The organism is Nocardiopsis alba DSM 43377 (genome assembly GCF_000341225.1).
Taxonomy (GTDB): Bacteria; Actinomycetota; Actinomycetes; order Streptosporangiales; family Streptosporangiaceae; genus Nocardiopsis; species Nocardiopsis alba.
Genome location: NZ_ANAC01000006.1, coordinates 57,672 through 101,132, shown reverse-complemented (window position 1 = coordinate 101,132; position 43,461 = coordinate 57,672). Strand labels below are relative to the sequence as shown.

The following is a 43,461-nucleotide window of genomic DNA, read 5'->3' as shown; positions in this document are numbered from 1 at the left end:
GCGCGGGGGCGGGCGGGCGCCGCCGGCCCGAGTGGCTCGTGCCGGCGGCGTGGACGGACTCTCGGGGCCCGGATCCTCAGGAGCGGAGCGCTTCGACGAGCTCCTGTTCGGTGTCCCTGGACAGGTTGGTCTGTATGACGGTGGGGTCCAGCGGCCGGAAGGCCTCGACGACACGGTCGATGGTGGCGTCGGAGGAGAGCAGGAACACCGCGGCCCGGCCTTGTCGGAGCTCCGAGCCGATCTCCCTGATCATGTCGTCGTCGATGCCGATGTCGGTGAGCCTGCCCGCGACGGCTCCGGCGCCCGCGCCGACGGCCAGCCCCAGGAGCGGGTTGAGGAACAGCAGTCCGATGAGGGTGCCCCACAGGGCCCCGCCGGCGGCTCCGTATCCGGTCAGGTTCACCGTCTGATGGATCCGGGGGCGCCCCTTGTGGTCCTTGTAGGCGTAGGCCGCGTCCTCGAGTTGGAGGAGTTCCCGTCTGTTCAGGTCGGAGGCGATGTCGAGCGCCTGCTCGGCCGTGTCGCGATCGGCCACCCCGAGTACGATCAGTTGCGCCATGGGTGTGCGTTCCCCTGTCGTCGCCGGTCGTCGGCCCGTGGACCACGGACCCAGTCCGGAGAAGCCTTTCCGAGGACGGCTCTGCCCAACGTCACCGGCGGGGACGTATCACGCAAAACCTCACCGACCGTCGGTCGCTCCACGGTCGCGGCGGGCCAGGACCAGACGGGTGACGTAGGGCATCAGGACCCGACCGTCGGGGAAGTTCCGTTCCACGATGGCCTCGAGTTCGGAACGGACGCGCTCCTCACCGACCGCGCGTACGGCGGCCGCCACCCTGCTGGAGGACATCGCCATGCCGAGGTAGCCCTCGGGGGTGAGTTCCCTGACCCAGGACCGGGTGCGCTCGACCACCGACGTCAGACCCGGGACCGCCGAGAACTCGCCGACCAGGTCGTAGGAGCGATAGTGGCGGTCGTAACCGGGGCTGTGGCGTTCGAGCAGACTCTCGTGGTCGTCGATGAACGGGGAGTCCAGGTCACGGTCGTTGGCGAGCGCTGCGAGACTCCCGCCCCTCTCCAGAAGGCGGGCGGCCTCGGCGTAGAAGGCGGGGCGGTCGAACCAGTGCAGGGCCTGCGCGGTCAGGACCAGGGAGGCCGAGGCGTCCGGAAGCGGGATCTCCTCGGCCCGGGCGTTCAGGTATTCGACCTCGCCGCCCTCGGCCGCGGCGGCGGCGCGCATGTCGTCCCCCGGTTCCACTCCGATCACCCTGGGACCGGTCCCGAAGAGGGAGCGAAGGGCGCGGGTGGAGATCCCGGTGCCGGATCCGACGTCGACCAGGAGCCGGACGCCGTCCGGCCCGACCCCGTCGAGCACGTGGTCGCGCAGCGTCGTCAGGATCTCGTCCGGGTAGCCCGGCCGGTGGGCCCGGTAGTTCTCGGCGAGGCCTGCGAAGGCCTGGGTCCGGTCGCTCATGCGCGCTCTCCTCAGGAGACGGGTCCACTGACCCGCATCCTACGGAAGACCCCGCCTAATCGGAGGAATCGCCCTCTTCGAATTTCCTACTGATTCGGTTGACTTCAACCGTATCGGAACCCTACCGTCGAGACACTCCCCGCGAACGGGCCGCGACCGGACGCGTGAGGTGACCTCCGCGCACCCCCGCACGAACGGAGCACCACCGTGACCACCACGACCACGACCGTCCGTCGACTCACCGGGCGCGTCGGCGCCGGGATCACCGGTGTGGCGCTCGGCCCCGACCTGGACAGGGACACGCTCGCACGGGTCCGCGAGGCCCTCCTCGCCCACAAGGTGATCTTCTTCCGCGACCAGCACCACCTCACGGACGAGACCCAGGCCGGCTTCGCCTCCCTCCTCGGCCCCCTCACCACCCCGCACCCCACCACCGGAGCGACCTTCGGGCGAGAGCATCACGTCCTTCCCATCGACTCCGAGAAGGGCCGGGCCGACAGCTGGCACACCGACGTGACCTTCGTCGACCGCCCCCCTCAGGCGAGCGTGCTGCGAGCGGTCCACCTGCCCCCGCACGGCGGCGACACGACCTGGGCCAACACGGTCACCGCCTACCGGGACCTGCCCGAACCGTTGAGGGTTCTCGCCGACGGGCTGCGCGCCGTCCACGGCAACGACTACGACTACGCCGCCGTCACCCCCGAACGGGCACCGACCGGCGACCTGAAGAGATACCGCGACGCGTTCGTCTCCACCGTGTACAAGACCGAGCACCCCGTGGTGCGCGTGCACCCCGAGACCGGGGAGCGGGCCCTGTTCCTCGGCCACTTCGCCCAGCGCTTCCCCGGCCTGAGCACCAAGGACTTCCAGTACCTGTTCGAACTGTTCCAGCAGCGGGTGACCCGACCGGAGAACACCGTGCGCTGGACCTGGCGCGAGGGCGACGTGGCCGTGTGGGACAACCGCGCCACCCAGCACTACGCGGTGGCCGACTACGGCGACCACCCTCGTCTCATGCACCGGATCACCGTCGCGGGCGACCTCCCCCGAGGGGTGGACGGAAGCACGAGCCGTTCCCTGGTCGGAGACTCCTCCGGATACACCCCCGACCTCTGATACCAGAGCCTCGCCTCGGCGGGCCGGCGCCCCGGCCCGCCGCCCTCCTTCGATCGACGGTCAGGCCGCGCGGTCCCTCCGGTACTCCGAGGGGCTGACCCCGCGGTGGGCCTTGAAGGCCGCGCTGAACGCGAACGCGCTTCCGTACCCCACCCGCGCGGCCACCGATTCGAGCCCCAGCGCGGGTTCGGCGACGAGCAGGTCGCAGGCCAGGGCCAGCCGCCAAGAACGGAGATAGGTCATGGGAGGGTCACCGACCGCGCGTTGAAAGCGGGCGGACAGAGTGGTCCGCGAGACCGCGCACTCGGCGGCCAGCGCCTCCAGTCCCCAAGGGTGTTCGGGGCGTTCGTGCATCAGGTCCAGGGCCCGGGCCACGATCGGATCGTGTCGCGCGCCGAGCCGGTTCGGGCCGGTGTCCGGGTGCGTCTCGAGCCAGGCCCGGACCGCCATGATGAGCAGACAGTCGAGCAGCCGGTCGTTGAGCGCGCCCCGGGCGACCCGTTCTGTGGTCACCTCCCGGGACAGCAGGTCGACCAGGGACGGCTCGACGGCACCGGACGGCAGGAGGGTCAGCGGCGGCAGGGCGGCCAGGGCCAGACGGCCGACCTCTCCCGCGTCCTCGTAGACGCCGATCACCATCGAGTCCTCACCGTCGGGATCGTTCCCCCAGGTCCCGACACCGTGGCCCATCGTGAGGTGGACCTCCTCACCTCCGGCGGCCACACAGCGCTGCCCGGGCTCGATGGTGATGTCGGGGCGACGCCCGAGGCGGTCGGACACCACGTAGGGCTCCGGACCTCGGACGAGGACGACGTCGCCGCGCCCCGCCTCGATCCGTTCGGCGCCCGTGGCCAACCACAGACGCCCCGAGGTCACCACGATCAGGTCGAGGGCGGCCCCGGCACGGATATCGATGGCCCAGGGGGGACTCATGACGGCGCGCAGGGTGAAGGCGCAGCGGGCCCGGGGGCCGTCCAGCAGATGCACGAGAGGGTCCATGCACTCAGAGTAGATCCGGACGTTCTCTTATGGAATCCGGTTCATAGACCATGGATCGTACGAGTCTTCTCCGCTGTAGTGGAGACATGACAACGAACCACAGCACCGCACGCGTCCTCGTCACCGGCGGCACCGGCATGACCGGAGGCCGTGTCGCCCGCCTTCTGTCCGAGCGCGGCGTCGACCCTCGGATCGCCTCCCGGTCCGGGCACGCCGAGACCGACACCCCTCCCTTCGACTGGCACGCCCCCGACACCTGGGACGCCGTCCTGGAGGGGGTCGACGCCGTCTACCTCTGCTACTCACCCGACCTGGCGCTGCCCGGGGCCGCCGAGACCGTGTCCGCGTTCGCCGCGCGCGCCGTCTCGCACGGCGTACGACGGGCGGTCCTGCTGTCCGGCCGCGGGGAGCCCCTGGCCCGACGCGCCGAGGAGGAGGTGCGCGCGGTCCTTCCCGAGCTGACCGTGGTGCGCTGTGCCTTCTTCGCCCAGAACCTCTCCGAGGGCTTCTTCCTGGGCTCGGTCCACTCCGGGGTCCTGGCCCTGCCCGTGGCGGACGTGCCCGAACCCTTCGTCGACCTGGACGACGTCGCCGAGGCCACGGCGCGGGCCCTGACCGAGGAGGGGCACGGCGGACGACTGTACGAGATGACCGGACCACGGGCCCTGACCTTCACCGAGGCCGCCGAGGTCGTGGGTACGGCGGCGGGTCGCGAGGTGGTCTGTGTGAGCGTTCCCCCGGAGGCGTTCGTCGCCGGGGCCGTCGCCGAAGGGGTTCCGGAGGAGGCCGCGGCCGGCCTGGCCGCCCTGTTCGGGGAGGTCCTCGACGGGCGCAACACGGGGATCGCCGACGGTGTGGAGCGGGCCCTGGGACGCCCCGCCGGGAGCTTCGAGGCCTATGTCTCCCGCACGGTCGGCACCGGCGTCTGGTCGGCCCGGTGATCTCCGGGGCCCGGCCTCGCCCACCGGGCCCCGCCGCACCAAGGCGGGTCCGAGAGCCCGCAAAGAAAGCTTCGAGTGTCTGGCGTCACAATTCGACCAAGTGGTAGGTTCGTGGCCGGCCGCCGGCCGACACCGGCGGGGCCGCCACGCACGACCCGCGAGGAGTGCCGTGACCGATACCGAGAGCCCACGACACGAGCCCAAGGGCGAACGCACGCGGCGGCGGATCCTCGACTCCGCCACCGAACTCTTCTCCCGGTCCGGCTACCGGGCGGTCTCCCTCCGCGACATCGCCGCGCACGCGGGCCTCACCCATTCGGGGGTGCTCCACCACTTCCCGAACAAGGAGTCCACCCTCATCCATGTGCTGAGCCGACGCGACGAGATCGACGCCCCGCTCGTACTGGACCCGGACCTGGGCCCCGCCGAACTCATCGACAACCTCGTCCGGATCGTCGAACGCAACACCCGCACCCCCTGGCTGGTCTCGCTCTACGTCAACCTGTCGGCCGAGGCCACCGACCCCGCCCACCCGGCGCACACCTACTTCTACGGTCGCTACCGGATCCTGCGGGAACACCTCGTCCCGGCCTTCGCCGCCCTGCTCGAAGACCGCGCGGGCCCCTCCCCCGAGCTGGCCGCCCGCCAGTTCATCGCCCTCCAGGACGGGCTCCAGGTCCAGTGGCTCCTCGACCCCGGCGCCGTCGACATGCGTGCCGCGGTCGTCTCCTTCCTGCGCACCCTCGGCATCACCCCGCCGAGCGCCCCGTCCACCGACGAAAGGCACGTATGAGCAGTGACGCCCCCTCCCCCGACCTGATCGCGAAGGCCTCCGTCACCTCCGGTTCCGGTGTCTGGCACACCACCCCGCTCCCGGGGGTCCTGCGCCGTCTGCACCTGACCGACGGACCGCACGGGATCCGACAGCAGACCGAGGAGGGAGACCATCTCGGCATCGCCGGCAGCGCGCCCGCCACCTGCTTCCCTCCGGCCGTCGCCCTCGGCTCCACCTGGAACCCCGAGCTGGTACGAAGGGTCGGCGCCGCCCTGGGCGCCGAGGCGAGCGCCATGGGCGTGGACGTGGTGCTGGGACCGGGCATGAACATCAAGCGCTCCCCCCTGTGCGGGCGCAACTTCGAGTACGTCTCCGAGGACCCGCACGTCACCGCGCGGATCGCCGCCGCCCTGGTGGAGGGGATCCAGTCCGAGGGCGTGGGCGCGTGCGTGAAGCACTTCGCCGCCAACAACCAGGAGACCGACCGCATGCGGTCCAGCTCCGACGTGGACGAGCGCACGCTGCGCGAGATCTACCTCTCGGCCTTCGAGGAGGTCGTGCGCACCACCGCTCCGGCGATGGTGATGTGCTCCTACAACCGCCTCAACGGGGTGTACACGAGCCAGGACCCGTGGCTGCTCACCACCGTGCTGCGCGAGGAGTGGGGCTTCGACGGGGTGGTCGTCTCGGACTGGGGCGCCGTGGTCGACCGGGTCGAGGCGGTGCGCGCAGGCCTCGATCTGGAGATGCCGCCGAGCGGGACCGACCGGCGGATCGTCGACGCCGTCGTCGAGGGGCGGCTGGAGGAATCGGTCCTGGACACCGTCGTGGAACGGCTGCGCGGGCTCCAGGAACGGGTGTCCTCCGACCCCTCACGGCCCCCCGAACACGAGGCGCACCGAGAACTGGCCCGCGAGGCCGCCCGAGAGGCGCTGGTCCTGCTGAGGAACGAGAACGGGGCCCTCCCCCTGGAGCCGGGACTCTCGATCGCGGTCGTGGGCGAGTTCGCCCGCACCCCCCGTTATCAGGGCGGCGGCTCCTCCCACGTGGTGCCGACCCGGGTGACCGACGCCCTCGCCGCGTTCCGCGAGGCGTTGCCGGAGGGGGCGGCGCGGTTCGCTCCCGGGTTCACCCTGGACGGGACGGACGCCCCCGGTCTCGCCGACGAGGCGGTCGCCCTCGCGGAGGAGACCGACGTCGCCGTGCTGTTCCTGGGGCTCCCCGAATCCCTGGAGTCCGAGGGTTTCGACCGCACCGACATCGACCTGCCCGCCGAACAGCTCGCGCTGCTCGCCCGGGTGCGTCGGGTGAGCGAGCGGGTCGTGGTGGTCCTGGCCAACGGCGGTGTGGTGTCGGTGGCCGACTGGCGGGACGACGCCGACGCCGTCCTGGAGGGATGGCTGCCCGGGCAGGAGGGCGGCGCCGCCATCGTCGACGTACTGACCGGAGCGGCGTCGCCGTCCGGACGGCTCACCGAGACCGTCCCGCTGCGCCTGTCCGACCACCCGTCCTACCTGAACTTCCCCGGAGAGCACGGACACGTGCGCTATGGCGAGGGGGTGTTCGTGGGCTACCGGTACTTCGACACCCTCGACCGACCGGTGGCCCACCCCTTCGGTCACGGGCTCACCTACACCACGTTCGCCTACTCCGACCTGGAGGTGACGGAGACCGGAGGGGACGCGTGGACGGTGGCGTTCACCGTCGCCAACACCGGTGGACGGGCCGGACAGGAGGTCGCCCAGATGTACGTCGGCCTGCCCCAGAGCCACCCGACCCGCCCGGTCCGGGAACTGCGCGGCTTCGCGAAGACGGCGTTGGAACCCGGTGAGAGCGTCCGGGTGGAACTGCCGCTGACCGGACGCGACCTGTCCACCTGGGACCCCGAGCACGGACGGTGGTCCCTGGCCGCGGGCACGTACACGGTGTCGGTGGGCGCCTCCTCGCGGGACATACGACTGACCGGTGAGGCGGTGACCTCCGGCGACCGGTTCGCGCCGGCGCTGACCCGACGTTCCACCCTGAAGGAGTGGAGCTCGCACCCGATCGGCGGCCCGGTCCTGGCCGAGATCCGCGCGGGCATGGAGGGGCTGGACGCGGTGCCCGAAGAACTGATGCGCATGGCCGACTCGCTGCCGATCGTCGCCCTGGCCACCTTCGGGGAGGGCGTGACCGAGGAGATGGTCGACCTGCTCGTCGCCGACGTGGAGACCCGACGACTGGCGGCGATCGAGCGCGGCGAGATCACCGGCTGAGCCCCGGGGCGGGTCCTCGGGCCCGTCCCTCTCCGCGCCCTTCGACGATCAGACGCGGACCAGCCGGGACAGGGAGTCGCGGTTCCGTTCGAGCTCGTCGATGCGCGCGTCGAGCGCGGCCACCTCCCGGCGGATGGTGGCGAGCAGGTCCGGGCACATCTCCAGGTCGATCGGCTCCTCCGAGCCCTCCCGTACACACGGCAGGACCGAGGCGATGGTGCGGGTGGTCAACCCCATGTCCAGCAGGGCCCGGATGCGCAGGACCACGCGCGGGGCGCGTTCCTCGTAGACCCGGTATCCGTTGAGCGAACGCGTGGACTCCAACAGCCCCTGTTCCTCGTAGTAGCGCAGAAGTCTGCGGCTGACGCCCGTACGCTCGGACAGCTCACCGATCCGCATGCCGTGGCCCACCTCACCTTGACCCTCACACCGGTGTGACGATCTAGCTTCACACCCATGAACGAACAGTACTCGTACACGATCGAGGGCTCCGGACCAGGCCTTCTCCTCGCCCACGGGGCCGGTGGCGGCATCGAGGCGAACTTCGGTCCGCTCATGGCCGACCTGCGCGGCACGCACACCGTGGTCGGCCCCGACCTGCCCGGGGCGGGCGCCACACCGCGTTCCGCCTCCCCTCTCGACCTCGACACGGTCGCCGACACCCTCGTCGCCACCGCCGTGGGCGCCGGGGTGGAACGCTTCACCGTCCTCGGCTACTCCCTGGGGACCGCGGTGGCGGTACGCGCGGCCACCCGGCATCCGGACCGGGTGGAGGGGCTGGTCTTGACGGCGGGGGTCGCCCGCCCCGACCATCGGACCCGACTGACCCTGGGCCTGTGGCGGGAGCTGCTGGACGGCGACCGTGCGCTCTTGGCCCGCTTCGCCACCCTGGTCGCGGCCGGGGCCCCGACCCTGGAGGCGCTCTCCGCCGAGGAACTGACGGCTCGGCTGCGCGCCGCCGAGGGCTTCGTACCTGAAGGGAGCCCCGAACAGGTGGACCTGGCCGCCTCGGTGGACACCCGCGACGACCTGCCCCGGATCACCGTGCCCACCCTGGTCGTGGCCACCACCCTGGACCGTCTGGTCCCCCCGGAGGCCTCGCGCGAACTCGCCGAGGGCATCCCCGGGGCCGAGTACGCCGAGGTGGGGTCCGGCCACCTGATCGCCGACGAGGCCCCCGACGCCTGGCTGTCCCTGGTGCGCGACTTCCTGGACCGCCACGACCGCGCCCGCGTGTGAGGAGGACGGAGCGGGTGACGGGGGGACGGACCGGACCCGGGGTCAGTCGACCCGGATGACGCCGCGCCGCAGAGCCGTGGTGATCGCAGCGGTCCGGTTGTCCACGCCGAGCTTGTCGAACACGTGCACCAGGTGGGTCTTGACCGTGGCCTCGCTGATGAACAGCTCCCGGGAGATGGCCCGATTGGACAGCCCTCGGGCCAGCAACCGGAGGATCTCCAGCTCCCGCCCGCTCAGGGACGGACGCGGCGAACGCAGCCGGTCCATGAGTCGGTCGGCGACGTCGGGGGCCAGTGCGGTCCGTCCTCGAGCGGCGGTGCGCACCGCCTCGCGGAGCTGGTCCGGCGGCGCGTCCTTGAGCATGTAACCGGTGGCCCCCGCCTCGACCGCGGCGAGGATGTCGGCGTCGGTGTCGTAGGTGGTCAGGACCAGGACCTGCGGCGGGTCGGGGAGGTCGTTGACGTTCCGGATGGCGGTGACCCCGTCCATCCCCTCGCCCATCCGCAGATCCATCAGCACGATGTCCACCTCGGTCCCGGAGCGGAGTACGGCGAGGGCGGACTCCCCGTCCGCGGCCTCGGCGACCACGCCCATGTCCGGGATCTCGGCGAACATGGCCTTGAGTCCGTGGCGTACGACCGGATGGTCGTCCACCAACAGAATGCGCAGGGGGCGTTCGGTCACGTGCTCTCCTCCATGGTCAACGGCAGGCGGACGGCGACGGCGGTGCCCTCCCCCGGGGCCGACTCGACCTCCAGGGCTCCGCCCAGGGCGGCCACGCGTTCGCGCAGGGCGGCGATCCCGTAACCGGTCCCGTCCGGCCGGGGCCCCTGTTCCTCGGGCACGAACCCCACACCGTCGTCGTACACGTCCAGGGTGACCTCCTCGTCCAGGTACCCGAGGGTGACCACCACGGTGGTGGCGTGGGCGTGCGCGGCCACGTTGGCGAGCCCGGCCTGCGCGGCCCGCAGCAGGGCCACCTCGTAGCCCGGGGGCAGTTCGACGGGGGCGCCGTCCAGCCGGAAACGGTGCTCGACCCCGTCGGCACGGGTCGCCACGGCGCAGAGTCGGCGCAGCGCCTCGGGCAGGTTCGCCCCGGTCAGCGAGGGCGGGGCGAGGTCCCGAACGAACCCGCGCGCCTCGGCCAGGTTGTCGGAGGCGCTCTCCCTGGCCTCGGCGATCCTGGTGACGGCCAGATCGGGATCGTCCGGAAGGGCGTTCTCCGCCGATCTCAACAACAGGACGATGCCGGACAGCCCCTGCGCGAGGGTGTCGTGGATCTCCCGGGACAGCCGTTCGCGCTCGTCCAGGACCCCGGCGCGGCGCTGGGACGCGGCGAGTTCGTCGCGGGTCCTGGTGAGGGTGTCGATGAGCTCCCGGCGCCGTTCGCTCTCCCGGTACAGGGCCGTGTACCCGGCGGCGATGGCCAGCGCGAACATCGCGCCGAGCACCGGTCCCAGCACCATCCCGGCGGTGAGGTCCCCCTGGTGCAACGCCTGCCCCAGGACCACCGTCCCGGTGATGACCACGACCGCGACCACCGAGTGCGCTCCGCGCAGCAGATGCAGGTGCAGGAAGTACAGCGGGAAGGCCAGCCAGACGAAATCCGGATCCGCCCAGGCCAGGAGGGCCCACAGCGCGGTGACGGCGGCCAGCCACACCAGGGAGAGGACGCGGTGCGCGCCGTGCCGGACGGCCAGGGCGCCGAGGCAGTAGACCAGGCCCAGCAGGATCGCCCCGCAGAGCACCGACCACCGGATCCACGCCGGGTGGGCCCCGCCCCCTTCGAGCGGACCCGCCGCGTAGCGGACGGTCGCCCACCCGAGCAGGAAGAGGAAGCAGGCGTGCAACAGCAGTCGTAGCGCCCTGAGCACCGCCGTCACCCCGGGCGGCTCGGCCCGTCCCTCCGTGCTGTACCGCATCACCGCAGCGTACGACGGGGGCCGCCGTTCCGGCATCAACCGTTCGATGGAGTTCGCGCTCCACCTCTCCCCGTCCGAGAACGCTCCGTTCGCCCGATGACGACGGCTCCCTCGACGACCAGGCTGGAAACACGTCCACCGCGGTGCCCGAGCACCGCCCGTGTCTTCGAAAGGAGGGCCGCCGTGTTCGTCGCACTTCGTGACATCCGATTCGCCAAAGGGCGATTCGCACTGATGGGCTCCGTCGTCGCTCTGATCACCCTGCTCATCGTCCTGTTGTCGGGGCTGACCGCCGGCCTGGCCGACCAGTCCACCTCGGCGATCAAGGGACTTCCGGCGAGCCACATCGTGTTCGGCACCTCCGGCGAGGAGGCCCCCGAGGAGTCCTACGCCGACAGCACCGTCACCCGGGCCCAGGTCGACGCCTGGGCCCGGACCGACGGGGTGGAGTGGGCGGAGCCGCTCGGCGTCACCCAGAGTCGGCTCGAACTCTCGAACGGGGACGGTGCCGCCGTGGCCCTGTTCGGCGCCCCTTCCGGAGGGCGGCTCGCGTCCGTCCCGGGAACGACGGCGCACGGGCTGGTGGTGGGCGAGGAGCTCGCCGAGGAGTACGGGATCGCCTCGGGGGACACCGTCACCGTGGGAGGCACGGAGCTGACCGTGGACGCCGTCGCGCCCACCGGCTCCTACAGCCACACCCCGGCGGTGTGGGCCGACATCGAGACCTGGCGGGAGATCGATCCGCGGCTACGGCACGCCGAGGGCGCGGACGCCCCCGTCGCGAACGTCGTCGCCCTCGGCCTCGCCTCGGGAACGGACACCGCGCCGACCGACGAGGCGGCCGGGACCGTCACCGTGCCTCTGGCGGACAGTCTGGACGCGATCGGGTCCTTCTCCTCCGAGAACGGTTCGCTGGTCACCATGCAGGCCTTCCTGTACGCGATCTCCGCCCTGGTGATCGGAGCGTTCCTCACCGTCTGGACGATCCAGCGCGCCGGGGACATCGCGATCCTCAAGGCACTGGGCGGGTCCACCCGCTACCTGCTGCGCGACGCCCTGGCCCAGGCGTTGATCGTCCTGCTCGCGGGCGCCGCCGCCGGTGGCGCCGTCGGGGTGGGGCTGGGCGCTCTGGCCGGCTCCGTTCTCCCCTTCTCCTCGACCGTGGCCACCACGGTCGGCCCGGTGGCCGCCATGGTCGTGCTGGGCATGCTCGGCGCGGCGCTGGCCGTCCGCCGCATCACCTCCGTCGACCCGTTGACCGCCCTGGGAGGCGTCCGATGAGCCTGGAACTGAACGACGTGACCCTGACCTACCCCGACGGGGACGGGGTGGTGACCGCCCTGGACCGGGTGTCGGTCCGGGTGGCCCCCGGTGAGCTGGCCGCGGTGATCGGCCCCTCCGGTTCGGGGAAGTCGAGCCTGTTGGCGGTGGCCGCGACCCTGATCCGCCCCGACTCGGGACGTGTGACCGTGGGCGACGTGGACACCCTGGGGCTGCGGCCCCGGGAACTGGCGGCGCTCCGGCTGTCGAAGGTCGGGATCGTCTTCCAACAGCCGAACCTGATCCCTTCGTTGACCGTGGTGGATCAGCTCCTGGTCACCGAGCACATGCGGGCCCGATCGGTACGCGAGGCCCGGGCGTCGGCGATGGAGACGTTGGCCGCGGTGGGTCTGGCGGGCAAGGAGCACCGTCACCCGCACCGGCTGTCCGGTGGAGAACGCCAGCGGGTGAACATCGCACGGGCCCTGGTCGGACGTCCGAGCGCTCTGCTGGTCGACGAGCCGACCGCCGCTCTGGACCACGACCGTGGGGCGCGGATCATGGAGCTGATCGAGGAGGCGACCCGGACCTTCGAGGTGGCGACGTTGCTGGTCACCCACGACACCGAACACCTGGGGACGGTCGCGCGGATCCTGGAGATGCGCGACGGACGTCTGCGCGCCCTGGACCCCGCCTGAGTCGCCCGGGCCCGGGGCCGGCTCCGGCTCCGGGCCCGGGTTCCGGTTCAGGGCACCTGGTACTCGGAATCGCGGACGTCGGTGATGGCCATGTGGCCCGGGGCGTGGCCGATGGCGAACTCGGGGGCCGAGGCCATGACGGCGGCCTGCGGGGTGACACCGCAGGCCCAGAAGACCGGGATCTCGCCCTCACGGATCTCCACCGGGTCGCCGTAGTCGGGCTCGGCCAGGTCTCCGATGCCCAGGGCCGCGGGGTCGCCGACGTGCACCGGAGCGCCGTGGACCGCCGGATAGCGGGAGGTGATCCGCACCGCGTCGGCGACCCGGTCGGCGGGGATCGGTCGCATCGACACCACGAGCGGCCCGGAGAAGCGGCCGGCGGGCCGGCAAGGGCGGTCGGTCCTGTACATGGCGACGTTGGTACCCGCCTCGATGTGCCGGACCGGGACCCCCGCCTCCAGGAGAGGCGTCTCGAAGGTGAAGCTGCACCCGATGAGGAAGGAGACCAGGTCCTCGCGCCACAGGTCGACCACCTCGGAGCGTTCCTCGACGTACTCGCCGTTCCGGTAGACCCGGTAGGCGGGCAGGTCGGTGCTCAGATCGCCGTCGAACACCGAGGCGGAGACCTCACCCGGTTCGGTGACGTCCAGGACCGGGCAGGACTTCGGGTTGCGCTGGGCGAACAGCAGGAAGTCGAAGGCCAGGTCGCGCGGTAGGCAGAGCAGGTTGGCCTGGGCGTGGCCGGGGCTGTAGCCGGAGGTGGGTACGCGCAGACCGGCGCGGAACAGTTCCCGGGCCTGAGCGGGCGACAGGGCGACCGGGTCACGGGGCGGTGCGGGGCTCATGGCTCTACCTCCACGGGACGAAACGGATACGGGTGCCGGGGCGGGCCTGGGCGGCGTCGGGCAGGTCGTCCGAACACACGACGGCGATCACCGGATAGCCGCCGGTGACCGGATGGTCGGCGAGGAACAGGACGGGTTCGCCGTCGGGCGGGATCTGAAGGGAGCCGGGGACCATGCCCTCGCTGGGCAGCTCCCCCTCGCGCGCCCGTTCCAGGGCGGGGCCCGAGAGGCGGGCGCCGACCCGGTCGCTGCGGGAGGTCACCTCGTAGGGGGACGAGAGCAGGGCCCGATGGGCGTCCTCGGTGAACCAGTCGTCGCGCGGGCCGAAACGGACCCGGAGCGTCACCTCGTCGGCCCCGACCGGGGCTGTGGGGGCGTGGTCCAGGTTCGGGAGGGCCGCCGGCGCGGGACCGACCGGGAGCAGGTCGCCGGGACCGGGGACGGCGGGGCCCAGGCCGGCGAGCACGTCGGTGCTGCGCGACCCCAGGACCGGCGGTACGTCCACCCCTCCGCGTACGGCCAGGTAGGTGCGCAGCCCTCGGGCGGGGGTGCCCAACGAGAGTTCGGCCCCGTCGGCCAGGTGCAGGACCTCGTCGAGGGCGGCGCCGCGCCCGTCCACCCGCACCGGGGTCGGGGCACCGGTGACCGCGACCGTCACCGGGCCGCGGGCCCGGACGCGGAGCCCGCCGAGGGTGACCTCCAGAGTGGCGGCTCCGACGGGGTTGGCGACCAGCCGGTTGGCCAGGGCGTGGGAACGGGGGTCGGCGGCGCCGGAGCGCCCCACGCCGAGGGCGGCGTGACCACGGCGACCGATGTCCTGCACCGTGGTCATGGGGCCGGTGGCCAGGATCTCCAGGCGGCTCACACGACCTCCTCGAAGCGCACCCGTACCCCGGGACGCAGCAGCCCGGGCGGGTCCCGTTCCAGGTCCCAGGTGACGAGGTCGGTACGGCCCAACAGCTGCCACCCTCCCGGGGAGACACGCGGGTAGACACCGGTGAACTCCCCGGCCAGCGCCACGGCGCCCTTGGGGACCCTGGTCCTGGCCTCGCCCCGTCGTGGGACGTTCAGGCGAGGGTCGTCGCCGACCATGTAGCCGAAGCCGGGCGCGAACCCGCAGAAGGCGACGGTCCACGTGGCCGAGGTGTGGGCCCGCACGACCTCGCGCGGGCTCATCCCGGTGAGCGCGGCGATGTCGTCGAGATCCTCTCCGTCGTAGCGCACCGGGACGGTGACGGTCTCCCCGCTCCCCCGGACGACGTCGGTGTCCAGGGTGAGCTCGGAGACGGCGGAGGCGACGGCGTCGGGGTCGGTGCCGGGCTCCAGCCTCAGCAGGACGGTACGCGCGGCGGGCACGACGTCGGACACGCCGGGCGGGGGCGCCGTCTCCAGCGCGGCACCGAGGGCGATGACCTGGTCGAGATCGGCGACCTCGACCAGGACCCCGGTGTCCGCGCAGTTCAGGATGCGCAAGGACTGCTCCAGTTCCGGTGGGGCGGGCGCGCGGGCCCGCCCCGTGGTGGTCGGTCGTCGGCGGTGCGCCGACGCGGCGGTCGGTCAGGCCCCGGTGAAGGGGACGATGTCGACCCCTTCGGCGCGCAGCCTCTCGGCCACGGCCCGGGCGATGTCGACGGCGCCGGGGCTGTCGCCGTGCACGCACAGGGAGTCGGCCTCGACCAGGATCTCGGTGCCGTCGATCGCGGTGATCGGCTCTCCCCGGGCGATGCGCAGGCAGCGGGCGGCGATGGCCTCGGGGTCGTGCAGGACGGAGCCGGGTTCGCGCCGGGAGACCAGGGTGCCCTCGGGCGTGTAGGCCCGGTCGGCGAAGGCCTCGCGGTAGGTGGTCAGCCCCGCCGCCTCGGCCTTCTCCAGGAACCGGGATCCGGGCAGGCCGAGCACGGGCAGCTCCGGGTCGAAGGCGCGGACCGCCTCCACGACCGCGGCGGCCTGCGCCTCGTGGTGGACGATCGCGTTGTAGAGGGCCCCGTGCGGCTTGACGTAGCGGATGCGCTCCCCGGTCAGCGCGGTGAACGCCGACAGGGCCCCGAGCTGGTAGAGGACCTCGTCGGTGAGCTCGGCCGGCGGCACGTCGACGAAGCGACGGCCGAACCCGGCCAGGTCCCGATAGGCGACGTGGCCGCCGACGGCCACCCCGCGCGCGGCCGCCTCGGCGGTGGTGCGCCGCAGGGTCGACGGGTCGCCGGCGTGGAATCCGCAGGCGACGTTGGCGCTGGTGACGATGGACAGCAGGGTCCGGTCGTCGCCCAGTTCCCAGCGTCCGAAGCTCTCTCCGAGGTCGGAGTTGAGGTCGATGCGCATCGTGATGCTCCTCTTTTCGGGGGTTCTACCCCGGATCGATGGGGTCCGTCACTGCCAGAGTTCGGCGATCCCGCCCAGCGACCTGACCGCCATGTAGACGGTGAGCGCCCAGGCCAGGACACCGACGACGAGCAGCCAACGCGGGTAGCGGTAGCCGCCGAGCAGGGTCGCCGAGTGCCGGTAGGCCACCCACAACAGCAGGCCGAGGCCGACCGGCAGGATGACGCCGTTGAGCGCGCCGGCCATGACCAGCAGGGTGCCCGGGGCCTGGCCGGAGATCAGGAAGATCCCCAGCGAGATCCCGATGAAGGCGGTGACCAGCTTGCCCTTGTGCCGTTCCAGCCACGGCGAGAACGTGGTGACGAAGGAGATCGAGGTGTAGGAGGCGCCGATCACGGAGCTGACCGCGGCCGCCCACAGGATGACGCCGAACAGGCGCAGGCCCACCTCGCCGGCGGCCTGGTAGAAGGCCTCGGCCGAGGGGTTGGGCGCGTCCATCAGGGAGACCCCGCCGACGACGACCCCGAGGATCGCGAGGAAGAGCACCACACGCATGATCCCGGTGACGATGATGCCGGTGACGGAGACCCTCGTGATGGCCGAGACGTTCTCCGGTCCGCCCCGCCCCTGCTCGATGAGCCGGTGGGCGCCCGCGTAGGTGATGTACCCGCCGACGGTGCCGCCGATGATCGTGATGGTGGCCAGGAAGAGGTCGCTCGCGGCCGCTTCGGGCAGCACGGCCTGGCGCAGCGCCTCGCCCACCGGAGGACGGGAGACGACGGCCACGTACAGGGTGAGGGCGATCATCAGCAGACCGAGGACCACCAGGACCCGGTCCAGGGCCGCGCCCAACCGCTTCACCGCGAGGATGACGATGGCGACGAGGGCCGAGAGGATCGCGCCGACACGTGTATCGAGGCCGATCATCGCGTCCAGGCCCAGGCCGGTGCCGGCGATGTTACCGACGTTGAAGATGAGGCCGCCGAAGACGATGAGGGCCGCCAACAGGTAGCCGGCTCCGGGAAGGACCTTGTTGGCCAGATCCTGGGCCCGCATGTTCGAGACGCCGATGACCCGCCACACGTTCAACTGGACGGCGATGTCGACCAGGATCGAGATGAGGATGGCGAAGGCGAACGCGGCACCGAGCTGGGCGGTGAAGGTGGTCGTCTGGGTGATGAAGCCGGGGCCGATGGCGCTGGTGGCCATCAGGAACATGGCGCCGAGCAGGCCACTGCTCAGGGCCACACGACCGAAACGTGGACGCACCGGGGTCGGGGACGACCCCGAGGTCTGGTCGCTCATGCGGTTCTCCAGGTACTCCGGGAGGGGTGGGATGTGGCCAACCTCATTGTTGGATCGTTGAACAATACTGCAATCCGACGATCCCTGATAAGGGTCGGGCCGGTAAAAACATCCCGACTCCGCTGCGTAACATTGAGGGACGACCACGCCCCGCACGGGCGACCGAGCAGCCGAGGGAGCTCACGTGACGGCGACCGACGACCACATCGACCGGTTGCCCGCACCCGCGCTGACCAGGCCCACCAGCCAGGCCGAACGTGTCGCCGACATGCTCCGCACCTTCATCATCGAAGGCGAGCTGGCCCCCGGGGTGCGCCTGTCCGAGGAAAGACTCAGCCGCAAGTACCAGGTCTCCCGCAACACCCTGCGCGAGGCCTTCCGCCTACTGAGCCGTGAGCGTCTGCTGGTGCACCGTATGCACCGGGGCGTGTTCGTCGCCCGCCCCACCGGCGAGGACGTCCGCGACCTCTTCAGAGCCAGACGCGCCCTGGAACTGCCCGCCGTGCGCGAGGCGGACCGGGCCCCGAGGGAGTTGGTCGAGGCGGTCGGAGCCGCGGTCACCGAAGGAGAGGCCGCCCGCGCCGAAGAGGACTGGTGGCGGATGGGAAGCGCGAACATGCGCTTCCACGAGGCCCTGGCCGGGCTGGCCAGGAGCGCCCGGGTCGACGAGTTCATGCGTCAGGTCCTGGCCGAGACCCGCCTCGTCTTCCACGTGATGGCCGCGCCCAAGGAGTTCCACGACCCCTATCTGCCGTGGAACCGCCGTATCCACCTGGCGCTGGTCGCCGAGGACACCGAGGACGCCGCCGCGGAGCTGACGGAGTACCTGGCGACCTCCGAGGAGCAACTGATCAGGGCCTTCGACGCGATGGACCCCGCCGCGGAGACCTGAGCGAGGCGTGGGACGGCGCTCCGGCCCCGCCCGTGACACCACACGGGCCCCACCGTCACCACGGATCTTGGTCCCAAGTTCCTCCGCCAGAGGTCCCGAAGTGCCAGAATGGGACACGTAATGGAACTGAACGGACGCCCCGTCAGCACGGGAGAACTCGCCGGCCTCGCCCTCCAGGGCTACGGACACTTCACGACCATGCTGGTCACGGATCTACGCGTACGAGGTCTGCGTCTGCACACCGAACGCCTGGCCCGGGACTGCGCGACCCTCTTCGGCACCGAACTCGACATCCCCCGCGTACGCGAACTCGCCCGACGCGCGGCCCGCGCGCACCCTTCGCCCTCCGTCGTCCGGGTCACCGTCTACGACCCCTCCCTGGACCTGGCCCACCCCGCCGCACGCCCCCTCCCCCAGATCCTCATCTCCACCCGCCCCGCCCCCACGCCCTCCTCCGAACCGATCCGACTCGGCACCCGCCCGTACGCCCGGGACGCCCCCACCATCAAGAGCACCGGCCTGTTCGGCGAGATCCGTCAACGCCGCGCCGCCCAGTCCGACGGTTTCGACGACGCCCTCTTCATGGGGGTGGACGGCCGGATCTCCGAAGGCCCCACCTGGAACATCGGCTTCCTCGACGACTCCGGGCTCGTCTGGCCCCAGGCCCCCTGTCTGCCCGGCGTCACCATGCGCCTCGTCGAACAGGCCGCCGAGACGCTCGACATCCCCGTCTCCACCCGCCCGCTCACCGCCGTCACCGCCACCCGCATGTCGGGCGCCTTCATCACCAACTCCGCCTCCGGGGTCCGCCCGGTCACCGCCATCGACGGCGTACAGCTGCCCCGGGCCGGATACCTCGACGCCCTCGTCAAGGCCTACGAGGAGATTCGGGGAGAGCTGTTGTAGGGCTGTGTTCGCTTTGCGCCTCCGCTTCGCTTCGGCGCGTGTTCGGGCAACCCCCCGTGGTTGATGCAGGAGACCACGTGCCCCTTACACCCTGCCGGGGCCGGGGCCCGAGAGTGTTTGTTCTGCGCGGCCGGGCCACCAGAGGCGGGGGCCCACGTCCAGGGCCAGCGCGGGGATGAGCAGGGTGCGCACGAGCAGGGCGTCCACGAGCACCCCGAAGGCGACCAGGAAGGCCAACTGGAGCAGGAACAACAACGGGATCACCGCGAGCGCCGCGAAGGTCGCCGCCAGGACCACACCGGCGGAGGTGATCACCCCTCCGGTGACGGTGAGGGCGCGCAGCACACCCTCCCGATGACCGTGGACCAGGGTCTCCTCGCGGGCCCGCGACATCAGGAAGATGCTGTAGTCGATACCGAGCGCCACCAGGAACACGAACGCGAACAGCGGCACCACGGGGTCGGCGCCCGGCAGATCCAGGACGTGATCGAACACCAGCGTGCCCACCCCGAGGGCGGTGGCGAACGAGAGCACGTTGACGGCCATGAGCAGGAGCGGCGCCACCAACGAACGCAGCAGCGGGATCAGCACCAGGAACACCACCACGAGCACGAGCGGCACCACGACGGCGAAGTCCCGCCGGGCGGTCTCGCGCGTGTCGAGGTCGGTGGCGTCGACCCCGCCGACGAGGGCTTCGGCCCCCGCCACCGCGTGCACGCTCTCACGTAGATCGCGCACGGTGTCGACGGCGGCGGTGGTCTCGGACACGGCGGCCAGGTCGACCTCGACCAGCGACCGCCCGTCCTCCACCAGTACGGCGCCCTCCGCACCGGGAGGCCCGGGCTCGCTCACGGGGGTCGCGACCTCCACACCGGGGGTGTCCTCGGCGGCGGCCACGATCTCGTCGACCCGATCGGCGTCGGTGACCACCAACGCCGGGGCCGCACCGGAGTCGGGGCCGAAGCCGCGTTCCAGGGTCTCCTGGCCGTCGACCGCCTCGACCTCGGTGCGGAACACGTCGGCCTGACCGGTGCCCTCGGCCGTGAAGAGGGGCGCGAAGACGGCCGCGGCCAGCAACAGCGCGGTGGTGGACAGCCAGATCAGGCGCGGACGGCGACCGACGAGACGGGCGATCCCGCCCCAGAGACGGTGGCGTTCCAGGATCCGGTCGGTGCTCTGTTCCTCGACCCGTCCGAGACGGTGCGGGGAGACGGGCCAGAAGGCGGCGCGGCCGCACAGGGCCAGGGCGGCGGGGAGGAACGTCATCGCGGCGAGCATGGCGGCGACGACACCGATGGCGACCACCGGACCGAGGCTGCTCGTGGAGTTGAGATCGGCCGCCAACAGGCAGAGCAGGCCGAGGATGACGGTGCCGCCGGAGGCCAGGACCGGTCCGGTGACGCCTCGGACGGCGGCGAGCACGGCGTCCGTGACGCTCTCCCTAGCCGCGAGTTCCTCTCGGTAGCGGGCCACGAGTAGGAGGGCGTAGTCGGTGCAGGCCCCCACGACGAGGATGAACAGGATGCCCTGGCTCTGACCGTTGAGGCTGATCAGGCCGCTGTCGGCGGCGGCGTAGACGAGGGCTCCGGACAGTCCGAGCGCCAGGAGGGAGGCGACGATGACCAGGATCGGCAGGAGCGGCGAGCGGTAGACGGCGATGAGGATGACCAGCACGGCGACGACCGCGACCATCAGGAGGGTGGAGTCGATGCCTCCGAAGGCGGCGGAGAGGTCGGCCGCGTAGCCGGCGGGGCCGGTGACCTGGGCTCGGAGGCCGTCGACGGGTTCGTCGGCGAGGAGGGCGCGCAGTTCGGTCACGGAGTCGCCGGTGTCGTGGCGGTCGTCGATGGAGACGATGATCCGGGCGACGGAGGGGTCCTCGGTACCGGGGATCGGCCCGATGACCGGGCCGGTCGTCCAGGGCTGTTCGCCGATCCGCTCCGCGAGGGTCTCGGCCTCGGCGAGTCGGTCATCGGTGATGGCCTCGTCTCCGGAGAGCACGATGAAGGCGGGGACCCCGTCGGCGCGGTCGAAGTCCTGGGCGATCCGGTCGGCCTCGGTGGATTCGGCGCCGTCGGGGAGGAAGGCGGCGGGGTCGTTGGTCTGGACCTCGCCGAGTCTGCCGAGGAAGGCTCCGAGGGGGCCGGCGCCGAGGAGCCACACGATCGTGACCAGGAGCGCGGCCCCGGCCCACCATCGTGATCGTCGAGGCGGGTTCTGGCTTGGTGTGCTCACCGAGGGGTCCTTCCTCATGCGCTCTACAGATATCTAGAAAAACAAGCTTCTCGGAAATCTAGCTAATTTCGGGTACACGCTACCCCCGTTCGCGCGTTCCGCGCGAACGGGGGCGGCTCAGGCCTCGCCGGTGCCCACCGGTGTGGGCCCCCGTTCCTCCGCCGTACGTTCGGCGCGGTCCGCGATATTGGCCGCCATCGACCCGAAGACCACCCCGTGGAAGGGGGTGACCGCCTTCCAGTACAGGTGTCCGGGCAGTCCACGCGGGTGGAACAGGGCCCTCTGGTGGTAGACGGTGCGTCCGTCCACCTCGCTCACGCCCAACTCCAGCCAGGCGAGTCCGGGCAGACGCATCTCGGCCCGCAGGCGCAACAACCGCCCCGGGACGATCTCCTCCACCCGCCAGAAGTCCAGGGAGTCCCCCACACGGAGACGTTCTGGATCACGGCGCCCGCGGCGCGGCCCCACACCACCGACGGCCAAATCGATCCAGCCGCGCGCGGCCCAGGCCTGCGGCCACGAGTACCAGCCCCGTCTCCCCCCGATCCCCTCGATCACCCGCCACACGACCTCGGGAGGAGCGTCCACGGCACGGGCGCGACGATCGGAGTACAGGCTGCCGCCCGCCCAGTCCGGGTCGGTGGGCAGAGGATCCGAGGGCGCGGTGGGCCAGGACGCCGACGACCAGCGGGTGTCCACCCTGTCCTCGTCGATCCGGCGCAACGCCAACGCCACCGCCCGGTCGAAACCGATCCGCTCATGGTCGTCCAGCAGATCGGACAGGTCGTCCTCCCCCATCACCGCGTCGTGACGGAGCGACTCCACCAAGGGCCGGGCCATCGACGGCGGTATCGGCGTCACGAGCCCCACCCACAGACTCGACAGCCCCGGGGACAGGACGGGAACCCGGATGACGAGTCTGCGGGCGAGCCCGGCCTCGGCGGCGAACCGCTGGATCATCTCCACGTAGGTGAGGGTCTCGGGGCCGCCGATGTCGAAGGCCCGATCGGTGTCGGCGGGCAGGGTGTCGGCCTCCACCAGCAGGCGCAGGACGTCGCGCACGGCGATCGGCTGCACCCGGCTGAGGACCCACTTGGGCGTGGTCATGGCGGGCAGACGCTCGGTCAGGTGGCGCAGCATCTCGAAGGATGCCGACCCCGAGCCGATGATGACCGCCGCGCGCAGCACGACCGTGGGCACCGGACCGGCCAGCAGGAGGTCGGCGACCTCCTTCCGGGAGGCCATGTGCGGCGACAGCGGCACCCCTTCCGGGGCGAGTCCGCCCAGGTAGACCACACGGCCGGCCCGCGCCTCGCCCGCCGCCCGCGCGAAGGTGCGGGCGCCTTCGGCGTCGGCGCTGCCGAAGTCGCCGCCCCCGCTCATGGAGTGCACCAGGTAGTAGGCGACGTCCACGTCGGCCAGGGCCTCGGGAAGCCCCTCCCCCGAGACCACGTCGCCGCGGACCACCTCGACCCGATCGCGCCACGGATGGTCGCGGAGCTTGTCCGGTGACCGGGCCAGGCATCGGACGCGATAGCCGGCGTCGAGCAGTTCCGGGACCAGTCGGCCCCCGATGTAGCCGGTGGCCCCGGTGACCAGGGCGAGGCGCCCGCGCCCCTGTCGGCGGGCGTCTCCCCCTCCCCCGGGGTCCGCGGCCGTCATGAGCGCCGTCCGTCGGCCGTACCGTTCGCGCGACGGTGGTCGCCCGTGTCACCGTTCTCACCGGCCCGACCGGACTCGTATCCCGCCCGGTAGGCGTCGTCGTCCGAGGTCTCCCCGCGTTCGTGTCGGCCGCCCGCCTCGGGAGCGGTCGCGCCCGAGTCCTCGGTGCGCGGCGCGGGGACCGCGTCGTGGTGCCTGGCCTCCCGCTGTCGGCGGTAGGGGTTGTCCTCGCCCAACCCTCCGCTGAACCGGCCGTACATGCCGAAGGTCATCACCACCAGCCCCACGCCGAAGCTGAAGATCACGTTGGGCATGGAGAAGGCGAGGATGTTCGGTCCCATGCTCATCAGGTAGAGGTTGACCAGGCCGCTGACGACGAAGGCCACCCCGACCACGACGCACACGGTGGACGCGAACGTTCCGCCCAACACCATCGCGCCCACCAGCAGCGAACCGATCGCGACCGACAGGAAGCTCAACGCCCCGTTGGTGGACAGTCCCGCGATCACCTCGCCCTGGGTGTCGAACAACGGCAGCCGTACGAGCAGCCCGGCGATACCGAAGCCGATGAGGAACAGTCCCGTGAGCCCGGCACCGACCCGGTAGACGATGTCGAGCCTTCGATCCGTTCGACGCCTGGTGTCCAGTTTCATGGTGTGGCCCCTTTCGGTGCTCTCCCGACTAGAGTCGGAGGTCGGCGACGTGTGTCACAAGTCGCACCGCTTTCGCAACGTGTCGAGGTGCCATGAACGACGCGCTCACCCCCGGTGCCGCGGCCCGGCTGCTCGGGGTCGCGCCGACCACGCTGCGCAGCTGGGACCGGCGGTACGGGATCGGTCCGGGCGAACGCAGCCCCGGTGGTCACCGCCGGTACTCGCCGGCCGACATGGACCGGCTGCGGGAGCTGTGCCGCCTGGTCGGCGAGGGCTTTCCGCCCGCCTCGGCGGCACGGCGGGTCCTGGAACAGGACGCCCCGACGTACCGGTCCACGTCCGCCGACGTGTCATCCGAGGATTCCCCGGATGAGGTACACCGAACCGGACACGAGGCCACATACGCCCCATCAGGTGGCTCTCTCGCCCCTTCGGACCACGGGTCCGGCCGGCCCTCACGACGTCGTTCCGGCGGGGACACACTCCCCCTGGGCCCCGCGCCGCCGCTCCTCCAGGGGATCGCCCGCGCCGCCATGCGCATGGACTGCGAGCTCGTGGAACGGCTGTTGTGGTCGGCGCTGGAGGAGCACGGAACCGTGGCGACCTGGGAGAACCTGGCCATGCCCCTGCTGTACGGAATGGGGCGCAAGTGGGAGGACACCCGACGCTACGTGGAGGTCGAGCACCTGCTGTCGTGGTCGGTCTCCTCGGTCCTGCGGCGGGTCACCGGCCCGGCCTCCTCTACCACGAGGCCCGTGGTCCTGGCGTGTCTCCCGCACGAGATGCACGGACTGCCCTTGGAGGCCTTGGCGGCGGCACTGCGCGAGAGGGGTCGGCCACAACGGGTGCTGGGCCCGTGCACCCCGGCCGAGGCGACCGTGCGCACCATCGCGCGGACCGCGCCGAGCGCCGTGGTGCTCTGGTGCCACGCCAAGGGCGATCAGGGGGTCGCGACCCTGAGGGCCGTCGCCCGGGCGACCGGCGCGGGTCGCCTCCGCACGGCCTTGTACACGGCGGGGCCCGGCTGGCGGGAGGCGGGGCCCCTCACCCGGATCACGGACGGCCACCTCTCCTCCCTCACCGAGGCGATGACCCACCTGCTCCGTTGAGGCCGCGACCGGGCCGACCGACCCGGGAACGCAGGACGTACCACAGATGGTCCAGGGTGCTGTGGGACATGGCCGCGACCGGGGTGGTCAGCCCCATCGCCAACTCCCGGCGCACGGATGAGGCACCGTCGAGGAACGCCAGGACGTCACCGAGCCGGTTCCCCGCGAAGAGCCGGGCGAAGAAGTCGGAGCCGCGCACCCGACCGGTGTCCAGGGCGCGCAGCATGACGGCGTCCATGGCCAGGTGCCGGGCCCGGTACGGCACCGGCGGGATCGGGGTCCGCCCCTCGGCCAGGGCCTCGGCCACCGCGGCCGCCTGGCGCGAGGCGCCTCCGAAGGTGTAGCCGGTGGAGGGGCGGGTCGCCCCGCCCGCGGCGCCGATCCGGAACAGCCGTCGCCCCACCCGGGTCGGGAAGGGCGCGTCGGTCATGGGGATCACCCCCTGCTCGGAGGAGACCACCTCGAAGTCCTCCAATCCGATGGCGGCGCTGTAGGCGTCCAGGGCCGCCTCGTACTCGGCGGTGCTCAGAACGGAACGGCCGAACTCGGTGTACTCCACCAGGGCTTCGCGGGAGGACAGCGGAAGCACGTAGCCGAAGGCCACGCCGGTGGACGGCTGTGGCGGTCGAAGGTCCATGAGCACGGCGCTCTCGGGGTCGAAGGCCTCCTTCGGGGTCCGGACGAACCATCCCCGGAAGTGTTGGAGCAGGGTGGTGCGCCCGCCGCTCCGAGCGGCCGGCGGGCGGGAGTCGAAGACCCAGCGCGCGGTGAGTCGGACGTCGGCCCCTCGCGGATCGGTGGCGTGGACCGTGGCGTGTTCGGGGCCGTCGCTCAGAGCGGTCACGAACAGTTCCCGCTGGTCGAGGTGCTCGTCGGCCCGGCCGCGCACGAACGCGACCACGTCGTCGGAGCGCAGCATCTTGTACCGGTAGGGGTCGGCCGCGGAGCGGTGGCGCGCCCCATCGGCGCCCACCACGGTCAGGTCGCGCCATCGGGCCGCCAGAAGGGGCTCCCAGAGACCGTCCCCCTCCTCCCAGAAACACCAGGTACGCGGGGGCGGGGTGTGCGGTCCGGGCGGAGGCTCCAGCAGGGCCGTGCGCAGGGGTCGTCCGCGTCGTTCGTTGACCTCGCCGATGTGATGGGCCAGGGTGAGCCCTGCGGCGCCCCCTCCGATGATCACCACGTCATAGTCGGCCATACCACCAGCATGCCGGTGACCTCGGGTGAACGGCGATCGGACACGGGAGGATCATGACCACCGACGCGGAACGAGCGAGGGCCGGCGCGGTCACCGAGGGGTTCGACCACGCGGCGGGCTCCTATGACCGGCTGGTCGGGGCCAACCCGGGCTACCACCGTGACCTGCGAACCTCCGTACGGCGTCTGCGCCTTCCCGGGGACGGCGAGGGGCTGCGCCTCCTCGACCTGGGGTGCGGGACCGGGGCCTCCACGGCGGCCCTGGTCGAAGCCGCCCCCCGGGCACGGATCCTCGCGGTGGACGCCTCTCAGGGCATGCTCGACGTGGCGCGGACCAAACCCTGGCCCGGCGGCGTCGAGTTCCATCGGGCGCGGGCCGAGTCCCTCGATCCGGCATGGGCGGCCGAACGACTGGGCGGCCCCGCGGACGCGGTGTTCGCCGCCTACCTGATCCGCAACGTCCCCGATCCCGATGCCCTCCTGGCGACGATCGGGGCGATCCTGCGCCCCGGCGGACGCGTGGCCCTGCACGAGTACTCCGTGGCGGACTCGATCGGGGCCCGTATGGTCTGGACGGCCGTGTGCCGAGGGGTGATCGTCCCGGTGGGCCGGCTCCTGACCGGCCGGGCGGACCTGTTCCGCTACCTGTGGCGCAGCGTCTTGGAGTTCGACGGGGCGGAGACCCTCTCGGAGCGGATGCGCGCGGCCGGTCTGGAGTCGGTGGCCCGGGCCTCGTTCCCGGGGTGGCGGTACGGGATCACCCACACGTTCCTCGGCTCCCGTCCCGGCGGGTCCTGGTGAACGCGCGCGTACGCGACCGACTCGCGGAGAGGATCCCCGCGCCCGAACCGGTGGCCCCCGCGCCGACGCGCACGCCCAGGGTGGCCGTGGTGGGCGCCGGCATCGCCGGTCTGTCGGCCGCGCGTGCCCTGACCGAACGCGGGGTGGAGGTGGAGGTCCTCGAACGCGAGGAGGGTTGGGGAGGCCGCCTGCGCGGTTGGGAGACCCACCTGGCCGACGGCTCCACCGTGACGATGAGCCGGGGGTTCCACGCCTTCTTCCGGCAGTACTACAACCTGCGCGACCTGCTGGCCCACGCCGATCCGGACCTGTCCGGGCTGGTCCCTCTGACCGACTATCCGCTGGCCCACGCCTCGGGCGCGGCCGACCGGTTCTCCGCCCTGCCCCGGACGCCTCCGTGGAACGCCTTCGCGCTGGCGGCCACGAGCCGGAGCTTCGCCCTCCGGGCGTTGGCGGACGTGAACGTGCCCGCCGCTCTCCGACTGTTGGACGTGGAGGTACCGGACGTGTACCGGCGTCTGGACCATCTGAGCGCGCGGGACCTGCTGGAGACCGTCCGTTTCCCGCCCGACGCCCGTCATCTGGCCTTCGAGGTGTTCGGCCGGAGCTTCTTCGCCGCTCCGGAGGACCTGTCGGCGGCGGAGATGGCCGTGATGTTCCACATCTACTTCCTCGGCTCCTCGGAGGGGTTGGTCTTCGACGTGCCGCGTTCACCCTTTCCTCAGGCCCTGTGGGGCCCCCTGGTCGAACGTCTGAGCGGGGCCGGAGCGCGATTCCGACGGAAGGCCCGGGTGGAACGGATCGTCCCGTCGGCGGAGGCCGAGGGGGCCACCGTGCACTGGACGGGGCCCGAAGGCGACCGGAGCGCCCGGTTCGACGGGGTGGTACTGGCCACCGAACCGGGAGGGCTGCGCCGCCTGGTGGCCGGCTCTCCCGCCCTCGGCGACGAGGAGTGGCGTTCCCGCGCGTCGGCGTCCCCTTCGGCTCCTCCGTTCCTGGTCTCGCGCTACTGGCTGGATCGCCCGGTCCGTCCGCACCGCCAGGCCTTCCTGGGCACCGCCGGGCATCCCACCCTGGACAACGTCAGCGTGCTGGAGCGCTACGAGGACGAGTCCGCGGCGTGGTCGCGGCGCACCGGTGGTTCGGTGGTGGAGCTGCACGCCTACGCGCTGCCTCAGGGCTGCGATCTCGCCACCGAGCGGGCCTCACTGTGGAAACAGGCGCTATCGGTCTATCCGGAGTTGCGTTCGGCCCGGATCGTGGACGCGCGGCACGAGCTGCGCGAGGACTGTTCGCTGTTCCCGCCGGGCGGTTTCGAGCGCCGGTGCGCGGTCACCACCCCCGACCCGTGGCTGGTCGTGGCCGGAGACCACGTGCGGGTGGACCTGCCGGTGGCGTTGATGGAGCGCGCGGCCACCACCGGCGTCCTGGCGGCCAACGCCCTGCTCACCCGGTGGGGGCGGCGGGGCCACGCGGTGTGGAGCGTGCCCCGCCGCGGCCGCTTCGCCCCCTTGCGCGCGCTCTCCGGCCTGCTGAGCGGCTAGGGAAGGTCTTTCTTGGAACGCAGCAGGTAGCGCCGTTCCGCGTAGGCCAGGTCGTCGCGCCACAGTCGACGGGCCGCGATCCGCATCATCGGTCGGATCGCGCCCGCGACCCCGCGCGCCAACGCGAAGCCGCCGCGCTCGGAGACGGCGATCGTCGCCTCGATGACGGCGGTGCGTGGGACGCCCCGTCCGTCCACACCGAGCGGGGTGGCGTGCGTCTCCACCACACTGCCCTCCCCCTCGCCCTCGATGATGGTCATGACCACGGTCCTGGGATCGGGACAGGAGAAGGCGGCGCGCACGGGCACGCCCCATCGACCGGCCACCCGGAAGCCGACGTCCACCACCATCCGGTCCGGATCGGGGTCGGGGCCCTCCGGCACCTCGGTGACCCGCAGCCCGACGAACGAGTAGGGGTGGAACCAGGATCCGTGCCAGGGGTCGAGGCGGTTGGCGACCACGTCCTCGGGTTCGCAGCGGCCCGCCAGGCTCTCGACGGCGGCGAGGTGCCGGGAGGCGTCGGGGCGTTCCGGGAGGACGGGCCGGTCCAGGGGCTCCTCTCCGCCCACATGATCCAACCGCACCCACACGAGCACGCCGTCGTCGTGGGCCGGGTAGGGGCTCCATCCGGGAAAGCCCTCGGCGCCGAGGGAGAGACCGTGCCAGCGGCACACCAGACGCCCTCGGTCGACGGCGCCCCGGCACAGGGGCGCTCCGAGGTGGGGGCAGGCGCCGGGCCCTACGCGCACGATGCCCTCTCCGTCACGCCAGGCGACCAGCTCCACGCCCGCCACCACCCGGCCGAAGGGGCCGCCGGCCCGTACCTCGTCGGAGGCGGCGAGGACGTACCAGTTCCCGGAGGGGCGGGCCAGCGCCCGTTCGAGGGCGGCGTCGATCACCCTGGGGGTCGCCTCCCTCCAGGTGGGGTCCTGGCGTGCCCAGGTGTCCTTCGGAAGCCGGCGCAGGGGGATCCGTCGCGGAGCGGGATCGGGCAGGGGCATGTGCGCTCTCTCCTCAGGGGGTCGGTCTCCGTGGTCGTGGGACGGCCCTGGCCCACAGGGAGCGGGCCAGCGCCGGCATGGCCGCCACCGCCTTGCGGGTCCCGGAGACCCGGTGCCGGACGCTCCACACGTCGAAGTCCGCGGCGACGATCTCGTCCAGGATGGCCCGGTAGAGCCGCAGGGCGGTGGAGACACACGGTCGGGAGACCGGTTCGAGCATCGCCACCCCGGGTTCGGCGAGGCGGTAGAGGTCCCGGTTGACCTCGACGAGTTCGGCGAGGGCCCGACGCGCCGGCGGGTCCGGCGCCCGTCTGCGGGCGCAGTCCGCGAGCCGTTCACGATCGACACCGTGGCCGGCGAGGACGTCCGCGGGCAGGTAGACGCGTCCACGCGCGAGGTCCTCGGACACGTCGCGCAGGAAGTTGGTCAGTTGGAAGGCCTCGCCCAGGGCGGCCGCGTGCGGCGCGGCCTCCTCCCGTCGCGCGACCGTGCCCAGGACCGGCAGGACCTGGAGTCCGATGACCGCGGCCGAGCCGTACATGTACTCGCGCAGGTGGTCGAGGTCTCGGTACTCGGTGGTCGTCAGGTCCATGCGCATGGAGGCCATGAAGGCCGTGAAGTACCCCGGGTCCAGTTCGTGGTGGTCGACGGTGTGCGCCAAGGCCCGCAGCACCGGTTCGCCCGGTTCCCGCCCGGACAGGGCCCGTTCCAGGTCGGCGTCGATGGCGTCCAGTCGGGCCGTCTGGTCGTCGACGGTCGTCCCGGGGCCGGGTTCGTCGACGATGTCGTCCACCCAGCGGGCGAAACCGTAGAGGGCGTGGATGTGGGGCCTCCGCGCCGACGGCAGGACACGCGTGGCCGTGTAGTAGGTACGGCCGTGGTGGGCGTGCAGCCCTCGGCAGCGCAGGTAGTCCTCGCGCAGGACCCGCGCGGTGATCCCGGCCGCGTCCAGTTCGGCGGTGGCGGAGCTCATCGGCGCCCCCTCCGGAACGAGGCGGCCAGGATCCGCTCGGCGGCCAGCCTCCCCGAGAGGAGCACGGTGGGCAGCCCGACGCCGGGATGGGTGCCGCATCCGGCGAGGACCGCGTTGGCGATCCCGGGCACCACGGGCCGCGGACGGAAGGGGCCCGTCTGGGCGAAGGTGTGCGCCAACGAGAAGGGCGTCCCCCGGGCCAGTCCGAGGCGGGCCCAGTCGACGGGGGTGACGAACCGTTCGGCGCGTATGGAGGCGTCCAGGCCGTTCATCCCCCTTTTCTCCAGGGTCCGGACGATCTCGTCGCGGTAGCGGGGGCCCTCACGGTCCCAGTCGATGTCGCCCGCGGCGAGGTTGGGCGCGGGCGCCAGGACGTAGAACAGGTGGTGCCCCTCCGGGGCCAGCCCGGGGTCGGTGCGGGTGGGCTGGGTGATCAGCAGGGACGGGTCGCTCATCGTGCGGCCCTGGTCGATGATCTCGGTGAAGGTGCTCTCCCAGGCGTCTCCGAAGGAGATCGTGTGGTGGGACAGCTGTTCCCAGGTGCGGTCGGTCCCCAGGTGCAGGACCACCGCCGAGGGCGAGAACCGGTGCGGGACGAGCCGGCGTGAACGGTGGTCCAGCAGGCGGTGGGCGACCGGCAGGTCGGTGGTCAGGACGACGTGGTCGCAGCGCGTCCGTTCGCCGCCCTCGGTGACCACGGCCGTGACCCGGTCGCCGGACCGTTCCACGCGGGTGACGTTCTCTCCGTAGCGCAGCCGTCCGCCCGCGCCGGTGACGGCCTCTGCCATCGCGTCGGCGATGGCCCGCATCCCGCCCTTGGGGAAGTACACGCCCGCGACGGTGTCCATGTAGGCGATGACGGCGTAGGCGGCCAAAGCCTTGCGGGGCGACACCCCCGCGTACAGCGACTGGAAGGAGAAGATCCTGCGCAGGCGCTCGTCCCGCAGGTGGCGTCCGATGGCGGGGGCCAGACGGCCGAAGCCGCCGGCCGCGGCCAGCCTCGCCAGGTCGGGGCGGAGCAGGTCCAGGGGCGAGTCGAACCGGGCGTCGATGAAGGAGCGCATCTCCACCTCGTACAGGCGGGTGAGCCACTCGCGCAGCCGAAGGTAGCCGACGGCCTCACGGACCCCGGCCACGCGCGCCACCTCGGCGGTCATGCGTCGACGATCGGTGTGCACGTCGACGGTGGACCCGTCGGCGAAGGCCGCGCGGTAGGCCGGTGCCAGCGGGAGGAGCTCCAGCCGGTCCGTCATGTCCTCGCCGACCGCCGCGAAGGCCTCGCCCAGGATCTCGGGCATGGTCAGGACGGTGGGGCCGGTGTCGACGCGGAAGCCGTCCATGTCCAGGCGTCCCGCCCGGCCTCCCGGGTGTTCCTCGCGTTCGATGATCGTCACGTCGCGTCCGGCGCCGAGGAGGTGCAGGGCGCACGCCAGGCCGGACAGGCCGGCGCCGACGATCACCACCGGGCCGCGGTCCGACGGGGCCGGGCCGGCCGTTCGACGGGGTTTCGGATCAGGGGTCAAGGGATCCCTTCCGCTCGTGGACCGGGAGTGTCAGATGCGCGCCGCTCTCTCGGCGAAGTCGAGGAGTCCGTCGCGGACACCCGGATCGATGTCGAGGCCGGCGATCCGGGAGGCCCCCCGGTCCGCCAGGGAGCGGCAGTGGTCGACGACCAGGTCCCTGGCGCCCAGCCGTTCGAGGGTCTCGGCGACCTCCGCCGGGTCCACGGGAACGGTTCCGACCCCTTCCAGCAGGGCCAGGGCGGCGGTGTCGCCGCTCCGCCGGGCCAGGTCGATCCCCGACGCCAGGAGCATGGTGTTCTTGCCCTCTCTCAGGTCCTCCCCCGGTTCCCTCCCGGTCCGGGCCGGGTCGCCGTAGAGGTCCAAGAGGTCGTCTCTGAGCTGGTAGGCCACCCCCACGTCGCGTCCGTAGCCGCGCAGCGCCTCCTCCACCGGTGCCGGCGCGCCCGCCAGGGCCGCCCCCAGTCGGAGGGGTCGTTCGACGGTGTAGGACGCGGTCTTGAGCCGGTCGATCCTCAGGGCCCGTCCCACGGAGCGTTCGGTGCGCGCTTGGGAGCGCAGGTCGAGGTACTGGCCGACCATCACCTCGGTCCGCATGTCGCGCCATATCCGCAGCGCCCGCGGCCGGCCGGCCGCCGCCTCGTACAGCAGGTCGTCCGCCCAGGCCAGGGCCAGGTCTCCGGTCAGTATCGCCATCGAGTCGCCGTACCGTTCGGGATCGCCCGCGTAGGAGCGCGAACGGTGGCGGGCCGCGTGGAGGACGTGGATCGAGGGCTCGCCTCTCCGCTCCGGAGCCGAATCCATGACGTCGTCGTGGATCAGCGCGAACGTCTGGAAGAGTTCGATCGCCGCTCCGGCCGATAGAGCGATCCGGGCCCCGGTACCCCGGTCCTCTCCGCCGCCGGCGAGCCGACCCCACCAGACCAGGGTCGACCTGATCCGTTTGCCGCCCAGGGCGAAGGAGGTGACGCGGTCGGCCAGTTCACCACCGCATTCGGCGTCGAGGGCGCCGACCTCGCGGACCCGTTCCGTCAGATACCGACGCAAGGTCTCGCCGACGGCCTCTCGGATGTCCTCGACGCCCGTGAGCAGGGCATGCCCGGTCACAGAGGCTCCTCCCTCCCGGCGCTGGTGGTGACGGCCTCGTGGCGAGGTCCGGGACCCGCACGGACCCGATGCTCGCCGTTCTCGTCATCCGCACTGTTTCACATGGTCACTTTCCAGGCCGCGCGACACTTCGAGGCGCCCGTAAACTCGTCCCCAGTGGCCGGAGGGGCCGATCGTCGTGACGTTGGGAGACCCATGGACACCGTGTCCGGAACGGCCGAACCGCACGGGCCCGACGGGGGCGGCCCGCGCCCGCGGTCGGAGCTGTACACGGAGCTCCAGAACGACGGTCAGCGGCTCGCGGTGGGGTTGGTCCGGCTGCTGCACCGGATGTCGGAGCGTTCGGGCATGAACCCGACGGACTTCCAGTGCTACACGCTGCTCCGGGTCTCGGGGTCCATGACGCCCGGGGAGATCGCCGACAGCCTCCGTCTGTCCACCGGCTCGGTGACCGGGGTGATCGACCGGATGGAGGCGCGCGGTCTCGTCGAACGCGCCCCGCACCCGCTGGACCGGCGCAAGATCGCGGTCCGTCTCGTGGAGGGTGCCGAGCGTCTCGCCGCGCGGACCGCTCCGGGGATGCGCGAGGTCATGACCGCCATGCACGAGGATTATCCGGCGGAGGACCTGGAGGTGATCGTGGGCTGGTTGAACCAGGTCAACGCCGTTCTGGACGAGCTCGTCGCCCAGAGACCTCCCCACGGGACCGGCTGACCTCCGGAAGGCGCACACGACGCGCACCACCCACCGAATCCGACATCACACTCTTTGTCGGAGCTGTCCGTGTAGTGACGGTCGCTTTACTACCTGGTAGTAAGCCCCTACCATCCCACGGTACCCATCCGCAGCCGGTAGCAGGAACCGGTATCTCCACCCCCGTACGCGCCTGTCCGGCGGGGATGGGAAGGAGTCGACATCTCAGCCCTGCGCAACTACATACGCCAACACACGAATCCGCCCGTCTTCATCGTCTCCAGTCTGGTGATCATCGCCTTCGTCGTTCTCGGCGTGGCCTACACCGAACCCCTACTGGACGGGGCGACCAAGGTCCGAGACTGGATCGGAACCGACCTGGGCTGGTTCTACGTCCTGGCGACCACCTTCTTCCTCGGCGCGGCCATCTTCCTGATGCTGAGCCGCTTCGGAAGCATCAAACTCGGCCCGGACGACTCCAGGCCCGAGTTCGGCACCGTCGCCTGGTTCGCGATGCTCTTCACCACGGGTATGGGCATCGGTCTCGTCTTCTGGGGCGTCGCCGAACCCGTGACCCATCTGCACGCTCCCCGCAGCGAGGAGCTCGCCGAAACCGCGCCCTCCCCCGCCGGGGTCGGCGAGGCCCTGGGCCTGAGCTTCTTCCACTGGAGCTTCCACCCCTGGGCCATCTACATCGCCCTCGGCCTGTCCCTGGGCTACTTCGCCTTCCGCAAGGGCCTCCCGCTCCGTCCCGCGTCGGCGCTCTACCCGCTACTGGGCGACCGCGCGTTCGGCTGGCCGGGCCACATCGTGGACATCCTGGCCGTCTTCGGCACCATCTTCGGTCTGGCGACCTCACTCGGTCTGGGCACGCTCCAGATCAACAGCGGCCTGACCCAGGTCACCGGGATGCCCAACAACTCGCTGACCCAGTCGATCATCATCATCGTGATCACCGGTATCGCCCTGTACAGCGTGATGGCCGGTATCGACAAGGGCATCCGGCGGCTCTCGGTGATCAACCTGTGGCTGGCCTTCATCCTGCTGGCGTTCATCTTCGCCGTGGGACCCAAGCTGTGGATCGTCAGCTCCATGCTCACCGGCGCCGGCGAATACCTCGGCAACCTGGTGCAGTGGAGCCTGTCCTTCCCGAGCCCGCTCGCCGACGAGACCGCCGCGACCTTCACCACCGGCTGGAGCATCTTCTACTGGGGCTGGTGGATCTCCTGGTCGCCCTTCGTCGGTATCTTCCTGGCCCGCATCTCGTACGGCCGCACGATCCGCGAGTTCATCATCGGCGCCCTGTTCGCCCCGGTCGTGGTCTCCATCCTCTGGTTCGGCGTCTTCGGCGGCTCGGGCCTGTACTACGAGCTGTTCGGTGAGGGCGGCTTCCAGGACGGCGACGAGGCCTCGGCCGCGTTCCACCTGCTGGACGCCCTGCCGCTGACCCCGATCGTCGCGACGATCGCCTCCATGCTGCTGATCGTCGTGGTGGCGGTCTTCTTCGTCACCTCCTCCGACTCGGGCTCGCTGGTGGTGGACACCCTCACCAACGGGGGCGACACCAAGCCGGTCAAGCTCCAGCGCGCGTTCTGGGCCATCAGCGAGGGCGGCGTGACGCTCATCCTGCTGGTCCTGGGCGGCGCGAACGCGCTCGGCGCCCTTCAGGCGGCCTCGGTCGTCACGGGGCTTCCCTTCGCGGTCATCCTCGTGTTCATGTTGTGGGGACTGTTCAAGGGGCTCGCGAAGGAACCGAAACCCGGTGTGGCCCTGAAGAAGAACGGGGACTCCTCCCGTTCGAAGGTCGACGCCGGACGGACGGCCCGTCAGGGCGGTGACAACGCTCCGAAGGAGGAAGACGGCACATGACGCCCAAGAAGTTCGGCAACCCCTTCTACGGGGTGGTGGACATGATCACGGAGATGAACCGTATCTCCGACACCATGACCTCCATCGAGAACGGTCAGGCCGGTGACCGCCAGCGCGGCTTCGCCGACGCCTGGAGCCCGCCCACCGACATCCTCGCCAGGGGCAACGACCTGGTGATCCGATGCGAGGTGTCGGGGGTGCTCGAAGAGGACGTGACGGTCAGCCTCGTCCACGGGGTCCTGACCATCAGCGGTGAACGACGTCGCGACGGAGACGATGTCGTCTACTACTCCTCGGAGCGGTTCATGGGCACCTTCCGACGGGAGATCAGCCTCCCCGACGGGGTGACCGAGAGCGACATCGAGGCCGGCTACGGCGAGGGTCTCCTGGAGGTGACCGTGCACGGGGCCGCGAACGCGTCGGCCCCCAGGCGCATCGCCATCAAGCGCCGTAAGAAGCCCGGAAAGTAGACACCCCGCCGCAAGCGTGAGGGGCCGTGTGTTCGCGAGAACACACGGCCCCTTCGTCGTTCCTCGAACGGTCAGAAGACCCGGTCGGCCTCGTAAGGGCCGATCACGGCCAGCGCGCGCGGCCGGGTGAGGATGTCGGCGGCGACCTCGGAGACGTCGTTCAGGGTGACGGCGTCGAAGCGGGCCAGGTCCTCGTCGATCGAGAAGTGACGCGGCTGCACCAGCTCGTGCGAGAGCAGGCGCCCCATCCTCGCGTTGGTGCCCTCGCTGCCCATGACCATGGCCCCCTGGATCTGGCCCTTGGCCCGGACGAGCTCCTCCTCGGTGATACCGGAGGCCGCGACCTTGGCGAGCTCCTCACGGCACACACCGATGACCTCGTCGGCCTTCTCCGGAAGGCAGCCCGCGTAGATCTGGAAGGTGCCCGTGTCCGCGTAGGCGGTGTGGTAGGCGTGCACGGCGTAGGCCAGCCCACGCTTCTCCCGGACCTCCTGGAACAGGCGGGAGGACATGCCCCCGCCCAGAGCGGCGCCCAGAAGACGCAGCGCGTGCCAGCGCGGGTCGGTGCGGACGATGCCCTCCGACCCCAGGATGATGTGCGCCTGTTCGGTCTCACGGGGCTGCACGATGGTCCCGTCGAAGGTGCGCACGGGCTCGCCCGGGCCGCGAGGGCCGGAGGGACGGGCGTCCCCGGCCGCCGCCGACTGCTCGGCGAAGATCGCGGCCACCCGGTCCACGACCTCGGCGTGATCGAGACTGCCCGCGGCCGTCACGATGAGCTCGGAGGGGACGTAGGCGTCACGGTACTGCTCGGCGATCCGCTCGCGCGGCAGGGCCTTGATCGTGTCGGTGGTGCCCAGGATGGGTCGGCCCAGCGGGGTGTCCCCGAAGAAGTGCTCGGCGAAGACGTCGTCCACCAGGTCGGCGGGCTCGTCCTCGTACATGGCGATCTCCTCCAGGATCACGCCGCGCTCGGTCTCCACCTCCCCCTCGTCCAGGACCGAGTGGGCGACCATGTCGCCGACCACGTCCACGGCCAGCGGCAGATCACGGTCGAGCACCTTCGCGTAGTAGCAGGTGTGCTCCTTGGTGGTGTAGGCGTTGTGGTCGGCGCCCACCCCGTCCAGCAGCGCGGAGATCTCCAACGCCGAACGGGTCCGGGTCCCCTTGAAGAGCAGGTGCTCCAGGAAGTGAGCGGAGCCCGCGTGCGCGGAGTCCTCGTCACGGGAGCCGGTGGTCGCGGAGATCCCGAAGGCGGCCGAACGCACGCCGGGGATGTTCTCGGTGACCACGCGCAGGCCGCCGGGAAGCACCGTCCGACGTACCAGACCGGAACCGCCGTCGGGCTCCAGCAGCGTCACGGTGGTGCCCGGCTCCTGCTCGGCGGCGGTGGGGACAGAACTCATGAATCCTTCTTCTTCGCGTCGGAACATCCAGCAGAGCATATGCGGCGTACGCCGACGGGGCGGCCGCATCGTCGAAGACGCGACCGCCCCGTACAGGGTCAGTCAGGATCAGGTGTTCTCGGAACGCCCGCCCGAGCTGCGACGACGACGGCGACGCGGGGCGCCCTCGCCCTTGGCGTCGTCGCCCTTGTCCTCGCCCTTGGCGGCGGACTCGGAGGACTCCCCGCCCTCGTTCTTGGCGGCCTCGGCCTCGACGACCTCGACCGGGACCAGGGAGAGCTTGCCCCGGTCGTCGATCTCGCGGATCTCGACCTGGATCTTCTCGCCGATGCTGATCACGTCGTCGAGGTTCTCGATCCGCTGACCGCCGTGCAGCTTACGGATCTGCGAGATGTGCAGCAGACCGTCCTTGCCGGGCAGCAGCGAGACGAACGCGCCGAAGGTGGTCGTCTTGACGACGGTACCCAGGTAGCGGTCGCCGACCTCGGGCATGGTCGGGTTGGCGATCTGGTTGATCGTGTCCCGGGCCGCCTCGGCGGAGGGGCCGTCGGTGGCACCGATGTAGATGGTGCCGTCGTCCTCGATCGTGATGTCGGCGCCGGTGTCGTCCTGGATCGAGTTGATCATCTTGCCCTTGGGGCCGATGACCTCACCGATCTTCTCCACCGGGACCTTGACGGTCAGGATGCGCGGAGCGTTCGGGCTCATCTCGGCCGGACGCTCGATGGCCTCCTGCATGACGTCCAGGATGGCCAGACGGGCGCCGCGGGCCTGCTGGAGCGCCAGGGCCAGCTGCTCGGCGGGGATGCCGTCGAGCTTGGTGTCGAGCTGAAGGGCCGTGATCAGGTCACGGGTACCGGCGACCTTGAAGTCCATGTCGCCGAAGGCGTCCTCGGCACCGAGGATGTCGGTCAGCGTGACGAACTCGTCGCCCTCGCTGATCAGACCCATGGCGATACCGGAGACCATCTCCTTGAGGGGCACACCGGCCGCCATCAGGGACATGGTGGAGGCGCAGACCGAACCCATCGAGGTGGAGCCGTTGGAGCCGAGGGCCTCGGAGACCTGACGGATCGCGTACGGGAACTCCTCGCGGGAGGGCAGAACCGGCAGCAGGGCCCGCTCGGCCAGGGCGCCGTGCCCGATCTCGCGCCGCTTGGGCGAGCCCACCCGACCGGTCTCACCGGTGGAGTAGGGCGGGAAGTTGTAGTTGTGCATGTAGCGCTTGGTCTTCTCAGGGTTGAGAGTGTCGACCGTCTGCTCCATGCGCAGCATGTTCAGCGTGGTGACGCCCATGATCTGGGTCTCACCGCGCTCGAAGAGAGCCGAGCCGTGCACGCGGGGCAGGATGCCCACCTCGGCACTGAGCTGGCGGATGTCCTTGGGGCCACGACCGTCGATGCGGACCTGGTCGCGCAGCACGCGCTCGCGCATGAGCTGCTTGCTCAGGCTGCGGAAGGCGGCGCCGACCTCCTTCTCGCGACCCTCGAAGTCCGCGGCCAGACGCTCGCCGGCCTCGGCCTTGATCTTGTCGAGCTCGGCCTCGCGGTCCTGCTTGTCCGCGATGGTGAGCGCCTTGGCCAGGTCCTCGCGGACCGCGCCCTCGACGGCGGCGTAGGCGTCGTCCTCGTAGTCGAGGAAGATCGGGAACTCGCCCTCTTCACGACCGGTCTGCTCGGCGACGGCCTGCTGGGCCTTGCAGAGCACCTTGATGAAGGGCTTGGCGGCCTCCAGGCCCTCGGCCACGGTCTGCTCGTTGGGGCCGACGGCGCCCTCGGCGACCAGCTTCAGCGTGCGCGTGGTGGACTCGGCCTCGACCATCATGATCGCGACGTCGCCGTCCTCCAGGACGCGGCCGGCCACGACCATGTCGAAGGTGGCGTTCTCCAGCTCGGCGTGGGTGGGGAAGCCGACCCACTGGCCGTCGATCAGAGCGACGCGCACGCCGCCGATCGGACCGGAGAAGGGCAGACCGGCGATCTGGGTGGACATCGAGGCCGCGTTGATGGCGACGACGTCGTACAGGTGCTCGGGGTGCAGGGCCAGGACCGTCTCGACGATCTGGATCTCGTTGCGCAGGCCCTTCTTGAAGGACGGACGCAGCGGCCGGTCGATGAGACGGCAGGTGAGGATGGCGTCCTCGGAGGGACGGCCCTCACGACGGAAGAACGAGCCGGGGATACGGCCGGCGGCGTACATCCGCTCCTCGACGTCCACCGTCAGCGGGAAGAAGTCGAGGTTGTCCTTGGGACGCTTCGAGGCGGTGGTGGCCGACAGGACGACGGTCTCGTCGTCCAGGTAGACCGTGGCCGAACCGGCGGCCTGACGGGCCAGACGGCCGGTCTCGAAGCGGATGGTGCGGGTGCCGAACCCACCGTTGTCGATGACGGCTTCGGCAGAGAAAACGCCCTCCATGGGCGACCTCCTGTTACACATCGGGTCACGTCGCGTCCGATGTTCCGGCATGCGCGACGTCTTCTGTCTTCCCGCGTCGTGCCCCGGAGGTGATGACGGCCGGTCATCGATCGAAGCCCACGGAACCTCCCCCGAAAGGGCGGTGTCCGGAGACCACTACCGAGGACCGACCCCTGTTGACCGGGGGAACGGCACGGGTGCGGTTCGTCGGGTGGAGCCCGTGGCGGGCACCACTCCGATCACACCTTACTAACAAAGAGGGAGCGGCCGAAGCCACTCCCTCCGGTTTCACCTTAGCGGCGCAGACCCAGGCGCTCGATCAGCGAGCGGTAGCGGGTGATGTCCTGCTTGGCGATGTACTTGAGGAGACGGCGGCGACGGCCGACCATCAGGAGCAGGCCACGACGGCTGTGGTGGTCGTGCTTGTGGTCCTTGAGGTGCTCGGTGAGCTCGGTGATGCGGTGCGTGAGCAGCGCGACCTGGACCTCGGGGGAGCCGGTGTCGCCTTCCTTCGTGGCGTACTCGGCGATGATCTTTTCCTTGGTGGCGGTGTCGATCGACACGACGCTCCTTCTTCCGGAATCGGTACGCAGGGCGAGCCCCGGTACATGAGGACAGGGGTTCAGACGCGGTGACCGCGCGTACGAACAGTCACCGTCGTGTGCGGTGCGCGCGGCCCGCCGCCGATGGCGTGGGTGCGCCGCGCTCCCGTCGACCCCGCCCGAACGGGCGTGACCGAACGTGGACACACGTGAACGTGACCCACCCTACCCCAGGTGACGAGGTGGAACGCCCGCGCTTTCGGTGATACCGCACTCCTCAGACGGTGTCGCCGGTCTCCGGGGCGAGCACGTCGCGGCAACGGTCGACGTCGCGGCGCATCGCGACGATGAGATCGTCCAGATCCTCGAACCGCTCCTGACCGCGGATACGCGCGACGAAGTCCACCGTCATGTCCACCCCGTACAGTTCGAGGTCGTCGCGGTCCAACGCGTACGCCTCGACGGTGCGTTCGGTGCCGTCGAAGGTCGGGTTGGTGCCGACCGAGATCGCCGCGGGCCAGCGCGACTCGTGCCCGGGCCCGGCCTCCCGACGTCCGAGCCACCCGGCGTAGACCCCGTCTCCGGGAACGGCGGTGTCCGGGTCCAGGTCCAGGTTGGCGGTGGGGAATCCGAGGAGTTCCCGGCCCCGGGCCGCCCCGTGGACGATCTCCCCGCCCACCTGATGTGGCCGCCCCAGAAGCTCGGCGGCCGTGCTCACGTCGCCCCGCTCCAGCAGGGCGCGGATCCGGGTGGAGGTGATGGTCTCCCCTTCCGCGACGAGGCGGACCCCGTCCACCACGAAGTCGAACCGCTCGCCCAGCTCGGCGAGGACGGCGACATCGCCCGCCGCGCGGTGACCGAAGCGGAAGTCCTCCCCCACCACCACGGCGGCCGCGCCCAGGCGGTCGATCAGCACCCGCTGGACGAAGTCCTCGGGGCTCAGCGAGGAGAGCTCCTTGGTGAAGGGCAGGACGCACACGGCGTCGGCCCCGAGGTCGTCCAGGAGCCCGACCCGTCGATCGATCGAGGTCAGCACCGGCGGGGTGTGCCCGCGCAGGACCCGCTCCGGGTGGGGGTCGAAGGTGACCACGACGACCGGGAGTCCCAGACGGCGTCCGTGCTCGACGGCGGTGGCCAGGAGGGCCCGATGGCCTCGGTGCACACCGTCGAAGACACCGATGGCCACCACGGAGCGTCCCTGATCGGTGGGAATGTCCCCCAGCCCGTCCCATCTCCGCACGTTCGGTTCCCCTTGTCCGTCATGGTGAAGTCGTTCCGAGTCCAGCGTGCCACGTCGCGGAGGCGACTTCCGACAGCCGACCGGTGCCGCCCACCACGCAGGACGTCCGTTCCGCCCTCGGCAAAGGGGACTTGGCCCGGGGCGGACACTCGGTTTACCGTTCCGGGATGGCGATGATCAGCACCGATAAGACTCGTCTGTCCTATGACGAGGCCGGCGACGGTCCAGCGGTCGTGTTCGCGCACGCGGGGATCGCCGATCGGCGTATGTGGGACCACCAGTTCACGAACCTGTCGAGGACCCACCGGGTGATCCGCTACGACCAGCGGGGATACGGGGGTTCGGCCGACCACGAGGGCCCGGTCCCCCACCATGAGGACCTGTTGGACCTGATGGACGCCCTGGAGATCGGGTCGGCGACCCTGGTGGGGGCGTCGTTCGGGGGCGCCTACGCGGTCGACGCCGCCTTGGCCGCCCCGGAGCGGGTGGAGGCGCTGGCACTGGTCTGCCCGGGGATGTCCGGTCACAGATGGACCGGCGAGTTCCTGCGGGAATCGCGCGAGGCGATCCTGGCCGCCGTGCCCCCGGACCGGTTGGCGACCTATCGCGCGGGCGACGCCGTGGTACTGCCGGAGGACGTCGCCGCGATGGCCGAGGCCCAGGCCCGGTTCATGGTGTTGGGGCCGGACCGCTCCCCCGAGGACCTACCGCTGGAGGCCTGGGACCTGTCCCTGTTGATGCTGCGGGAACTCTTCGCCCGCCGCTGGTCGAGTCCGGCCAACGAACCGGCCTGGCCCGAACGTCCGGCCGTGGACCGGCTGGGCGAGATCACCGTACCGACCCTGGTCGTGAAGGGTCTGTCCGAGGTCGCCGCCGTCCAAGAGGTCGCCGACCTCTACATGGAGGGGATCCCGGGCGCCCGTTCGCTGACGATGCCCGACACCGGACACCTGCCCTCGGTCGAGCGTCCGGGCGAGCTCACCGCCGCCCTCGCCGAGTTCCTGGACGAGGAGGTCTCCCCCTCCTCGACCACCCTCGGAAGGGACACGTCCCGACGGTAGGCCGGGAGGACGGCGGAACGGTGTCAGGCGGGGTCGAAGACGACCACCGGCTTCATGTGGCCGGGCCGGTTCTCGCCCAGGGCCACCACCGTGCCGTCGGGGGCGAAGAGTCCGATCGGCCCCTCCCCCAGAGAGCTCTCACCGATGCGGTTGCCGTGACGGATGGCGCGGGTCTCGGCCTCGTCCATGGTGCGCACCGGGAACGCCGCGGCCACCGCCTGGGCCAGCGGTACCTGCGTGAACTCCTTGGCGAGCTGGTCCAGGGTCCGGGCCTGGGACAGGTCGTAGGGCCCCACCCGGGTACGGCGCAGGGCGGTCAGGTGACCGCCCACCCCGAGATCGACGCCCATGTCCCGGGCGAGCGAACGGATGTAGGTCCCACTGGAACAGGTGATCACCGCGTCCACGTCCACGAGGACGCCGTCGGCGTCGCTCTCACGACGGATGTCGGTGACCTCGAACCGTTCGATCGTGACCGTACGGGCCTTGAGCTCGACCTCCCGACCGGCGCGGGCCGCCTTGTAGGCGCGCTCACCGTTCACCTTGATCGCGCTGACCTGCGGCGGGATCTGCTGGATGGGACCGGTCAGCTTCGCCACCGCCGCGTGTACGTCCTCATCGGACACGGCGGAGGCGTCGACCCTGGCCCCGGGCTCGCCCTCGGCGTCGTCGGTGTTGGTCACCAGGCCGAGTCGGATCGTGGCCTCGTAGGTCTTCTCCGTCAGGGTCAGGTGACCGAGCAGTTTGGTGCCCTTCTCGATCCCCAGGACCAGCACACCGGTGGCCATCGGGTCCAGGGTCCCCGCGTGCCCCACGCGGCGGGTACGCGCCAGGCCTCTGGTCTTGGCGACCACGTCGTGCGAGGTCCAGTCGGCGGGCTTGTCGACGACCACGACGCCACTGTCGGCCATGGCACTCCTCAGTGCAGAAGGGAGAAAGGGAAGGGTGAGGACGGCGGCACCACTCGTACCGCCGTCCTCGGGGGACGGATCTACTCGTCCTCGGCCTCGTCGTCCT

The 43,461-nt window shown here is 71.2% G+C and carries 41 protein-coding genes (1 of these 41 cut by a window edge); 16 read left to right on the top strand and 25 right to left on the bottom strand.

What is annotated here, in order from left to right; all coding sequences use genetic code 11:
* Positions 1–76 precede the first annotated feature (76 nt).
* Positions 77–559, bottom strand: a complete 483-nt coding sequence (locus D451_RS0105285) for a DUF1269 domain-containing protein (protein WP_014910241.1) — start codon at positions 557–559, stop codon at positions 77–79.
* Positions 560–679: 120 nt separating this feature from the next.
* Positions 680–1,474, bottom strand: coding sequence for a class I SAM-dependent methyltransferase (locus tag D451_RS0105280; protein WP_017533668.1), 795 nt, complete (start codon positions 1,472–1,474; stop codon positions 680–682).
* Between the two features lie 207 nt (positions 1,475–1,681).
* On the opposite strand from D451_RS0105280, the gene D451_RS0105275 reads away from it, so the two are divergent.
* The gene (locus D451_RS0105275; protein WP_017533667.1) at positions 1,682–2,590 is read left to right on the top strand and encodes a TauD/TfdA dioxygenase family protein; all 909 of its coding nucleotides are present in this window, start codon (positions 1,682–1,684) and stop codon (positions 2,588–2,590) included.
* Positions 2,591–2,650: 60 nt separating this feature from the next.
* Here the strand turns inward: D451_RS0105275 and D451_RS0105270 are convergent, their stop codons facing one another.
* Entirely contained in the window at positions 2,651–3,589 is a 939-nt protein-coding gene (locus tag D451_RS0105270) for an AraC family transcriptional regulator (RefSeq protein WP_017533666.1), read from the bottom strand.
* An 86-nt stretch (positions 3,590–3,675) separates the two neighbouring features.
* Here D451_RS0105270 and D451_RS0105265 point away from each other — a divergent pair, with 86 nt between their 5' ends.
* The 3 genes from D451_RS0105265 (at position 3,676) to D451_RS0105255 (ending at position 7,560) form a co-directional block, all read left to right on the top strand.
* A complete protein-coding gene (locus D451_RS0105265; protein ID WP_193789593.1) occupies positions 3,676–4,530 on the top strand; it encodes an NAD-dependent epimerase/dehydratase family protein in 855 nt (284 codons plus the stop codon).
* 169 nt (positions 4,531–4,699) lie between these two features.
* Positions 4,700–5,323, top strand: a complete 624-nt coding sequence (locus D451_RS0105260) for a TetR/AcrR family transcriptional regulator (protein WP_017533664.1) — start codon at positions 4,700–4,702, stop codon at positions 5,321–5,323.
* Positions 5,320–7,560 (top strand): glycoside hydrolase family 3 C-terminal domain-containing protein, encoded by a 2,241-nt coding sequence (locus D451_RS0105255; protein ID WP_017533663.1) that lies wholly within the window; start codon positions 5,320–5,322, stop codon positions 7,558–7,560. Before D451_RS0105260 ends, D451_RS0105255 begins: the two co-directional genes overlap by 4 nt.
* A gap of 48 nt (positions 7,561–7,608) precedes the next feature.
* On the opposite strand, the gene D451_RS0105250 is transcribed toward D451_RS0105255, so the two are convergent.
* Positions 7,609–7,959 carry a MerR family transcriptional regulator gene (locus D451_RS0105250; RefSeq protein ID WP_017533662.1) on the bottom strand — a complete coding sequence of 117 codons (351 nt, stop codon included), beginning with the start codon at positions 7,957–7,959 and terminating at the stop codon, positions 7,609–7,611.
* A gap of 57 nt (positions 7,960–8,016) precedes the next feature.
* On the opposite strand from D451_RS0105250, the gene D451_RS0105245 reads away from it, so the two are divergent.
* Complete coding sequence (locus D451_RS0105245) at positions 8,017–8,799, top strand: alpha/beta fold hydrolase (protein ID WP_017533661.1); 783 nt, start codon at positions 8,017–8,019, stop codon at positions 8,797–8,799.
* 42 nt (positions 8,800–8,841) lie between these two features.
* Here D451_RS0105245 and D451_RS0105240 read toward each other — a convergent pair whose 3' ends face one another.
* On the bottom strand, positions 8,842–9,483 hold the full coding sequence (locus tag D451_RS0105240; protein WP_014913445.1) for a response regulator: 642 nt from the start codon (positions 9,481–9,483) through the stop codon (positions 8,842–8,844).
* A complete protein-coding gene (locus tag D451_RS0105235) occupies positions 9,480–10,721 on the bottom strand; it encodes a sensor histidine kinase (RefSeq protein ID WP_017533660.1) in 1,242 nt (413 codons plus the stop codon). Before D451_RS0105235 ends, D451_RS0105240 begins: the two co-directional genes overlap by 4 nt.
* 183 nt (positions 10,722–10,904) lie before the next feature.
* Here D451_RS0105235 and D451_RS0105230 point away from each other — a divergent pair, with 183 nt between their 5' ends.
* Entirely contained in the window at positions 10,905–12,002 is a 1,098-nt protein-coding gene (locus tag D451_RS0105230) for an ABC transporter permease (RefSeq protein ID WP_017533659.1), read from the top strand.
* Positions 11,999–12,679, top strand: a complete 681-nt coding sequence (locus tag D451_RS0105225) for an ABC transporter ATP-binding protein (protein WP_017533658.1) — start codon at positions 11,999–12,001, stop codon at positions 12,677–12,679. Before D451_RS0105230 ends, D451_RS0105225 begins: the two co-directional genes overlap by 4 nt.
* A 47-nt stretch (positions 12,680–12,726) precedes the next feature.
* Here D451_RS0105225 and D451_RS0105220 read toward each other — a convergent pair whose 3' ends face one another.
* The 5 genes from D451_RS0105220 to D451_RS0105200 all read right to left on the bottom strand — a co-directional run bounded on the left by D451_RS0105220 (position 12,727) and on the right by D451_RS0105200 (position 17,148).
* Positions 12,727–13,524: a putative hydro-lyase gene (locus D451_RS0105220; protein ID WP_017533657.1), complete on the bottom strand. Its 798-nt coding sequence runs from the start codon at positions 13,522–13,524 to the stop codon at positions 12,727–12,729.
* A gap of 4 nt (positions 13,525–13,528) precedes the next feature.
* Positions 13,529–14,389 (bottom strand): 5-oxoprolinase subunit C family protein, encoded by an 861-nt coding sequence (locus D451_RS0105215; protein ID WP_014909179.1) that lies wholly within the window; start codon positions 14,387–14,389, stop codon positions 13,529–13,531.
* Entirely contained in the window at positions 14,386–14,997 is a 612-nt protein-coding gene (locus tag D451_RS0105210; RefSeq protein ID WP_017533656.1) for a 5-oxoprolinase subunit B family protein, read from the bottom strand. The genes D451_RS0105215 and D451_RS0105210 overlap by 4 nt, the downstream gene beginning before the upstream one ends.
* 84 nt (positions 14,998–15,081) lie before the next feature.
* On the bottom strand, positions 15,082–15,843 hold the full coding sequence (locus D451_RS0105205) for a LamB/YcsF family protein (protein ID WP_017533655.1): 762 nt from the start codon (positions 15,841–15,843) through the stop codon (positions 15,082–15,084).
* Between the two features lie 48 nt (positions 15,844–15,891).
* Positions 15,892–17,148, bottom strand: coding sequence for an NRAMP family divalent metal transporter (locus D451_RS0105200; RefSeq protein WP_017533654.1), 1,257 nt, complete (start codon positions 17,146–17,148; stop codon positions 15,892–15,894).
* 184 nt (positions 17,149–17,332) lie between these two features.
* On the opposite strand from D451_RS0105200, the gene D451_RS0105195 reads away from it, so the two are divergent.
* Both D451_RS0105195 and D451_RS0105190 read left to right on the top strand, forming a co-directional pair.
* A complete protein-coding gene (locus tag D451_RS0105195; protein ID WP_017533653.1) occupies positions 17,333–18,040 on the top strand; it encodes a GntR family transcriptional regulator in 708 nt (235 codons plus the stop codon).
* Between the two features lie 120 nt (positions 18,041–18,160).
* Entirely contained in the window at positions 18,161–18,946 is a 786-nt protein-coding gene (locus D451_RS0105190; RefSeq protein WP_017533652.1) for an aminotransferase class IV family protein, read from the top strand.
* Positions 18,947–19,030: 84 nt separating this feature from the next.
* On the opposite strand, the gene D451_RS0105185 is transcribed toward D451_RS0105190, so the two are convergent.
* The 3 genes from D451_RS0105185 to D451_RS0105175 all read right to left on the bottom strand — a co-directional run bounded on the left by D451_RS0105185 (position 19,031) and on the right by D451_RS0105175 (position 23,496).
* Positions 19,031–21,199, bottom strand: coding sequence for an MMPL family transporter (locus D451_RS0105185; protein ID WP_017533651.1), 2,169 nt, complete (start codon positions 21,197–21,199; stop codon positions 19,031–19,033).
* Positions 21,200–21,298: 99 nt separating this feature from the next.
* Complete coding sequence (locus tag D451_RS0105180) at positions 21,299–22,843, bottom strand: SDR family oxidoreductase (RefSeq protein WP_017533650.1); 1,545 nt, start codon at positions 22,841–22,843, stop codon at positions 21,299–21,301.
* The gene (locus D451_RS0105175) at positions 22,840–23,496 is read right to left on the bottom strand and encodes a DUF4383 domain-containing protein (RefSeq protein WP_017533649.1); all 657 of its coding nucleotides are present in this window, start codon (positions 23,494–23,496) and stop codon (positions 22,840–22,842) included. Before D451_RS0105175 ends, D451_RS0105180 begins: the two co-directional genes overlap by 4 nt.
* 92 nt (positions 23,497–23,588) lie before the next feature.
* On the opposite strand from D451_RS0105175, the gene D451_RS0105170 reads away from it, so the two are divergent.
* Positions 23,589–24,605: a MerR family transcriptional regulator gene (locus D451_RS0105170; RefSeq protein WP_017533648.1), complete on the top strand. Its 1,017-nt coding sequence runs from the start codon at positions 23,589–23,591 to the stop codon at positions 24,603–24,605.
* Here D451_RS0105170 and D451_RS0105165 read toward each other — a convergent pair.
* Positions 24,574–25,803 carry a lycopene cyclase family protein gene (locus D451_RS0105165; protein ID WP_017533647.1) on the bottom strand — a complete coding sequence of 410 codons (1,230 nt, stop codon included), beginning with the start codon at positions 25,801–25,803 and terminating at the stop codon, positions 24,574–24,576. The two genes, D451_RS0105170 and D451_RS0105165, sit on opposite strands and share 32 nt — an antisense overlap.
* Positions 25,804–25,856: 53 nt before the next feature.
* Between D451_RS0105165 and D451_RS0105160 the strand changes: the two genes are divergently transcribed.
* Together D451_RS0105160 and D451_RS0105155 are read left to right on the top strand one after the other, a co-directional pair.
* Complete coding sequence (locus D451_RS0105160; RefSeq protein ID WP_017533646.1) at positions 25,857–26,603, top strand: class I SAM-dependent methyltransferase; 747 nt, start codon at positions 25,857–25,859, stop codon at positions 26,601–26,603.
* Positions 26,600–28,147, top strand: a complete 1,548-nt coding sequence (locus D451_RS0105155) for an FAD-dependent oxidoreductase (protein ID WP_017533645.1) — start codon at positions 26,600–26,602, stop codon at positions 28,145–28,147. Before D451_RS0105160 ends, D451_RS0105155 begins: the two co-directional genes overlap by 4 nt.
* Here D451_RS0105155 and D451_RS0105150 read toward each other — a convergent pair.
* The 4 genes from D451_RS0105150 to D451_RS0105135 form a co-directional block, all read right to left on the bottom strand.
* The gene (locus D451_RS0105150) at positions 28,144–29,148 is read right to left on the bottom strand and encodes a DUF5914 domain-containing protein (RefSeq protein ID WP_017533644.1); all 1,005 of its coding nucleotides are present in this window, start codon (positions 29,146–29,148) and stop codon (positions 28,144–28,146) included. The two genes, D451_RS0105155 and D451_RS0105150, sit on opposite strands and share 4 nt — an antisense overlap.
* 13 nt (positions 29,149–29,161) lie before the next feature.
* Entirely contained in the window at positions 29,162–30,121 is a 960-nt protein-coding gene (locus tag D451_RS0105145) for a phytoene/squalene synthase family protein (protein WP_017533643.1), read from the bottom strand.
* The gene (gene crtI / locus D451_RS0105140) at positions 30,118–31,584 is read right to left on the bottom strand and encodes a phytoene desaturase family protein (protein ID WP_017533642.1); all 1,467 of its coding nucleotides are present in this window, start codon (positions 31,582–31,584) and stop codon (positions 30,118–30,120) included. Before crtI ends, D451_RS0105145 begins: the two co-directional genes overlap by 4 nt.
* Positions 31,585–31,674: 90 nt before the next feature.
* Positions 31,675–32,748, bottom strand: coding sequence for a polyprenyl synthetase family protein (locus D451_RS0105135; RefSeq protein ID WP_017533641.1), 1,074 nt, complete (start codon positions 32,746–32,748; stop codon positions 31,675–31,677).
* Between the two features lie 195 nt (positions 32,749–32,943).
* On the opposite strand from D451_RS0105135, the gene D451_RS0105130 reads away from it, so the two are divergent.
* The 3 genes from D451_RS0105130 to D451_RS0105120 all read left to right on the top strand — a co-directional run bounded on the left by D451_RS0105130 (position 32,944) and on the right by D451_RS0105120 (position 35,780).
* Entirely contained in the window at positions 32,944–33,462 is a 519-nt protein-coding gene (locus D451_RS0105130; protein ID WP_014909384.1) for a MarR family winged helix-turn-helix transcriptional regulator, read from the top strand.
* A 267-nt stretch (positions 33,463–33,729) separates the two neighbouring features.
* The gene (locus tag D451_RS0105125; protein ID WP_017533640.1) at positions 33,730–35,310 is read left to right on the top strand and encodes a BCCT family transporter; all 1,581 of its coding nucleotides are present in this window, start codon (positions 33,730–33,732) and stop codon (positions 35,308–35,310) included.
* On the top strand, positions 35,307–35,780 hold the full coding sequence (locus D451_RS0105120) for an Hsp20/alpha crystallin family protein (RefSeq protein WP_014909037.1): 474 nt from the start codon (positions 35,307–35,309) through the stop codon (positions 35,778–35,780). Before D451_RS0105125 ends, D451_RS0105120 begins: the two co-directional genes overlap by 4 nt.
* Positions 35,781–35,851: 71 nt before the next feature.
* On the opposite strand, the gene D451_RS0105115 is transcribed toward D451_RS0105120, so the two are convergent.
* The 4 genes from D451_RS0105115 to D451_RS0105100 all read right to left on the bottom strand — a co-directional run bounded on the left by D451_RS0105115 (position 35,852) and on the right by D451_RS0105100 (position 41,383).
* Positions 35,852–37,186, bottom strand: a complete 1,335-nt coding sequence (locus D451_RS0105115; RefSeq protein ID WP_026124844.1) for a M16 family metallopeptidase — start codon at positions 37,184–37,186, stop codon at positions 35,852–35,854.
* 108 nt (positions 37,187–37,294) lie between these two features.
* On the bottom strand, positions 37,295–39,601 hold the full coding sequence (locus D451_RS0105110) for a polyribonucleotide nucleotidyltransferase (RefSeq protein WP_017533639.1): 2,307 nt from the start codon (positions 39,599–39,601) through the stop codon (positions 37,295–37,297).
* 293 nt (positions 39,602–39,894) lie between these two features.
* A complete protein-coding gene (rpsO, locus tag D451_RS0105105; protein WP_014913440.1) occupies positions 39,895–40,164 on the bottom strand; it encodes a 30S ribosomal protein S15 in 270 nt (89 codons plus the stop codon).
* Between the two features lie 256 nt (positions 40,165–40,420).
* Positions 40,421–41,383 (bottom strand): bifunctional riboflavin kinase/FAD synthetase, encoded by a 963-nt coding sequence (locus D451_RS0105100; RefSeq protein ID WP_017533638.1) that lies wholly within the window; start codon positions 41,381–41,383, stop codon positions 40,421–40,423.
* Positions 41,384–41,550: 167 nt separating this feature from the next.
* On the opposite strand from D451_RS0105100, the gene D451_RS0105095 reads away from it, so the two are divergent.
* Positions 41,551–42,444, top strand: a complete 894-nt coding sequence (locus tag D451_RS0105095; RefSeq protein WP_193789592.1) for an alpha/beta fold hydrolase — start codon at positions 41,551–41,553, stop codon at positions 42,442–42,444.
* Positions 42,445–42,467: 23 nt separating this feature from the next.
* On the opposite strand, the gene truB is transcribed toward D451_RS0105095, so the two are convergent.
* On the bottom strand, positions 42,468–43,355 hold the full coding sequence (gene truB, locus D451_RS0105090) for a tRNA pseudouridine(55) synthase TruB (protein ID WP_017533636.1): 888 nt from the start codon (positions 43,353–43,355) through the stop codon (positions 42,468–42,470).
* Between the two features lie 80 nt (positions 43,356–43,435).
* Positions 43,436–43,461 carry the 3' portion of a 30S ribosome-binding factor RbfA gene (rbfA, locus tag D451_RS0105085; protein ID WP_014908642.1) on the bottom strand. Its footprint extends 418 nt past the window's final position, so the window shows 26 of its 444 coding nt (coding positions 419–444); its start codon lies beyond the right edge, outside the window; the stop codon is at positions 43,436–43,438.

Bases quoted from the DNA above. Each gene is read 5' to 3' on its own strand.
- D451_RS0105285 (WP_014910241.1), bottom strand. From the start codon at position 559: ATGGCGCAACTGATCGTACTCGGGGTGGCCGATCGCGACACGGCCGAG.
- D451_RS0105280 (WP_017533668.1), bottom strand. From the start codon at position 1,474: ATGAGCGACCGGACCCAGGCCTTCGCAGGCCTCGCCGAGAACTACCGG.
- D451_RS0105270 (WP_017533666.1), bottom strand. From the start codon at position 3,589: ATGGACCCTCTCGTGCATCTGCTGGACGGCCCCCGGGCCCGCTGCGCC.
- D451_RS0105265 (WP_193789593.1), top strand. From the start codon at position 3,676: ATGACAACGAACCACAGCACCGCACGCGTCCTCGTCACCGGCGGCACC.
- D451_RS0105255 (WP_017533663.1), top strand. From the start codon at position 5,320: ATGAGCAGTGACGCCCCCTCCCCCGACCTGATCGCGAAGGCCTCCGTC.
- D451_RS0105250 (WP_017533662.1), bottom strand. From the start codon at position 7,959: ATGCGGATCGGTGAGCTGTCCGAGCGTACGGGCGTCAGCCGCAGACTT.
- D451_RS0105245 (WP_017533661.1), top strand. From the start codon at position 8,017: ATGAACGAACAGTACTCGTACACGATCGAGGGCTCCGGACCAGGCCTT.
- D451_RS0105235 (WP_017533660.1), bottom strand. From the start codon at position 10,721: ATGCGGTACAGCACGGAGGGACGGGCCGAGCCGCCCGGGGTGACGGCG.
- D451_RS0105225 (WP_017533658.1), top strand. From the start codon at position 11,999: ATGAGCCTGGAACTGAACGACGTGACCCTGACCTACCCCGACGGGGAC.
- D451_RS0105220 (WP_017533657.1), bottom strand. From the start codon at position 13,524: ATGAGCCCCGCACCGCCCCGTGACCCGGTCGCCCTGTCGCCCGCTCAG.
- D451_RS0105205 (WP_017533655.1), bottom strand. From the start codon at position 15,843: ATGCGCATCGACCTCAACTCCGACCTCGGAGAGAGCTTCGGACGCTGG.
- D451_RS0105200 (WP_017533654.1), bottom strand. From the start codon at position 17,148: ATGAGCGACCAGACCTCGGGGTCGTCCCCGACCCCGGTGCGTCCACGT.
- D451_RS0105190 (WP_017533652.1), top strand. From the start codon at position 18,161: ATGGAACTGAACGGACGCCCCGTCAGCACGGGAGAACTCGCCGGCCTC.
- D451_RS0105185 (WP_017533651.1), bottom strand. From the start codon at position 21,199: ATGAGGAAGGACCCCTCGGTGAGCACACCAAGCCAGAACCCGCCTCGA.
- D451_RS0105180 (WP_017533650.1), bottom strand. From the start codon at position 22,843: ATGACGGCCGCGGACCCCGGGGGAGGGGGAGACGCCCGCCGACAGGGG.
- D451_RS0105175 (WP_017533649.1), bottom strand. From the start codon at position 23,496: ATGAAACTGGACACCAGGCGTCGAACGGATCGAAGGCTCGACATCGTC.
- D451_RS0105170 (WP_017533648.1), top strand. From the start codon at position 23,589: ATGAACGACGCGCTCACCCCCGGTGCCGCGGCCCGGCTGCTCGGGGTC.
- D451_RS0105165 (WP_017533647.1), bottom strand. From the start codon at position 25,803: ATGGCCGACTATGACGTGGTGATCATCGGAGGGGGCGCCGCAGGGCTC.
- D451_RS0105160 (WP_017533646.1), top strand. From the start codon at position 25,857: ATGACCACCGACGCGGAACGAGCGAGGGCCGGCGCGGTCACCGAGGGG.
- D451_RS0105150 (WP_017533644.1), bottom strand. From the start codon at position 29,148: ATGCCCCTGCCCGATCCCGCTCCGCGACGGATCCCCCTGCGCCGGCTT.
- D451_RS0105145 (WP_017533643.1), bottom strand. From the start codon at position 30,121: ATGAGCTCCGCCACCGCCGAACTGGACGCGGCCGGGATCACCGCGCGG.
- D451_RS0105130 (WP_014909384.1), top strand. From the start codon at position 32,944: ATGGACACCGTGTCCGGAACGGCCGAACCGCACGGGCCCGACGGGGGC.
- D451_RS0105120 (WP_014909037.1), top strand. From the start codon at position 35,307: ATGACGCCCAAGAAGTTCGGCAACCCCTTCTACGGGGTGGTGGACATG.
- D451_RS0105115 (WP_026124844.1), bottom strand. From the start codon at position 37,186: ATGAGTTCTGTCCCCACCGCCGCCGAGCAGGAGCCGGGCACCACCGTG.
- D451_RS0105110 (WP_017533639.1), bottom strand. From the start codon at position 39,601: ATGGAGGGCGTTTTCTCTGCCGAAGCCGTCATCGACAACGGTGGGTTC.
- D451_RS0105095 (WP_193789592.1), top strand. From the start codon at position 41,551: ATGGCGATGATCAGCACCGATAAGACTCGTCTGTCCTATGACGAGGCC.
- truB (WP_017533636.1), bottom strand. From the start codon at position 43,355: ATGGCCGACAGTGGCGTCGTGGTCGTCGACAAGCCCGCCGACTGGACC.